At 51.1% G+C, this 57,671-nt stretch carries 48 protein-coding genes and 1 pseudogene (2 of these 49 cut by a window edge); 6 read left to right on the forward strand and 43 right to left on the reverse strand.

Features of this window, described 5'->3' with window-relative positions; translation table 11 throughout:
• Positions 1-189 (forward strand): annotated as a pseudogene (locus tag NST26_RS32955) (sialate O-acetylesterase) (its annotated part extends 80 nt beyond the left edge of the window); the annotation flags it as partial.
• Positions 190-306: 117 nt separating this feature from the next.
• On the opposite strand, the gene NST26_RS32960 reads toward NST26_RS32955, so the two are convergent.
• Positions 307-642 (reverse strand): helix-turn-helix domain-containing protein, encoded by a 336-nt coding sequence (locus tag NST26_RS32960; protein WP_339312160.1) that lies wholly within the window; start codon positions 640-642, stop codon positions 307-309.
• Positions 643-785: 143 nt separating this feature from the next.
• Between NST26_RS32960 and NST26_RS32965 the strand changes: the two genes are divergently transcribed.
• Complete coding sequence (locus NST26_RS32965; RefSeq protein WP_339312161.1) at positions 786-1,187, forward strand: HEPN domain-containing protein; 402 nt, start codon at positions 786-788, stop codon at positions 1,185-1,187.
• 477 nt (positions 1,188-1,664) lie between these two features.
• Here NST26_RS32965 and NST26_RS32970 read toward each other — a convergent pair whose 3' ends face one another.
• The 13 genes from NST26_RS32970 to NST26_RS33030 form a co-directional block, all read right to left on the reverse strand.
• Complete coding sequence (locus NST26_RS32970) at positions 1,665-2,039, reverse strand: HNH endonuclease (protein WP_339252581.1); 375 nt, start codon at positions 2,037-2,039, stop codon at positions 1,665-1,667.
• Between the two features lie 180 nt (positions 2,040-2,219).
• The gene (locus tag NST26_RS32975) at positions 2,220-2,951 is read right to left on the reverse strand and encodes an HNH endonuclease (RefSeq protein ID WP_339252583.1); all 732 of its coding nucleotides are present in this window, start codon (positions 2,949-2,951) and stop codon (positions 2,220-2,222) included.
• Between the two features lie 191 nt (positions 2,952-3,142).
• Positions 3,143-4,420, reverse strand: coding sequence for a DUF262 domain-containing protein (locus NST26_RS32980; RefSeq protein WP_339252585.1), 1,278 nt, complete (start codon positions 4,418-4,420; stop codon positions 3,143-3,145).
• The gene (locus tag NST26_RS32985) at positions 4,417-5,625 is read right to left on the reverse strand and encodes an FRG domain-containing protein (RefSeq protein WP_339252587.1); all 1,209 of its coding nucleotides are present in this window, start codon (positions 5,623-5,625) and stop codon (positions 4,417-4,419) included. The genes NST26_RS32980 and NST26_RS32985 overlap by 4 nt, the downstream gene beginning before the upstream one ends.
• A gap of 211 nt (positions 5,626-5,836) precedes the next feature.
• On the reverse strand, positions 5,837-7,750 hold the full coding sequence (locus tag NST26_RS32990; protein WP_339252589.1) for a hypothetical protein: 1,914 nt from the start codon (positions 7,748-7,750) through the stop codon (positions 5,837-5,839).
• Positions 7,751-7,778: 28 nt separating this feature from the next.
• Positions 7,779-8,723: a DUF3883 domain-containing protein gene (locus NST26_RS32995; RefSeq protein ID WP_339252591.1), complete on the reverse strand. Its 945-nt coding sequence runs from the start codon at positions 8,721-8,723 to the stop codon at positions 7,779-7,781.
• A complete protein-coding gene (locus NST26_RS33000) occupies positions 8,720-10,603 on the reverse strand; it encodes a DEAD/DEAH box helicase (protein ID WP_339252593.1) in 1,884 nt (627 codons plus the stop codon). Before NST26_RS33000 ends, NST26_RS32995 begins: the two co-directional genes overlap by 4 nt.
• A gap of 5 nt (positions 10,604-10,608) precedes the next feature.
• Complete coding sequence (locus tag NST26_RS33005) at positions 10,609-11,772, reverse strand: hypothetical protein (protein WP_339252595.1); 1,164 nt, start codon at positions 11,770-11,772, stop codon at positions 10,609-10,611.
• Between the two features lie 155 nt (positions 11,773-11,927).
• Positions 11,928-12,407 (reverse strand): 23S rRNA (pseudouridine(1915)-N(3))-methyltransferase RlmH, encoded by a 480-nt coding sequence (rlmH, locus tag NST26_RS33010; protein WP_339252597.1) that lies wholly within the window; start codon positions 12,405-12,407, stop codon positions 11,928-11,930.
• Between the two features lie 159 nt (positions 12,408-12,566).
• Entirely contained in the window at positions 12,567-13,772 is a 1,206-nt protein-coding gene (locus tag NST26_RS33015) for a DUF4179 domain-containing protein (RefSeq protein ID WP_339252599.1), read from the reverse strand.
• Between the two features lie 42 nt (positions 13,773-13,814).
• Entirely contained in the window at positions 13,815-15,902 is a 2,088-nt protein-coding gene (locus NST26_RS33020) for a M56 family metallopeptidase (protein WP_339252601.1), read from the reverse strand.
• Positions 15,903-15,904: 2 nt separating this feature from the next.
• Positions 15,905-16,312 carry a BlaI/MecI/CopY family transcriptional regulator gene (locus tag NST26_RS33025; RefSeq protein ID WP_339257674.1) on the reverse strand — a complete coding sequence of 136 codons (408 nt, stop codon included), beginning with the start codon at positions 16,310-16,312 and terminating at the stop codon, positions 15,905-15,907.
• A 262-nt stretch (positions 16,313-16,574) separates the two neighbouring features.
• The gene (locus NST26_RS33030) at positions 16,575-19,157 is read right to left on the reverse strand and encodes an S-layer homology domain-containing protein (RefSeq protein ID WP_445323355.1); all 2,583 of its coding nucleotides are present in this window, start codon (positions 19,155-19,157) and stop codon (positions 16,575-16,577) included.
• A 208-nt stretch (positions 19,158-19,365) separates the two neighbouring features.
• On the opposite strand from NST26_RS33030, the gene NST26_RS33035 reads away from it, so the two are divergent.
• Positions 19,366-21,726, forward strand: coding sequence for an AraC family transcriptional regulator (locus tag NST26_RS33035; RefSeq protein WP_339312166.1), 2,361 nt, complete (start codon positions 19,366-19,368; stop codon positions 21,724-21,726).
• 12 nt (positions 21,727-21,738) lie between these two features.
• Positions 21,739-23,391: an ABC transporter substrate-binding protein gene (locus NST26_RS33040; RefSeq protein WP_340980742.1), complete on the forward strand. Its 1,653-nt coding sequence runs from the start codon at positions 21,739-21,741 to the stop codon at positions 23,389-23,391.
• 164 nt (positions 23,392-23,555) lie between these two features.
• On the opposite strand, the gene nikE is transcribed toward NST26_RS33040, so the two are convergent.
• The 6 genes from nikE to NST26_RS33070 all read right to left on the reverse strand — a co-directional run bounded on the left by nikE (position 23,556) and on the right by NST26_RS33070 (position 29,277).
• Positions 23,556-24,374 (reverse strand): nickel import ATP-binding protein NikE, encoded by an 819-nt coding sequence (gene nikE, locus NST26_RS33045; protein WP_339257678.1) that lies wholly within the window; start codon positions 24,372-24,374, stop codon positions 23,556-23,558.
• Positions 24,375-24,394: 20 nt separating this feature from the next.
• Complete coding sequence (locus tag NST26_RS33050; RefSeq protein ID WP_339252604.1) at positions 24,395-25,219, reverse strand: ABC transporter ATP-binding protein; 825 nt, start codon at positions 25,217-25,219, stop codon at positions 24,395-24,397.
• A 19-nt stretch (positions 25,220-25,238) separates the two neighbouring features.
• A complete protein-coding gene (gene nikC / locus NST26_RS33055; RefSeq protein WP_339252605.1) occupies positions 25,239-26,069 on the reverse strand; it encodes a nickel ABC transporter permease subunit NikC in 831 nt (276 codons plus the stop codon).
• On the reverse strand, positions 26,066-27,013 hold the full coding sequence (nikB, locus tag NST26_RS33060; protein WP_036728006.1) for a nickel ABC transporter permease: 948 nt from the start codon (positions 27,011-27,013) through the stop codon (positions 26,066-26,068). Before nikB ends, nikC begins: the two co-directional genes overlap by 4 nt.
• Before the next feature lie 22 nt (positions 27,014-27,035).
• Positions 27,036-28,655, reverse strand: coding sequence for a nickel ABC transporter substrate-binding protein (gene nikA / locus NST26_RS33065; protein ID WP_339252606.1), 1,620 nt, complete (start codon positions 28,653-28,655; stop codon positions 27,036-27,038).
• A gap of 262 nt (positions 28,656-28,917) precedes the next feature.
• A complete protein-coding gene (locus NST26_RS33070; RefSeq protein ID WP_036728009.1) occupies positions 28,918-29,277 on the reverse strand; it encodes an ArsR/SmtB family transcription factor in 360 nt (119 codons plus the stop codon).
• Positions 29,278-29,418: 141 nt separating this feature from the next.
• On the opposite strand from NST26_RS33070, the gene NST26_RS33075 reads away from it, so the two are divergent.
• Positions 29,419-30,831 (forward strand): MFS transporter, encoded by a 1,413-nt coding sequence (locus tag NST26_RS33075; RefSeq protein ID WP_245367922.1) that lies wholly within the window; start codon positions 29,419-29,421, stop codon positions 30,829-30,831.
• Between the two features lie 89 nt (positions 30,832-30,920).
• Here NST26_RS33075 and NST26_RS33080 read toward each other — a convergent pair whose 3' ends face one another.
• The 9 genes from NST26_RS33080 to NST26_RS33120 form a co-directional block, all read right to left on the reverse strand.
• Positions 30,921-31,088, reverse strand: a complete 168-nt coding sequence (locus tag NST26_RS33080; RefSeq protein WP_063829067.1) for a CxxH/CxxC protein — start codon at positions 31,086-31,088, stop codon at positions 30,921-30,923.
• A gap of 102 nt (positions 31,089-31,190) precedes the next feature.
• Entirely contained in the window at positions 31,191-32,987 is a 1,797-nt protein-coding gene (locus tag NST26_RS33085; protein WP_339252611.1) for a M3 family oligoendopeptidase, read from the reverse strand.
• Positions 32,988-33,442: 455 nt separating this feature from the next.
• Positions 33,443-35,245 (reverse strand): thiol reductant ABC exporter subunit CydC, encoded by a 1,803-nt coding sequence (gene cydC, locus NST26_RS33090; protein ID WP_339252613.1) that lies wholly within the window; start codon positions 35,243-35,245, stop codon positions 33,443-33,445.
• The gene (cydD, locus tag NST26_RS33095; protein WP_340956948.1) at positions 35,242-37,011 is read right to left on the reverse strand and encodes a thiol reductant ABC exporter subunit CydD; all 1,770 of its coding nucleotides are present in this window, start codon (positions 37,009-37,011) and stop codon (positions 35,242-35,244) included. The genes cydC and cydD overlap by 4 nt, the downstream gene beginning before the upstream one ends.
• Complete coding sequence (cydB, locus tag NST26_RS33100) at positions 37,011-38,027, reverse strand: cytochrome d ubiquinol oxidase subunit II (RefSeq protein ID WP_339252617.1); 1,017 nt, start codon at positions 38,025-38,027, stop codon at positions 37,011-37,013. The genes cydD and cydB overlap by 1 nt, the downstream gene beginning before the upstream one ends.
• On the reverse strand, positions 38,014-39,420 hold the full coding sequence (locus tag NST26_RS33105; RefSeq protein WP_339252619.1) for a cytochrome ubiquinol oxidase subunit I: 1,407 nt from the start codon (positions 39,418-39,420) through the stop codon (positions 38,014-38,016). Before NST26_RS33105 ends, cydB begins: the two co-directional genes overlap by 14 nt.
• A gap of 223 nt (positions 39,421-39,643) precedes the next feature.
• Positions 39,644-39,874, reverse strand: a complete 231-nt coding sequence (locus NST26_RS33110; protein WP_036699797.1) for a cold-shock protein — start codon at positions 39,872-39,874, stop codon at positions 39,644-39,646.
• Between the two features lie 91 nt (positions 39,875-39,965).
• On the reverse strand, positions 39,966-40,166 hold the full coding sequence (locus NST26_RS33115) for a cold-shock protein (protein ID WP_019914582.1): 201 nt from the start codon (positions 40,164-40,166) through the stop codon (positions 39,966-39,968).
• Positions 40,167-40,560: 394 nt separating this feature from the next.
• Positions 40,561-41,808, reverse strand: coding sequence for a S1C family serine protease (locus tag NST26_RS33120; RefSeq protein ID WP_036728019.1), 1,248 nt, complete (start codon positions 41,806-41,808; stop codon positions 40,561-40,563).
• A gap of 356 nt (positions 41,809-42,164) precedes the next feature.
• Here NST26_RS33120 and NST26_RS33125 point away from each other — a divergent pair, with 356 nt between their 5' ends.
• On the forward strand, positions 42,165-42,371 hold the full coding sequence (locus tag NST26_RS33125) for a hypothetical protein (RefSeq protein WP_209879260.1): 207 nt from the start codon (positions 42,165-42,167) through the stop codon (positions 42,369-42,371).
• Here NST26_RS33125 and NST26_RS33130 read toward each other — a convergent pair.
• The 14 genes from NST26_RS33130 to NST26_RS33195 all read right to left on the reverse strand — a co-directional run.
• Positions 42,340-43,146, reverse strand: coding sequence for an MBL fold metallo-hydrolase (locus NST26_RS33130; protein ID WP_036699804.1), 807 nt, complete (start codon positions 43,144-43,146; stop codon positions 42,340-42,342). The two genes, NST26_RS33125 and NST26_RS33130, sit on opposite strands and share 32 nt — an antisense overlap.
• 16 nt (positions 43,147-43,162) lie before the next feature.
• On the reverse strand, positions 43,163-43,903 hold the full coding sequence (gene yycI, locus NST26_RS33135; protein ID WP_076081897.1) for a two-component system regulatory protein YycI: 741 nt from the start codon (positions 43,901-43,903) through the stop codon (positions 43,163-43,165).
• 48 nt (positions 43,904-43,951) lie between these two features.
• Positions 43,952-45,244, reverse strand: a complete 1,293-nt coding sequence (locus tag NST26_RS33140; RefSeq protein ID WP_339252624.1) for a YycH family regulatory protein — start codon at positions 45,242-45,244, stop codon at positions 43,952-43,954.
• Positions 45,241-47,073, reverse strand: a complete 1,833-nt coding sequence (gene walK, locus NST26_RS33145) for a cell wall metabolism sensor histidine kinase WalK (RefSeq protein ID WP_036728025.1) — start codon at positions 47,071-47,073, stop codon at positions 45,241-45,243. Before walK ends, NST26_RS33140 begins: the two co-directional genes overlap by 4 nt.
• Complete coding sequence (gene yycF / locus NST26_RS33150) at positions 47,073-47,804, reverse strand: response regulator YycF (protein WP_036728027.1); 732 nt, start codon at positions 47,802-47,804, stop codon at positions 47,073-47,075. The genes walK and yycF overlap by 1 nt, the downstream gene beginning before the upstream one ends.
• Positions 47,805-47,975: 171 nt before the next feature.
• Positions 47,976-49,526, reverse strand: a complete 1,551-nt coding sequence (locus tag NST26_RS33155; protein WP_339252627.1) for a M23 family metallopeptidase — start codon at positions 49,524-49,526, stop codon at positions 47,976-47,978.
• 254 nt (positions 49,527-49,780) lie between these two features.
• Positions 49,781-50,458: a hypothetical protein gene (locus NST26_RS33160; RefSeq protein WP_036728087.1), complete on the reverse strand. Its 678-nt coding sequence runs from the start codon at positions 50,456-50,458 to the stop codon at positions 49,781-49,783.
• Between the two features lie 214 nt (positions 50,459-50,672).
• On the reverse strand, positions 50,673-51,959 hold the full coding sequence (locus NST26_RS33165) for an adenylosuccinate synthase (protein ID WP_076081902.1): 1,287 nt from the start codon (positions 51,957-51,959) through the stop codon (positions 50,673-50,675).
• Positions 51,960-52,175: 216 nt separating this feature from the next.
• Positions 52,176-53,537, reverse strand: a complete 1,362-nt coding sequence (dnaB, locus tag NST26_RS33170; RefSeq protein WP_036699821.1) for a replicative DNA helicase — start codon at positions 53,535-53,537, stop codon at positions 52,176-52,178.
• Position 53,538: 1 nt separating this feature from the next.
• On the reverse strand, positions 53,539-53,985 hold the full coding sequence (gene rplI / locus NST26_RS33175; RefSeq protein ID WP_036728030.1) for a 50S ribosomal protein L9: 447 nt from the start codon (positions 53,983-53,985) through the stop codon (positions 53,539-53,541).
• Positions 53,982-55,985, reverse strand: coding sequence for a DHH family phosphoesterase (locus NST26_RS33180; RefSeq protein WP_339252631.1), 2,004 nt, complete (start codon positions 55,983-55,985; stop codon positions 53,982-53,984). The genes rplI and NST26_RS33180 overlap by 4 nt, the downstream gene beginning before the upstream one ends.
• A gap of 11 nt (positions 55,986-55,996) precedes the next feature.
• Positions 55,997-56,914, reverse strand: a complete 918-nt coding sequence (locus tag NST26_RS33185; protein ID WP_036728034.1) for a DUF2232 domain-containing protein — start codon at positions 56,912-56,914, stop codon at positions 55,997-55,999.
• 6 nt (positions 56,915-56,920) lie between these two features.
• The gene (locus tag NST26_RS33190) at positions 56,921-57,223 is read right to left on the reverse strand and encodes a MazG-like family protein (RefSeq protein WP_179090524.1); all 303 of its coding nucleotides are present in this window, start codon (positions 57,221-57,223) and stop codon (positions 56,921-56,923) included.
• Positions 57,224-57,381: 158 nt separating this feature from the next.
• Positions 57,382-57,671: the 3' portion of a CBS domain-containing protein gene (locus NST26_RS33195; RefSeq protein WP_036728036.1), read on the reverse strand. 136 nt of this gene lie beyond the right edge of the window; 290 of the gene's 426 nt are visible here — the last part of the coding sequence; the start codon falls outside the window, past its right edge; its stop codon occupies positions 57,382-57,384.

Consider the following 57,671-nt stretch of genomic DNA (forward strand, 5'->3'; position numbering starts at 1 on the left):
TGAAAAAATAAAAATGCTGCGTAATGGACAGTGGCAGAAGGTGGCAGTTCTTTGAATGATTGGCATCCGGAGGGCATCCTTTTTCAGCATGCTTTGTCCGAAGCCCGCTTCGCCTTGCGGTCCAGTCAAATCTGCGGAATTCTTTGGCACCAGGGTGAGAGCGACAGTTATCATTCGCTGCATGAAACTTAATGCAGCCTTGATCCTTTTAGCTTAACGGGTCTATCGGCGGAAACAAAGGGCGGCCTGGAAGGCCGCCACTGTTGTTTATACTATGAATAAATTGGTTTGCTTCATAATGATTCTTTATAATAATTCCTTCAGTACATTTTTAGCCACACGTACCTTCTCCTCATTGGCCTCACGGAGCATGCCTACCATATCCTGAATATCACGCTCTGCTGCGGTAACCATGAACTCTTCACCCTGGTATGCAAACAACTGAATGACATTCACCTCGAGCGATTCTGCAATCTTATGTAAATTCAATAAAGAAACGTTCTTTTCCCCACGTTCAATCTGCCCTATGTATGAAAAATGAAACCCGCCTATCTCCCCAAGCGCCTCCTGCGACAGGCCCCGCTCTTTCCGCAGAGCACGAATCCGCGCTCCCACCTGCTTCAATATTTCCTTATCCATCACAGTATTCACCTCTCCATGTCCAAAGTGTAGACAAGTTTCCTAAAGGTAAACACCAATTAATAGATATTATTATTTATTATAATATTTATAGGTATTATAATAGGTGTAATACTTTTCCAAATATGCTATGGGAGGCTTTCACTATGGGAAAAAGCTTGCAAGAGAAAATCACTGACTATATAAGTCTAGCCCGTTATCACATGAAATTAGCTCAGATTATGAGAAATCACAAGCAATACAAGACTGCATTCTTTCTTTGTCATTCAGCCCTCATCTCCATGATTCGTGCGTTATACATCTATGAGAATAAGACAGAGTTCGGCTCGGAGATATCATTAAATGATCTGTTACTCCTGATACATACCGACTATCATCCTGGGCTAGAGATTGTGGCGTTTGTGGGTGAATTGAATTATCTCGTTAATGGGGAGGGGAAGGAGTTAGAGATGATAACGGACGAGGATATGAAGAGAGTGATGAGACGGGCGGGTGAGGTTTTAGATGAGTTGTGTTGGAGGATGGGGGGGGGGGAAATGGGAATGTAGATGGAAGGCATCATGGCGATAAATTTACCTTTTGGCGCTAATGTGCCCGTCTCTGTTACACAACCCCTTTAAAGGGTTACTCTCTATCCTACAGAATGTTGTCCAATACCTAAAATAGTGTGACCTACCTCGTCTTGGGTCTTCAACGTAAGATTAAATTAAGACTATATGTCTGCTCAAAAAAGCACAAGTCAGTAGCTTGTGCTTTTTGCATTATATGACGTGAATATCACTCAGTAAGAAATTGCCTTCTTTGATTTTTTTATACTCATCGGCCATAACAATGATGTGCCTAATAGCAGGATTCAATTATTATTGCCTCTTTAGTTCATGAGCAATTTGAGAAAATATACTTGAAAGGGTAATCTCCAACCCGCCTTTAGCCTGATTCATATGAAAACCAGAATTACTAAAAAAACGTTTTATTAGCTCCTTATCTGCCAGCATTTCATTTACATCATCTACGCGATCTACAAGTTAAAAAGTTCTTAATTCTCTCATGATATCTTCTTGAACCAAGGATGTGTAATCTTGCTTTTCTACCCAATCCAAAAACGCCTCGCGAGACTTCGTGTTCGGAGCGCGGTCATGACAGCTCTTACACATCAGAAATAGATTCTCTGGGATATCCTCTCCATCGAACTGACGGGCAATTATGTGGCAACGTTGAAGAGGTACCCTATCCCAGTTATTTATTATATCTTCACGTGTAGCACTGGGCTTGTTCAAATCATATTTAGCATCAAAATGTCGTTTACATGCCCAACAACAAGGCTCCCCCCAGTCAAATCCCCTCTTGTCCAACCATTCCATCCAATGTTTAAAAATCTGGGCTTTTGTTGGCATAGCCATTTTAAACCCCCTGTGTCGTTTTATTTTTCATTTTCAATTTACTTTTTTGGAGAAAAGGTGATAAATAACAACTTCTTAAATCAATTGGTTAGAAGGTATATCAGCTAGGGAGAACATCAAGCCCAGTGAATAGCTCAAGTGATTTCGGAAATATAGTTTCACTAAAATGGGTTATGCTTTTTAATTCATCATCAGTAGATTATCTTTGTGTCTCAAATAAACAATCGCTATAGGAAAGCTTGATGGAGCACCCTTTCCCCCCTCTAACACCCTGACTTCACGTGCACCGAAAACGTAGTATTCATGATCTAATAATTCCTTTATCATTTTAGTTATTTCAAAACCGTATCTAACTCTTTCACCCGATTCAAAATCGCTTAGTAAATCTCCAAAATCATGTAGGTATTGTAGAAACCCTGAAATCAATTCAACTTCATTTTCATTTTTTGGTTCATCATGATCAAATTCATACCCCATTGCTCTATCCAAAATATTAATGATTTCTTTTCCGCCTGTAATCCTAGGTAATTTTTCAGGAATATTTTCCTTTATCCTTTTAATTCTCGGAGGTTTATCTTCTTGCTGGTCAAGGCTTTTAGATACCCAAAGCTCATGGTTGACTTTAATTTGTTTAATAATGTCTTCGGTAAATGTCTCAGGTTGGTCATCAATCATCTTGTGATGAATGCGACATAACAGAATTAAGTTATCATAAGTATCTATTACATCTTTAGGACGGTTTTGATCGTGTCTAGGCCCATTCTTTTGACCAGAAATAATATGGCATTCCTCGCCGACAATTGACGAATTATCTTTTTCAGTCTCATCAATAATTAGTTTTAGCTTGCATATGGAACATCTATTTCCTGATCTACCCCATAGTATCTTTCTAGTCTTATCTGAGATCGACATGGGATCCCCCTTATAAGTACTCTCTCATCGTCTCTATTATTCCTTTATATCACTCTGTCCAACATCTTTCTTAGCACTATTCCACAAAAGTTTTCGCCGTCATTTATGATAAGGTACACCGTACCACTCTAACTGCGAAAAAAGGATGCTTTTTCAAAAGCATCCTTAACAACAATGCAGGCTTCAAATTGCTAAAACAGCGGAACTGTGTAGCGGTTATTTTCTTCAAAAACTTCGACTTCGCTTATCTTAGACTCTAAAAAATTCAATGAAGTAAATTGCATCTTATGAATTTGATGTCGTAAGAATAAATAATTTATTACATTTTTCATATTAGTAGAGGATGCCTTATATGATATATCAGCAATTGGGGATAAAGATAAGATTAATTTAATATCTGAGATGAGTCCTTCATTTTCAATGACATAATCAAAATAATAGCTTATGGTAGCTAATACAATTGATACACCCATAAGAAATTTACTTTGCCTATCCTTTTCCTCATTTATCATACTCGTAGAGAAAGGATACTCTATAGCTTCAGATATTTTTAAGGCCAAATTATTAAATTTATTGAACTTAATTTTAAGTTCGTCTAGTTCTTCGTTACCAACACTTTTGTATAGCTTTGATTTTCTTTCAAGAAACCTCTTTGAGGCGGTCACACCATCTCTAACATTTTCCTGTAATCCTGATTCTAAGATACTAAGGATTACACAGATCTCCTGGTGATTTTTTTGTTTATCATTGCGGGATTTTGTTATGTTATATATCTTAAATAATTTGTCCTCTACTGTATCCTCACCTTCATTATCCTGCTCCATCTTTTCTTCATTTCTTTGTATAAGAGTGTTGATAAAGTGACTTATATATTTACTTGTCTCGGAAAAATATGTAGCCATCTCTATTTCCTGAATTTCTAGCGGCTTCGTGTTTCTATTATATCTTTTAAATAACTCAATTTCAGTATCTGAATCCTCAAAGCTTTCGAACTCTAGGATAGACAAATGACTTCCCAATATTTTAATTTTATCCTTCTTGTCTAGCTCTGAAAACTTCTTTCCTTCATAGTTAGCGTCTCCACCTAAGATATCAAGACTTTTAAGGGGAAACTTATTGTTAATGTATCTATAGATTGCGTTAAGTCTGTGCTGCCCGTCCATTACATGTCGTATTTGCATCTCGTTTTTACCCGATATCACCAGGAAAATCTCTGGTATTGGTATTCCAACTAATAATGATTCAATTATTGAACTTTCCTCTTTTACAGATGATCTATAAATTCTTTGGTAATCTGGGCTCAAAACAATTCCTTGTAGAACTTCCATCTCTGTTTCATCATTGATATCCTCAATATTTAATTTTAAATATTTCTCTCCTTTGTCTATAAACTTAACTATATCTTGAACTGAAATGAGTGGCCGATTCGATTTAATTCTCATTATTGATTCTTTTATTTTCTCTCTCATCTTCCCCGGTAACCCCCCATCACTTCTTCATAATTAAATTTTATCGATTTCACGACATTATCTTTATCCGGGTATATGTTTTCAAATGTAATACCCAAATTAAACAATTCCTTCAGTATTTCTTTTTTACAATCTTTATTTATAATTACAATCCTACAAAAATTTGATAGTCTTCTTTTGAAGTCTTCTCGATCTTGAGGAGATACCTTTAAAAAACAACCTTTTTGGAAATGAATCCGTTCGTTTGAGTTACCCAATTTAATAAAATAAGATCTTGCTGAGTATCTTCTCACAGAGTCCACGACAGTTGGTACAGAATAATCTAATAATTTTTCCTCTAAGCTTACAGCGTCCTTATTGTATGCTAAAGAATCAATAAAAAAAACAATAGAATGCTGCTGACTATAGTTATAATCTTCAATCGCGAAAAGTAATGAGATCAAATGAGCCTCTGTAAAATCTAAATAATCAGTAGGCAAACCAAAATGTTGCCCTTCGGCTCGTAACTCCTCCCCCGATTTGTTTTTAATTTCCTTATCGTAATATATGATCTTTTGTTTAAAAGCACCCTCATAAATATCTGAATGTATCTCGTAATCCCTCTCGAATCTTCTGTGCAATGAAGGCAATAAATCAAAACTACAATCCTTTTGTCCTCTAGACACATAATTGACCGCATTATCTAGCTCAGAAACAAATGAAATAAATTCGCTCAGTCTTGAAATAAACTTAACATTAGTTTCAGGCATTTCAAATTTACTAGCAATTGTATTAACAACATTGTAGTCTTTGTACTTTTCCTCTTCCTCAAATTTAAGGCTTACAATCCTCTCCAATTTTTCGAAATCTACTGATGAATCTGTTTTACGACTTAATTTCTCCAAGCTTTCTGCATCGAATATTTCACCTATTTTTAGCTCTTTAAGAATACTTATATCAATTTCATCTATCTGCTGCTCTTTCTGGAGAATAAAATATGATTGCTTTAAATAAAGCAAATTAGACTCTACAAATTTATAACACGGGTCATCTTTACTAAGAGTCTTGGAAATTTGCTCACTAATCTGACCATCATCTAAGTTTGTTAGTTTTTCGACTTCTGGTTCATATGCCTTAAATATAGCTTTAACTCTCTCTTCATTTTCGCTCAAATCAATTTCTCTCAACTCGGTCAACTCAAATAAATCTACCTTAGTAGCTTCCAAATTATTCGCCCCCCCGTTTACGACAGTATCTATCTTAGATTCTACTTTTATAAAATCCAAAAGTCACCAGTAGTTTCAATTTCATTACTTTTCGCCCTACTTATGATACGGCTCACCGTATCATTCTAACGGCGAAATGACAAAGGAGATGTCGCCACGACATCTCCTTGAAGACTACTAGTTCTCTCACTTTCTTCAAAGCTAGATAAACTCATGCCTTATGTCCCGATTCACTACTCTCATACATCCAAACATCCGCCTGATCTGCAGTTAATAGTGAGAATGTATATTCCCCTTTACTTGGTATGTACAAATATATATTCTCTCCATATTTTGGCTTATGTGACTTATACCATCGCTGCAAGCCTAGAATCTGATATCGACCTTCATCCAAGCGGTCGACCCAGCCCTCATATCTGGCACCTGCGATGTCCATCACGGTATACTTGGTATACTGCTGTAAGGCGGGGAAATGTTCAATGATATACCGTTTAATTAGTATGCGGCCCAACTCAAGGCAGTGTTTTGATATAAAGTACTCGACCATAACACCGTTTTCAAGTTCGTATATCGTAGGGTTGCCATCTGGAAGAGATAAACGAAAAGGGAATTTGAATCGGAATAGATCACGGAAAGACAACTTCCATTCGGTCAGTGCATAAACACCACGCGCCACTTGATGGATGCGCTCATTATCCGTGAGATCAAGATGCAGCGTCCCCTCATTCATATTCATCCCTCGACGCCGCAATTGTCGACGCATTTCAGACTTATGAACTGGCCTGCCCGCCGTTTCGATAATTGAAATTAGTATATCTCCTATCCGGTTATGAATCTGTGGATCATATTCGATCAGGCCCCATTCGCGTAATGCCCAATAACCCCGGCTTGGGCGTGAAAGCTTCGGCTCTGTCAGAAAAACGGAGGAGATTGAGTTATTGTAATTCCTTCGTCGCCGAATCTGGGCCTCCAATTCGGTGTATGGCATGGGAGAACCATTCTCCTTAAGCACTAAATATGCTACGTCACCAAGACGCATTCGGTGAAATGGAGCATGCTGCATCGCGTACACATACCCACCTACAATTGCAACTTCACCCCAACTTTTCAGGAACGGTTTGAAATCCCTTGTGTGCATATTTAAGCCGTGAGAGTTAGCAATCATCTCAGCATGCTTAAATAACTGAGTAATAGGTATTCCCTCCCTCGCTTCCGCTAAATACTTTAATAATGATGGTACGATGATCCCCAACAGTTCATCGTCCAACGGGCTAATGTTCATCCCAAATGTATCATTTGAATGCCCCTTAAATTCAGGCCAAAATTCTAATATTTTGATTATTTCGGCTACTTCGTAACCCTTGAGTTCCTTTACAATTTCATTTACAGGTAAAGTTCCGCTCTCATTTAGTAGGTTTGTGATCCTGTCGACCAGCTTCAAATCCACTTGATGTTCCCACTTTTTTAAGATCCAAAACTCTGTATCATCAATCTTGATAACTGGTAGTAGATTTAACATAAATGTGAACATACGCTTTAATCCAACTGTTGCCGGGACGATTGCCATACTTTGATAGATTAATTCCTCTATCTTTAGGGGTCTTCCAGACTTTACAAATGTCGAGATAATTGACTCATCCCATGGCCTCTGCAGAGAATGAGCATACCGTGATATCACCTTGACTTGATCAGGCAAAGCGGATTTCGGCATCCAGTTATTACAATTTAAAGGAATGAGTTCATCCTGCAATTCAAGCAAGATATATACGACTTTATAGGACAAGGGTATCTCTTTCAGTGCTTTGGGAAGATACCATTTGCACATATTTACAACTTCAATAACTGCACTAATTATATCCTTCTTCTGTAAGCCATAAACGCTACAAAGCTCTTCCAATTCCACAATAGTTTCGATGGTTCCGTACACATAGATTTCCCTACTTAATAGCTTCCATCCATGTGCTTGCAAAGTACTCCAAGCGCTTTTTTCATTAATACCAGTCACTTCACACCAAAACATCAAGTCGTCGATGCGAAAAGATAGCTCGAATAGCCTTGTGAACGAACAATAAAATTTTTCTGCATCCAATTGTTTAAAAGTTGATATTACTGTTGATAGCTCCATAATTCTCACCTGATTCATAACTGATTTCTCAAAAAGACACTTTATATTGAGTCGGCTCCATAAGTGCATATAAGGAAAGGTACGAAAAGGGGTCCTGAATTATATCGATAATTGGATCTACTATCGGATCGGTCTGATTGACTAAATACAAAAAATATTGGCTCCCTAGCACTTTGGCTACTTCCAATTCATGACGAGACCAATAAAAAGAGCGATCTGGTCCGACACTTTTCACTTCAATATATCGGTTCGGATCAGGCGATGAAGATGAAAATGATAATATGTCATACCCCGCGTTCACTAACCGGTCCGATACACGTTCTGCGCGGTTTGACTCTTCAACAAGTCCCAATTGTAGTAACCGTCTCTTTTCAATGCGTAGCGCATTCTCTTCTGCTTCCAAGCCTGCTTGCAATTGTAACTCCAATTTAACCTGCAGTTCTTCTAGCGTTAATGGCGGTTGCTCTATTGAATAGGCACGTATCCAAGCGTGTTCACCACTCAGCTCTAAATAATCACCAGACTGTATTACGACACCAAGATAGAGCATTTCTTCCGTCCACTGTTGCAGTGGTTTAATGATTAGCGAACGGATGATCTGTTGTTTGCCTGAATCTACTGTGGAAAAATATCCTATCCACTTTCGGCTTTTCTCGCCCGCCGCAGGGAAATACCATGATGCCAGGAGCTTTTTTTGTCCGTCGTTCAGATCATAACCACCACCACCAACTTCGCCGGTTGCCAACAAACGATTGCCACGTGGTAGCACGTAAACTTGATGTTGATCATCAATCCCGAGTAGGTTCAAACAAAATAAAAGCTCCAATGTAGGCTGGGCTTTAGTTTTTCTACCACCAAGGAAAGCCCCCTCCAATATCCGAAGAAGATGGCTTCGGGTGATATGGCACTGGTATTTACTCTCATACTCCTCCACGGTGCGAATTGTCCACAGCAGGTCGCAGAACTTCTTCATGGACGCTTACTCCTGATGTGTTGAATCACAGTGTCAAAATCTTTTTGAAGCTCTGTTTCCTGATTCCACTCATTCTGTTCCAGATCTAGAGAACCAATCGGCATGTCCATATCGATGACACTACGCATTAACCATGCCTTTTCCTGTAGCCGCTGATGGATGACTTCATCGACTGTCCCTTCACTCTCGATAAAATAATACGTCGTTAATTGGTCATCAGGTAAGCCGATCCTGTGAATGCGGTCGAGTGACTGGAGATAATGCCCACAGTTGAAGCTCCGGTCTAGGTATATCGCATGGTGGCAATCCTTGTGCAGGGAAATCGACTCCGCACATGCTGATGGATTCGCAATAAGAATACATGGTTTATCGGATTGTTTGAACAACCGAATCTGCTGCTCGCGGTTGAACTCCTCATCGTCTTCATCGCTCTTTGGCACGCCACCGAAAATGAGGTAAGTCGGGATCCCAAGGCGAAAGAAATCCTGTCGTAGCTGAAAAATGTTGTTGACAAACGTGCTCCACAATAGTACTTTGTGTCCCTGCTCAATTAAAGCTTGTGCCAGTTCAATCGCTTTTTGTAGCTTGCTTGGCTTCTCGTAAGTCGGATAATGCTCAATCAATTTGACAATATCGCCTCCATCGTATGTCAGAGGCGGAATCTGGAACTCGTGTGAAAAGTCCGCCAACAGTGCGGGGTTTGACGCAGTCTGCATGAGACGGATAATTTTTGCCCGCCGAAACCGGGCTATCTCAGCAATTTCCCTTGAGGAAAATCGCTCCAATTCCTCAAGGGTGCGTGCGGCTAAAACGTCGTAGATCTGTTGTTGTAATTCAGACATTGGCACTTTTACCCTTTGAATCTCGAAAGGAGGCAACAACAAGTCTTTCTTATTGACGCGGTAGAAGTAAGGACGGATCTTGTTCTGAATCCACTCGACATCACCTTCGTAACGTTTTACTTCGGCTTTATATTGAATCTGCTCACCAAGCAGAAATTTCCCTGGCCAAAGAAAGGTCATTTGCGAATATAGATCAAACAGTCCGTTTGGCATCGGTGTGCCCGTGCTAATCGCACGGCGTTTTGCGTAAGGCGCCAGTTTCAATAGTGCATTTGCCCACATTCCATTTTCAAATCGCTTAATGTAATGGGACTCATCGACTACCAACATGACGCGGTATCGTAGCATTAGTTCAATCAGTCGGTCAACATCGATTGCTGCCGTTTGAAAGCTAGTCAGAAAAATGTCAGCACGATCGGACATTTTGTATCTACGTTCCCGGTCCGGTCCGATAAGTCGGTAGCTTATCGCTGGTTGACCAAAACAGCCAGCATACTCTTCTTCCCAAGCCATAAAGGAACTTGGAGGACCTATTATGAGGATTTTATCGACTTCCCCCATTTCACGCCAAACCGAAAAACCTGCGTACAGCATCGTTGTTTTACCACTACCAGGAACCGAGAAATTGGCTGTATGCCACACAGCTAGCATGTGTCGAACCGCTTTCTCCTGATAAGGCTTCAACATTCTCTTAAATCCGGGTAGGTCTAGAGCATTTGCTTCGCTAGCCTCCTCTTTCACGACAAGACCCAGTTCCGACGCCGCTTCGAATACCTTTCTCTCTTCTCCGATCTGTTCGTTAAGCCGATCAAAATTGTCACTCATATGCACTGGAATTCGTTTCCGCCTGAAAAACGCAATGAGATCATCAACTGTACTCCGAATTTTAATCGGATCATCCATTATGTATTTCTGGGAGAACTCACTTTTCACAAAACCCTGCTCCCGGAACATAAGCGAAAATTGACCGACAAATAACTCGGGACGGTCGGTTACGTCGATAATAAGTACATTTTGGTCGAACTCAATATGTACCATCGGTTTTAGGCCCCCATTTGCTGCCGAATCACTTCCATCAGCTCGTCTAATTCCTCAAAGGCAGTTTTAAAATCCTGCTTGGTAAATGTATCACTGTCATCGTCCTGGATCTGAGTTAGCAGTGAAATGGCCTTCTTTAGTTGTTCAACTGGACGTACATTGTTTCGCTGCATTCGCGACAGTTCTGCTGCTGCAGTTACGTCGTTGAAAATATCCTGTGAGGTGGCACTTTCGTTGTTGAACATGTTCTGTGTTAGTACCTTATGAATCTTTTCGTTGACAAAAGCTTCGCGGATATAACGGATATGATCACGTTGTGTGATCGATTTATCGAATTCTTTGTCCAGGTTTACTTCTAGCATACGGTACATCACGTCAACCGCTTCCTGAATTTTAAAGGCGTTGAGCCCAAGCGTCTTCATCGCTGCAATTTCCTTCTGAATTTCTACAAAATGCTCGTTTAGATTCAGCAATAATGTATAGTTCTCCTGTTGGCCGATATACTCTAAAAAACCGTCAACTAGGTCGAGGCGATTTTGATAATCCTTTATTTTCTTTGCTGTCCAGTCGAGCGTTTCACAGAGCTCCTGTTCGCTCATATACTCCAATCCTTCTCTAATCTTTAGCAGATCGTTGATCGGATTGTATTCTTCCTTCAAATCGGCTTTAATCTGAAATTGTACTTCTAGCTTGTAGATCTCTTTAGCAGGCACATTCGCAGGTAATCTATGAACCAGCAAATATTGATAGCGGGAATTAGGATGTCTGGAGTTGAGACGCTTCATACAGGCCAATCGACGATTTGCATCCACCAGGAAGCCATCATGTGTGATAACGCCTGGTCGTAATTGGCTGTGACGCTCCAGGTCATCCAACAAACGTTGGGACTTTGGATTATCCGGAATCAGTAAATCGATAAAATAATTTTCATGTGCAGGGTTACGGTTGTCTAATTCAAAGCCCAGCTCCTGCTCCTTCAAGCGTTTCTCAGCGGCAAAACGGCCATTATCGATATTGAAGCTAAGGAAATTGATTGGCAACTTGTATACCGGCAATACCTGTGGCTGCCCCATAAATAGGAGCATTTCACGTGAGTTGATTACACCTTCACCGCCATTATCGATGTATTGATCGATTTCATATGCGCGTTCCGTCCACATTGTAACCATATCAACCTCTCCTTATTACTATATTTTTTGATGCCATACACTAATTTCAATATCGTTGGATTCTTCTCCTACCAGCCTCACGAAATTCTGAAAAAAAAGAACTAAGGCTTATGATCTATTATTGCAAATTCGAGGTTATTATTAGAAAATTCGCCCTACTTATGATACGGTTCCCCCCGATTAATCTTCACCGCCCGGTACACCTGCTCCACCAGAACCAGCCGCATGAGCTGGTGGGGCAGCGTCATGCGGCCGAAGCTCATGCGCTGCTGGGCGCGGCGCATGACGTCATCGGAGAGGCCGTGGCTGCCTCCGATGACGAAGACGACATGGCTCGTCCCGTAGGTGCCGAGCCGGTCGATCTCGGCGGCAAGCTCCTCGGAGCTCCAGAGCTTGCCGTCAATCGCGAGCGCAATGACATGCGCCTCGCTCTTAATCTGCGCGAGGATACGCTCGCCCTCACGCACCTTCACCTGAATAATCTCTGCGTCGCTGAGGTTATCAGGGGCTTTCTCATCCGCCACCTCAATCATCTGGAACTTGAGGTAGGGCGTGAGCCGTTTGGCATATTCCGCGATGCCGAGCGTCAGATACTTTTCCTTCAATTTGCCTACGCTTATCAGTTGAATTAACATAATTCCTCCATCGGTCTGATCTTGTCATGTCCCTGTATTTTATCACATCCCTGCCCATAACATGCCCTGCTTAGAAGACATTCCCCGCACACCCTGTACCCAACAAAAGAAGAGCCACCCTTCACGGATGGCCCTAAGATACTTCAGATAGCCTGTAATTTACTGCTTAGACATATCAACAATCAGCTGCTGTGTAATCTTACGGTCTTTCATATTGGTGAAATCCAGGCGAAGCGACTGCGGTTTATTCAAGAAGAAGTGGCTCTCTGACACGATTTTCATCTCATGGTCTGCATAGGTATAGACAGAAGCTCCCTCTTGCGATTTATAATCACCGGTTCCGTTCTTGACCAATAGCGATGGATTATATTCCATATAGAAGGTCTCCATAAACTCTCTGTTTTTAAACAATGCTTCGTCTGAGGATAGTGTGGTTATCGTCGTGAACGGTGTCAATTCCAGCTTTACTTTAATCTTGTGCCCTGCCACATCAATCGTTTCCTCCGGCGTCAGTGTACGGGTCTCCTGCTTCCAGACCTTGGGATTGATATCAAAAGCCACCTTCAGCACAGGGCTATACTTCACGTTGGACTTGATTGCATCATACTTCTTCAGCAGTTCAGGACTGTAGCTGAACGATGAGGTCTGGTCCGGGTTGTCCGCATGGGCCTTTTCGGTGGCAGCGAGCATTTCAGCATCCAGTGCCTTTAGCTGGTTCAGCTCAATGGCGGTTAATGTGCCTAGCTGAAACTCAGCAGCTACTTTTTTGGGAGGCGTGGTCAATGGACTGCTTAACCGGATTTTAGCAATTCCATATAGAATATGATCTTTCTTTGCCGGACTTGCGCCGATGACTAGAGCATCATTGAATTTCTTGCCACTGATGACCTTGCCCGTAACCGCATCAGACAATTGGAGACTATGACCCTTGGGCGGCATGAACACGAATGCTCTCTTGCTGTCAGCCTGGGCTGTAAAAAGGATGATCAGCTCATATTTGTCTGCGATGAAGCCGTTCACCGTCAACTGGTAACCGTCTTTTTTGACGACTGTGTTCAGCGGCTGCACCAGATTGTGTTTGATGGCATACTCAACCTGTCGATAACCCTGAATCTCGGGATTTACAAAGGGGGCAAGCGCTGCCGACGGTTTCGCGGCGGTTGCCGAGGCGGCCAAAGCTTGACCTGTCACGGCAAAAGGGCTAAGCACCAGCGCTGCGGTTGTCATGACTGCGACGATGGCGGTAGATAGCCGGTTCCTGGAGGACCGCCGTTTATTTGGCGCTGACCCTTGCTTTTGTTCCTGTATAGGCTGCATCTGCGCCGTATGTGAGATCCCCAGTTCATTCCACTTCATTCTAAACATTGTTGCACTCTCCTTCAATACAAGTTGGTTGTTTCATCCGGATCAGCTCTGATCCTGTCCGGGGACATCAAAGGTCATCTGGTATGTATGCTCAAGATCCTTCATTCCAGTAAGTTTCGCCGGACTCTTCATGAATTCCAGCCGCAGAGATTGCAGCTTATCCAACAAATAATAGCTTTCTGTAACCATCTTCATTTCATAGTCTGTGAACGTAATTGATGAAGTGCCTGGCTTCTGCCTATAGTCTCCCGTTCCAGTCTTGCTCCACCACAGGAATGGAGAACCGTACTTCTCATGGAATGATTTAATAAATTCCTTATTCTTAAACAAAGGTTCATCTGAATAAAAAGTGGCGATGGTTGTTAACGGTGTCAATTGTAATTTCACTCTGATCTTGTGTCCCGCTACATTAAGCGTTTCTGGCGATGTGATGGTATGCGTCTCTTGCTTCCAGTAATTTGCCCTCACATCAAAGGTTGTCTGGAGTGCCGGAGACTCCTGCATGTTGGACTCGTTGGCTGCCAGTGTGCGCAAATGGAACTCCACCTTAATCTTTGAGGGCAGGTCCGTCAAAGGAGTCGCGAACTTAAGTCTGGCAACCGCATATGCAATATGCGGCTCCGGGCTGCTGCTGCTGACCAGCGCATGGGTCCGGCCGTTGATCACCTTGCCGGTAATACCATCCGTAATGATGCATTCTACAAAACGAGGATCACCGGAGAATAGTGACCTACCGCCGTCCACTTTCGCAGTATAGAAGATAAGGAATTGGTTCTTGTCTGCCATGAAGCCTGTCACTGTGACCTGATAACCGTCTTGCTCAATCTCCGCATTCATCGGCACCAGAAGATTATGCCTGATGGCATACTCCGTCTGTTGTTCATCTATGCTCGTTAACGGCACCAGTGTCTGCCCTTGCTCCGTTGCCGTTTCTACGCGTTCCCTAGCAGCAACGACTTCTGCATGCGTGCCAGCGGAATTGGCCTCAGGTTCCGTGACAGCAGAGTCACCGGGCTCCCCAGAGACACCTGTTAGCGTCACGACGCTGAGCAGAGCGACCAGAATTACAGCTGCTGCGGAGATGCGGTAGGAGCCTTTTTTGAAGGATTGAATCATACTGATTCTTCTCCTGATCTGTTGCCGCTGGTGCGGGTTAGAGAAATAAAGATGCCCCCTCCGCTCCCGGACTCGTGAGAAGCGCTTCAGGAACTCTACCAGAGTAAGCCCGTAATCAATTGCCTCCTCTTCTCCCAATACCTCCAGCACATAGGCGTCGCACGCAACCTCCCGATCGATCTTCATCCGCCGGATCGCCAGCCACATCAGGGGATTGAACCAATGTATCGTTGCGGCTAGGCTCCCTAGCAGGTTCCACAGCATATCCCTCCGCTTGTAGTGGGCAAGCTCATGCGCGAGGATGTGCCGCAGCCGGGAAGCATCCAGTTCCCGCAGAGCTTGCTCAGGGACAAAAATCCATGGACGCATTAATCCTGACAGATAGGGGTTGTTAGCCGAACCTCCGGTATAAACAGGTATCGCTCTCCTTATTCCAAACTGGCGTCTGGTGGTAAGAACCACCTTAAGAATCTCTGGGGCACTCACCCGTCTAAGCCGTCTGCGTTCGCGGTGCATCCGCCGGATGTACAGGAGTCCATTCAGCAACATAAGCATGACGCCCAGCAGCCAGATCACAGTGCCTATCTTCATCCAGAGCGGGTAGCCTGCGGCCCCCGCAGAGCTGCGGTTAACCGTTGCCGCTCCATCCTCCTGCCGGGCTGTGTCTGTCTGCCCCTGTACATTCAGAGCGGTGTTATTAGCCGGATATGTAACCTGATCTCCCCCTCCCGGCGGAAGCTCCTGATACTCACCCTTAGAAGCTCCGGTGTCCGGCCCCTTGTCCAGGATAGTTGTTAACAAATGTTTACTATTGCCCAGAATATGCAGCATGCTGACAGGGCTGTCCGGTACAGCAGGCAATAACAGCCGGGCGATAACAAGCAGCCACAGGAGGTAACGCACCCGGGCGTTGATGAATCTTCGCAGAACATATTGAATGAACAACACAGCCAGAATCACCATGCTTGCCGCCAGTGTCTGTTCTGCGATACCGGCAAACCATCCGTAGACCATATTCATTCCTGCTTACCTGAGTTGCCGCTGGTACCCTGCGACTTCTTCTCCTTGAGCAGCTGTTCGAGTTGTTCAATCTCCTGCTTGGACAGCTCGACATCCTCCAGGAAGCTGGTCACCATTAACTGCGTAGCCCCGCCAAATACGCGCTTCAGGAAGGAGCGGCTCTCGGCCCGGACACACTCATTCTCTGACACCAGCGGATAATAGAGATAGCTCCGGCCGGATTTCTCATACGCTATCGCGTTCTTCTTAAGCAGCCGGGTGACGAAGGTGCGCACCGTCTGCTCGCTCCATTCCACAGATGCAGGCAGGAGCCGGGTGATTTGTTCCGAGGTGAGCGGATGATGCTCCCAGATAATCTTCATAATTTCCCATTCAGCTTCCGAAATCTTCGGCGTTGTACTCATCATAACAGCTCCATTCCATCGCGGCGTCTTACAATCTACAAGTGTAAATACAAGCTCTGTTCTATACATTACACTTGTAGATTGAATTTGTCAAATATGCCCACATTGTAACGATTGAACGCGAAACGGCACCCAAAGTGGCTAAGTGGCCGTAACCATAGCAAGAAGCACAAGCCAGCGGCTTGTACTTCCTGCTTTCTGTCCATAAGAATTCTTACTTACAGCCTACCTCTCACTCACTTGCAGTTAACAACCCCGCTGCCTACAAGCCCGTAATCAAAGCCTTAACCGAGCTGTCGCTCTCCAGCGCGCGGATGATCACGGCCACCGCTTCGGCGCGGGTAGCCTGACTCTTTGGCGCGAATGCTGAAGCAGAGATGCCCTTCACCAGATTAGCCGAAGCGGCCTGGCGGATGGCGTCAGCTGCCCAGTAGCTGCTGCTGACATCGGTGAAGCTCGCCGGGGTGCCAGTCTGAAGCACACCGAGATTCAGCACACGGCCGATAATCGTGACCATCTCAGCTCGGGTAATGGTCGCCCCTGGCTTGAAGCTGCCGTCTGCGTAGCCGGTTAAGATGCCTTTGTCCGCCAAGGCACCGATATAGCCAGCCGCCCAATTGGAGGCTGTATCCCCAAATTTAGAGGCCGCCGATGTAGTGCCTATCCCGAAGGAGCGGGCGATCATCGCTGCGAATTCGGCTCTGGTCACCGGTGCATCCGGACGGAAGGAGCCGTCCGCATAGCCGCTGATGATCTGCAGCTTCACGGCTGTAGCGATGGTGCTGCTGCCCCAGTGGCCTGCGGTATCCTTGAAGCTGATGCTCTCATTCTTCGAAGCCGCAATAGCTTCAGTCACGGTCTTGTATACTGTCTCGCGGCTCACCACTCCGGATTGGAACGGATTAACTCCACCCTGTGGCTGTTTCTCTGGCTCAGTAGGAGTGCTGCCGTTCCCTGGTGTTGTGCCGGTGGTGGTCCCTGGTACCGTTCCGGTATTTCCAGCCGGAGTACCTGGCGTTCCGCCCGGATTGCCGCCGCCAGTTCCGCCGCTTGTCGTATCTGTAATACTAAGCGCAATCTGATCGCTCAGGTAGACGACCTGGGCGTTATATTTGCTTGGCAATCCTTCAACCTGCACGGAAGCAAACTGCCCGCTGCGCTGGCTGACGCCATGCGTAATGAGCGGAATCAGGCCGCTGCCTGGAACGTAGCTGTTCGCGAAGTTCACCTTCAGCTTCCCGTCAGCCTTCACCGCGCCCTCAACCTCAAGGATATCGTTTGCTCCAGTAAGGCCCAGTACAAGCGTACCTTCGGAGGCCTGGGTGAAGCTGCCGCCGATCACCATTTTACCGTAGACGTTCTCAACTACAGAACCGCCGGTATTCGTCACATTCCCTTTGCCGAAGGCTGTTGCCGAGTCTCCTTCCAGAACACCCGCGTTCACTTCAGTACCACCGGAATACGTGTTGCTGCCCGCCAGCTTAAGCGTGCCTGTACCCTCCTTGGTCAGTCCGCCCGTCCCGGAGATATCATTGCGCCAGCGGTCTGCGGCGTGGAAGCCGCCTTTCGCAGCGTCCATAGCTACCGTTACATGCTCAGCAAATGCACCGTACCCGTCGGCAGCGGCGAACAGGTTCAATCGTCCCCAGCCTTCGGGATCATCCAACAGTGGATAACCGGATGGGAGTGCCGTTGTTACGAGAACTGCTCTACGCTGATCCGCAGTCAAGTAAGGCAGGCGGGTCTCCAGCAAGACCTCTGCTCCCTTAGGAGCAACAGCAGGCTCAGTCGTGGAGTGAATCTGCGGGAAGCCGTAGGTCAGCCGCTGGGTATACTGGGCCTTATTCTTCGCATAATCCGTGAACCGGTCTTCTGCGGTACCCGTCTGTGTGAGCAGCACTTCATGAGCCTGAGTATAGGCCGCCTGCTTCAATGCCATATTGTCCGGGTCTGTCAGCGCACCTGCTGCGAAGGCCATGGCTGTCACTCGTCCGCCCATAACATCCAGCGGTGAGTGCATCCCGGCGACGACACGGTTGTTGCCCATCTCCGAGGCCCGGGTCATCAGCTCCTGGAAGCGCTCAGGTACAGAATATGCCAGAGCCAGGGCTGCCAGATAGGAAGCGTTGGTATGTCCGCTCGGGAAGCCGCCGTCTGTGGCAGGCGTCTTGCTCATCGCCGGCACCAGTGTCGGTACGATGACAGAGGTATCCTTCCAGCGGAACGGACGCTTGTAGCTGTAGAAGTTCTTGGCCTGGCTGGTTGAAGCATAATTGCCGCGGATGATTCCGATCAGGTCTACCATTTTGCCAAGCTGGGAATTGGAATCACCCGCCTTGTTACTGTCATTGCCATCATTGTATTTCACGGAAGTCGCATCATCTGGGATGCTGTTAATGGTCGTGTAAGTTCCTGACATCGAACGGTACAACTCAGACAAAGGTCCAAGGCCGTCAGCCGCTCCATAAGTCTGGTTCCGCCGGTCATCGTAATACGCTGCCTCCTCCTCTGCCGGAGTACGGGTCTTAGACAGATCCGCCACATATTGAATGTTGTAATCCAACACTCTGCTATTCAGCTTCGTCCCGGTATCCCAAGTGACACCCGGTGTCCAGAGATCCAGGAAGCCGGAGAGAACACCGATCGAGGGGTTGGAATACACCGCCATATTCACAGGTGTGTTATTCTTATAAGTATCTACGAAATGTCCCCAAGCCGGAGCAGCTGGCAGCTCAGTTAATGAATTACCCGTGGCCGCCTCTGCAGGATGTACCGCGATAGAATTCGTGAGGAGTACCAGACCTGCCGTAACAGACAACAGCTTTCTTTTCGACTTCAAGTTCAATGTGTCAGCCCCTATCTTGTTATTTTGATTGCCTGAATCGGACTCAATATAGCACCTGCCTCCACCGCCGCTCAATAACACAATTTCGCAATTCTATGATTTTGGGAACAATTCAGCTTTTTTCCGGCCATTTAACATGGATTTAACATGAATCCCGAACAGATTGGTGAGGGGCTAGTGTATAATCCGCCTGGGAGGAGAATACATCTTGCGAAAATGGAACTCTGCCTTTGCCGCCCTAGCCGCTTCATACATCTCTGTTGTGTTAGTCATTGTCCTCTTACTCTGCTCTGCCTTCTATCTGTATTTCTCGAACCATTATAAGGAAGAGCTTCAGGGCCGCAACCGGCTCATCCTTGACAATACCGCCCGTACCCTTGAAGCCTCCGTGCTTCAGCGGGTGCAGCAGATCTATCTGGAAGTCTCACTGAACCAGCGGGCTGCGCTCCGTATGCTGCCAGATGCTTCACTTCCAGCGAATCTCAGCAAGGTGAGCAGTCTCCAGGAGTCGCTGAACATGCAGGTATCCAATCATTCGGACCTGATACAAGCCGTACATCTATATGCTCCCAGGCAGCATCTCCTGCTGTCCTCGCTGTATGGGCTGAAATTCCGTGCGGATCAGCAGGCGGGTGCCGCCTACTGGATGGATTGGGTGAACGGCATGAACCTTAATTCCCGTAACAGCCTCTGGACAGAGGCCCGGTTCGTGCCGGACGATATCGTCTCCAGCATCCCCGGCGGCAGCGGCAGCCAGCTGATCACCTATGTGCACAGCTATCCGTTCCAGTCCCCCGGGGCAGCCAGTGAGCTGCTGATTGCCATTGATCTGAAGGAGAGTGCGCTGCGCGCCATTCTGCAGAATATGATGCCTGCCCGCTATCAGAGCAGCTTCATTGCTACACCCACTGGCGGGATTGTAGCCGGATCGAATCCGGATGCTGCAGCTCAGGCTGACACCTATGCTGCCAGTATCTCGAATGCACTAGCCTCTCCTGAGACATCCGGGAACATGAGCCAGGAGATCGGGGGCAGCACCTACGTCATCTCCTATCAGGACCTGCCGACCACCGGGTGGAAGCTCTTCAGTGCGGCTCCGGCGAACCTGTTCTATGAGAAATGGCTCGTTGTCCAGAGGGTCATCCTCTCCCTGTGTCTGCTTGCTCTATTGGTAGGAATCTGTCTGTCCGGCATTCTGGCCAAATTGAATTACAGTCCGCTTAAGCGGCTGCTTCGCACTATTAAGGACCTCTACGGCCCGGGGCCTGAGGTGCCAGGAGTGCGGGGACCAGCCCTTAACGAATTCGGAATTATCGATTCCGCCTTCAACCGTCTGAACGACAAAGTGACCACACTGGAGGGGACGCTTGAGGCCAGCAGTCCGCATATCCGGCAGAACATGATCCTGAATCTCCTTCAGGACAGCCCTGCCCAAGGCAGCGTAACCATAGATCCGCAATTTCTGGGACTCTCTCTGGAGCACCGTCATTACTGCTGCCTGCTCCTCAACACCCGTGGAGCTTACGCCCGCATGAGTCTAAGTGGCTTGCAGGCAGCCATGAGCGGGATGACCGGGACGCTTGAGGCGATCCGGCTTCACGGAATCCGCATTCTGGCCGAGGAGCTGCCGGACAAGCAGACGGTTGTCATTATCAGCGCGCACGAAGCCTCCGGGACGCTGCTCGAACAGCTCTCGGACCGGATTACAGCAGCGGCGGAGCAGCAGTTCCAGCTGAATATTCAGCTCTCGCAGGGCTGCTGGGTGGATGCCATCAGCCTTCTTCACACCAGCTACGCTGAAGCGCAGACCTTAATGAAATATGCTTATTTTCTGCCAGAGAGCAGGGTCTTGAAGGACCGGGAGCTGCTGAAGAGGGAACAGAGTCTTGACGAGATTCCGCAGCCTGTGCTGATGAGATTCAAGGACAAGCTGCAGAACCGGCAGCTGGATGAGACTCTGGCCGCGCTGGAGCAGCTGATAGCCGTCATGCGGGAAGGCAGCTACCCGGCGGATTATTGCCACTTCGTGCTGGCGAACACCGTATTTATGTACTCGGATTATCTGAAAAGCATCCGCTACACCCCTTCCGCCCACGGGCCTCTGGATCTGTATAACGAATATATTGCCCTGCCGGATATCCGGCATTTGCAGGAGTGGTTCGCCGCTTCCATCGGCATCTTCATTATGGAGACGCAGAAGCGGAACAGTGACCGCGCACTCTCGACCATTGAAGCGGCCAAAGCCTATATCGGGGCGCATCTGTCCGGGGATCTATCGCTGGATGCCGTATCCGCCAAGGTCTTCATCAGTCCCAAGTATCTAAGCAAGCTGTTCAAGGAAGAGCTGGGGATCACCTACACCGACTATATTACCGGCATACGGATGGAAGAGGCCCGGCGGCTGATTGAGAACAACAACATGTCGATCGAACAGATTGCCGGTACGGTCGGTTATGGAACGACTCCCTACTTCATCAAGCGCTTCAAGGAGATCTATGGCTGTACGCCGGGGAATTATTTGCGAACCGTGAATACACTGCCGCCGCAGGCGGAGATTAGCTTGGGATAAGGAGGGTGCCTTATGTATATGTATAAAAGAATAATGCTCTTGCCCCTCCTGGGGCTGATCTGCGGCTGCAGCGGGCAGCCAGCTTCCCTCTCGTCTGCGCCTGGACAAGAGCTGCTGGATCCATCCGCTTCCGCTTCTGATTCTGCTGATTCTGTTGTTCCCGCTTCCTCTGCCCCGAAGCTCAAAATCTCCTGGACCATGCATCAGAATCTGCCGGTTGCGGAGGATGCCGTAATGGTGCGGGAGCTGGAGCAGAAGTTCAAGGTAGATCTGGACTTCTGGAATCTGCCGAATAACAAATATGAATCCCTGCTCGACCAGAGGCTGGTGCAAGGCAGCATTCCCGACCTGTTCCGGGTCCGGCAGACCCAGGATCTGCTGAAGTACCAGCAGCAGGGCGTGCTCGCCCCTATTCCTGAGGAACTGCTGAACACCTACGCTCCCAATATTCTTAAGGCCATCCGCGAGAATGCACCCGCCTATCAGCAATATGGCCGCATTAACGGGGCCTATTACGGCATTCCGGTCATTAATCCTACCAATATCTATCGGGTCCCCGTGGTCTACCGGCAGGATTGGCTGGACAAGCTCGGCCTTAAGGTGCCGGATACCTTGGCCGATTTCGAGAAATTCATCTATGCGGCTGCGAACGAAGACCCCGACGGCAACGGTATCCGGGACACCTACGGCTTGTCGCAGGAGGGCATGAATGTTGTCTTCGGCGCCTTCGGGCAGATGGTCTTCACGGATCAGCTCTACTTCAGCCGGAAGGATCAGGGACTGGTTATTGGCGCTCTTGAGCCGGATATGCAGGAAGCGCTGCGTTATCTCCGCAAATGGTACCGGGACGGGGTCATTGATCCCGAGTTCATCACCGGGGAGAATAGCGGAGGCTACAAGCATCTGTCGCACGCCTTCATTAACGGACGGATCGGCATGACCTCCATGGGCAATTATTATCACTGGACACAGGCAGGGGATTATACAGACTGGAGACTGGATGACCAGAAGGCAGCCAGACTGGTTCCGGTAGAAGCAATGTTTAACGTCAAGGAGTTAACCGCGAAGCATCCGCAGGCCAAGATCGCTTTCGGGCGGCCGGTTAGCGGTCCGGACGGCAGACGCGGCTCCAAAGCCTACGATATGCTGATGAGCTTCACCGCCATTGGCGCGGATGCTACCCAGGAGCCGGGCAAGCTGGAGAAGATCCTCCAGCTGCTGGACTACGTCAGCGCAAATCCTGACCCCGATGAGGCGGCATCTCTGCAGTATGGTATTCAGGGGACACACTGGGACTGGGCCGGAACGGACAAGAAGGATATCATCCTGCTGCCGCCGTATAACCATAAGTTCAGCTACCAGAATACGATCGGCGCGGGGATCGGCATGACCCTGCCCATCCTTCCTGCCGGACGGAGCGAGCAATGGGCGGCAACCCTGGGGCTGGATCACGACGGCATCTATAATGCCTTGGAGGTGGCTACGCCCTCTCTGATCAGGAACAGCGCTGGGCTAATTAACCTAAGAGACCAGGCGTATATTGCCTTCATCACCGGGGAGCGTCCGCTTGAGGAATTCGGGGAGTTCGTCGAGGAGTTCCTGGCGGCGGGCGGAGCGGAGGTACTAGCGGAAGCAAATGAGTCCTATAAGAAGCTTGATCCATAAAATAACCCCACAAAGTGAGGCTTTAGCTTCGATGATGACTCAGGTACTTTGCGGGGGCCCCAAAACATATAAAGCGAAAACGGTACCGTCCTATAAAAGGGCAGTACCGTTTCGGCGAGAGTGTAGTCTCCTCTATTGCTCCATTGCTCACGGGATGTTTACCGTTATTGTACAGCGTTCCTGGGCAGCTCCCTGTGCCGGTTCCGCGGATGCTCCGCAAGCATGGAATCGAGTAAGCCCCGAACCGCAGGATGAGAGGACTGCAGGAACTGCTCCTTGCTGTCGTTATATTCCACTATCTTGCCCTGATCCATGACAGCCAGTGCGTCTGAGATCATACAGGCGGCCTTAATATCATGGGTGATGAACAGATATGACAGACCGAACGCAACCCGCAGCTCCCCAAGCAGCCGCAAAATATTCGCCTGGTTAATCATATCTAAACTACTAACCGCCTCATCCAATACAATGAGCTTAGGCTTCAGCGCAATCGCTCTGGCGATATTGATCCGCTGCAGCTGTCCTCCGCTGAACTGGTAGGGCTGCTTCTGCATGTCCGCCGCACTTAGTCCAACACACTCCAGCAGCTCACCTACCGCCCGCTTCTGCTCCTGAACGCTCAAGGATTCGTAATTGGACAGCGGCTCACCAATAATCTGCTCTGCTGTCATCCGGGGGTTCACGGCAGAATAACAATCCTGGAAGACCACCTGCAGATCGCGGCGGATGGTCCTGCGCGCCTGCGGGCTCAGCTTATACAGATCCTGGCCCTGAATCAGCACCTGGCCCGCGCGGGGCGGCTCCAGCCCGAGAATAACCCGGCCCAGTGTGCTTTTACCGGCTCCGCTTGATCCCAGCAGCCCCAGGCAGGTTCCCTCCTCTATATGAAGAGACACGCCGGACAACACATTATCCTGCTTCGCAGGACGCCTCCACCGGCGGGATGCAGCATAGGTATGGGTAACTTCCCTGACCTCAAGCATGTATTCTGCCGCTATTCCAGTCATAGCTGGCCCCCTAACTGCGGACTAAGCTGAAGCAGCGGCCTTGCTGCCAGCAGCTCCCGGGTGTATTCATGCCGGGGATGATCGAATAATTCGAATACATCGGCGGTCTCAACAATCCGCCCGTGCTGCATAACCGCAACTTCATCAGCCAGCTCCGCAATGACGCCGAGATCATGGGAGATCAGCAGAATAGCGGTTCCATGCTCCTGCCGCATCCGGTCCAGCTGCCGCAGCACCTGGAGCTGATTGGTCACATCCAGAGCCGTAGTAGGCTCATCGGCAATGATCACGGAGGGCTTCAGACACAGGGTGAGCGCCAGCATCACCCGCTGGAGCATCCCGCCGCTCAGCTCATACGGATACTTTCCCAGCAGCGCTGCGGGATCGGGCAGATTCACATCAGCCAGGGAGCGGATCGCGCAGGCTCTGGCTTCTTTTTTTCCCAGCTTCACATGTGTACGGATCGATTCCACAAATTGCACGCCGATGGTGTACACCGGAGAGAAGGCTGTCATCGGATTCTGCATAATCAGGGCAAGACTACTGCCGCGAAGCCTGCGCATGTCCTTCTCCGGAAGTCCGTTCAGCTCACGGGTATGCAGCCGGATACTGCCTTCGATCACACTCGTCTGCCGGTCCAGCATCTGGAGGAGCGCCAGCGATGTTACGGTTTTTCCGCTGCCGCTGCCTCCCACAAGACCCAGCACACGCCCCGGCTTCAGCTCCAGGCTAACATCCTCTATGAGGGGCAAATATCCTGCCGCTGTCTCCACAGATACCTTCAGATCCTTCACCTGCAGCACATATTCCGCTTGTTCCATGATTCGCTCATTCCTTCTTTCAGGAGCCTCGTTTGATCCCGTACCGTTCAGACAGCGCCTCGCCCAGCAGATTAAACGAAGCTACAACCATAATAATCATCAGGCCCGGATAGAGCATCAGCTCGGGATGATTGCGGATGAAGGATTTCCCTTCGTTCAGCATCGCCCCCCATTCCGGTGTAGGCGCCTGGACGCCCAGGCCCAGGAAGGACATCGCCGAGATATCCATAATCGCCCAGCCCATCTCAAGCGTCCCAATCACCACAATCGACGGCAGAATATTGGGAATAAGGTGCCTGCTCATGATCTGCCAGGGGGAAGAGCCGCTGATCCGCGCTGCCGTGATGAAATTCCGCTCCTTCAAGCTGACAATCATATTCCGGAACATCCGGGCGAAGTACACCCACTGCACCAGCATCAGAGCAATAACCAATTGAGACAGGCCCGGCCCCAGGATCCCGATCAGACCGAAGACCAGAATCATACTGGGAAAAGACATAATGCCATCGCACAACCGCATCAGCGCAGCATCCAGCCACCCGCCGCTGTACCCCGAAACCACTCCTGCGAGCAATCCCACCCCTAAGGAAGCGGCAAAAATAAGCGAGGCAAAGCCCAGCGAGATCCGTGTTCCATACAGCAGCCTGGATAGATTGTCCCGGCCCAGCTGATCTGTCCCCAGGAGATATTCCCACGAGGGCGGACTGAGCTTCGCTGCCAGGTTCACCCGTATCGGGTCATGCGGTGAGATCCACGGGGCCAACAGGCCAGCAAGACCAAACAGGATCAGCAGGCTGCCGCAGATCATGATCACTCTCTTGCCTTTTAAACGGCTGCTTAAGTTATTCATCCTTGGCTGGCCCTCCCTTTACGCGCAATTCGCGGGTCCAGGAACAGCTGCAGCAGATCGGCTATCAGATTGCTCCCGGCAATCACACAGACCGAGAGCATGACATAGCATTGAATCACCGGAATGTCACGGTTAATGATCGCTTCAATGAAGTACCGGCCGAAGCCCGGCCAGGAGAATACCTGCTCTACGATAATCGCCCCTGTCAGCAGCTTCCCCAGATTGATGCCCAGTCCTGTAATAAGCGGTGCTATGGCAATTCTCAGCACGTATTTATACAGAATCACACGTTCCTTAATCCCTCTTGCCCGGGCATACCGGACATAAGCCTCCTTCAGCTCCTCCAGGACGGTCGTCCGCAGCAGGCGCGCGTAGATGGCAATCAGCCAGAGTGCCAGGGTAATAGACGGAAGAATCAGGTGCTGCACAGACCCTCTGCCCTCCACAGGCAGCCATTCCAGCTTAACCGAGATGAAGAACATCAGCAGATAGCCGATCCAGAAGACCGGAACACAGGCGCCGATATAGGCGAATACCCGGATCACATGATCTAACAGCCGGTTTTTGTAAATCGCCGCTAGCACCCCAAGCGGGATGCTAACCACCAGCGCCAGCACGATACTGGCGGACGCAAGCTGAAGCGTTGCGGGCAGCTTCTGGGCAACCTCTCCCCATACGGGCATATTGGACAGGTAGGAATGGCCGAAATCCAGCCGGAGCAGCCGGCCCACCGATTGAACATATTGCGTCAGCAGCGGCTGGTCCAGCCCGAATTCATGCCGCTTGGCGGCCAGCACTTCATCATCCGGCTGGATATGCGCCGCAGCCAGATAGGCTTCAGCCGGGTCCACCGGCCCTACCCGGATCATCACGAACATCAGCAATGAGGAGAACAGAATGATGGGGATGATCGCCAGCACTCTTTTTCCGATATATACGCCCACTTAGAACCCTCCTGCGTGACTACTACTTCTTCTCAATACCATGAAGCGGGTATTCATCCCGGTTGGACGGGAACTTGAATTCAGCCACATTGTCCCGGTACACTGCCATCTGCTTGATGTAGGAGATCGGAAGGATCGAAGACTGCTCCTGCAGCGTAGTGAGCACAGAGCCGAACAGCCCGGTACGGGCTTTGTCATCTGTGATAGCCATACCTTCCTTAATCTTCTTGTCGATCTCAGCCTTCATCGGCAAGGCCGCCAGAGTATCCGAGACCCCGTAGCCCGGCTGTACAACGGCAGTCATGAAGGAATGCGGGTCATACGGCGCACCAAACGTCGAGTAGAAATTCATGTCGAACTCATTGGCCTTTCTGCGCTGGATGTAGACGGTCAGCTCGACGCCGGTGATTTTCAGATTCACACCGATCCCCGCCCATTCAGCTTGCAGAGTCTCCGCCATGGACTTCATCGTCAGATCCGCCTTATCATACATCAGCTCCAGCTCAAGCTTCTGTCCATCCTTCTCCCGCACGCCCCCACCTGAAGGCAGCTTCCAGCCCGCTTCATTCAGCAGCGCATTCGCCTGCTCCACATCATATTTTACCGGGCTCACCTTGATATTGGCATAAGGCAGATTCGGAGGCAGGATATTGTCCGCCTTCTCCTCCAGCCCCAGCGTCACCCCTTCGACCATCGCTTCCTTATTGAAGCCCATGCTAAGTGCCTGACGGACCTTAAGATCAGCGAGCTTCGCGTTCATGGTATTCAGCACCAGATTGCGGGTTGCGATCGGCTCAGACAGCTTAGTGACGTACTTCCCGGTGCTCTCAAGCTCCTTGTAAGCGTCATAGCTGATGAGACCTTCGCCGTAGATCAGGTCCAGATCCCCTTTTTCAAAAGACAGCACACGGGTCTCCGCATCCGGGATCACCTTCACCACCACCTTGTCCACCTTCGGCTTCTCGCCCCAATAGTAAGGATTCGGTGTAAAGGTTGCCGATTCATCCTTCTTATACTCGCTTAGCACCCAAGGTCCGGTTCCAATCGGGCTACGAATGCCCTTGGACGTATCGCCATCCTCGGGGAAGCCCGCCTCGCCAAGGAAGCGTACCGGCCGCACCACCGCAAGATCGTACAGTGCCGGATAATACGACTCTGTCAGCGTGAGCCGGAACGTAGTGTCATCAACCGCTTCTGTCTTCTCAATCAGCGGGATCATGCCCAGCCATGTGTGCAGCTTCTTATTATGTAAGACCGCATCCATATTCTTCTTCACCAGCTGTGCGGTAAAAGCCGTTCCGTCCGAGAACTTGACGTTGCTGCGGATCTTGAACGTGTATACCTTGCCATCCTGCGACAGTGTCCAGGATTCAGCCAGAGCCGGAACAAGCTTCCCGTCCTGATAACTGACCAGCGGCTCATAGATCATAGACTGGGCTAACAGCTGGGACGGATTATATAAATGCGGATTCATCGGTCCGATATCCCGGGGCCACGCCATTGTAAGGGTCTTCGCAGCTTGTGCGTCTCCGGCAGCCGATGATTTCTCCGTAGTATTCGATGAACAGCCTGCAGCGACCATGGATATAACCAATAATACGAGCAGGCCTTGCAGCAGCCTCTTACCTTTAGATGCGAACATAGCGTTGACTTCCTCTTTTCTAATCGAGAATGATTATCATTACAATTTAAAATGTTACTTCACCTGACACAATTCTGTCAATGGTAACGGTTGTATGCTCTGTACATACAAGTGGAAACGGCTTTGCCGTCCTTTTAAAGGACGGTACCGTTTCGGCGAGAAATAGAAGGATAATGTATAGCGTGAAACATATACATTCTTATATTTTCAAAAAACCACCCCAGAATCTGGAGTGGCGATGATGTCATACGGTATATGATTGTTATCCCTGCTCTTGCCCTTCCTCTTCCGGCTCCCCGAATCCCTCATCCGGCCCGGGTCTGACGTAAGCCTGCAATACGGAATCCAGCAGTCCGGGGAACCGCTCGTCCAGATCTTCCGTCCGCAGGGACAGAATGCGCTGGGTACCCTGCACCCGGGTATGAATGACACCCGCTTCGCGCAGCGTCCGGGCATGGTGGGTCAGCGTGGACTTGGCAATCGGCACCTTGAAGCTGTTGCAGGACTGCGGGCCGTGGTTACAGATCTCCGACACTACATATAGACGGATCGGGTCGCTAAGCGCATAGAGCACCGAGGCGAGCTGAATGTCCTTGCGGTCCGGATGATGGAGCTGCTTCATGAATAAGACTCCTTCAGAGTATATAATAGTACTTCTTTTCACGATGATTTCCTAATTGCATTTTACATTAGCGCATGCTATATTTCAATAGTTCGTAAGTAATCGAACAATACAATAAAAGAATGAAGGAGTGGCTTTCTCATGACCTCATCACCTGCTTCTGAGGGCGATCAAGAGCATTCAATGGCTGCTCCGCAAGCGGCTCTTCCACGGGAAGGACTGTTAACTCTGCTATTCAGCGTTGCTGTCGTCCTCGTTATTATGAACACAGCGATGTTCAATCTGGCCCTGCCTGATGTAACCGAGACCTTCGGCATCACCGCAGCGTCCGCCTCCTGGATTGTAACCGGGTATTCCATCATGTTCTCTATTGCCTCAATCACATACAGCCGGCTCTCGGACTTCCTGCCGATCCGCCGGCTGCTGGTTATCGGGCTGCTCACCTTAGGGCTTGCTGCTGTGGCCGGATTCTTCAGCACCAGCTTCATTTTCCTGCTGATTGTGCGTATTCTGCAAGCCTCGGGGGCAGGCGCCGTGATGTCGCTGTCCCTTGTCCTGTTCACCCGCTACATTCCGCAGGCCCGGCGCGGCAAAGCCATGGCGACGATTATGTCGGCCGTCTCCCTGGGACTGGGTCTGGGTCCGGTAGCCGGCGGCTCCATTGTGGAATACCTCGGCTGGACCTGGCTGTTCGCAGTCACTGCAGCTATTCTGCTGCTGGTGCCGCTGTTCCTGATCCTGCTGCCCAAGGAAGTTCCGGCTCGCGGCTCATTCGACGTTCTGGGCGGGATCTTCCTCGGCGTGGGTACCACCGGTCTGCTCCTGTTCCTGACCAGCGGACTGTGGATCGCGCTGATCGCCGGCATCGCCGCGATTGCCTTATTTGTAGGGCGTATCCGCACGACCCCTGATCCATTCGTGCTGCCAGCGCTGTTCAGCAACCGGCCATATCTGGTACTGGCGCTGATCGGGGTTGCCTCCTACCTGTGCAGCTTCGCTACCCTGTTCCTGCTGCCGCAGATTCTGACTCACCGCTTCGGCTTCAGCGCCAGCCATGCCGGGCTTGTCATCTTCCCGGGCTCACTGCTGGCCATTTTCGTCTCCCGCCTGGTCGGACGGATGATCGACCGCTACGGCAACACCGGAATTCTGCGCTTCGCACCGCTGCTCGTTCTGGCCGCCACCGTATTGTTCGCCCTATTCGCCGGACAATCCTGGATCGCCGTCATGCTCGTCTACATGATTATGAGCCTGTCATTCACTGTACTGTCGAGCAGTGTATCGAATGAAATCTCGCGTATCCTGCCTGCTTCGCAGATCGGCTCCGGGATGGGGCTCTTCCAGCTGCTGCAGTTCTTCAGCGGTGCCTTCAGCGTCGCGATGGCCGCCAGCGCCCTGGAATGGCAGCGCAGCCTGCCGCTTCAGGCCGCTTACTCCAACATCTACTGGGGATTGTCAGTTGCAGCAATCGTGGCGATCGGCTCCGCCTTCATCTACCTGCGGAGCAGTCAGCGCAGCCCGCTGGCCGAGATGGCGAAAGCCGCAGACTGCTAAATCCGCAACTGCACCATTCACGCATACACCGCACGCCAAAACACCCTGCAGCCTTCACGGCCACAGGGTGTTTCTTATTCCGGCCGTCCTCAGACGACCAGATATTCCGCATTTCGTTCACATTCCGCACATTTCGCCGGCGGGTCCCAGTCCGAGAACTCCGTCTCCTTCAGATCGACTACATCTGGTGCATCCTCGTACTCGTCCACAAATTTGTCGATGGCCAGCTCTACGTGTTCCTTACAGACTACATACATTCAATCAAGCATCCCTTTCTGTGCCGCTGCGGCGTAGACTTATACTACTGTTCTACCACACTTCCCTGCAAAAAGGAACCTCACGCAGCGCAAAATACACTCTTATTCCCGCCCCGCAAACTTCCGGACATCCCCGGCAATGAATCCGAGCGCCTCCTGCCAGAAATCCAGGGAATGCACATCAATATCCATCAGCTTCGCAGCGTCTGCGATACTCCGGGTACTGGTCGCTGAGAGGAACTGTTCATAGCGGCTCACGAACGCCTGCCCCTGCTTTTGGTACTGGGCATACAGCCCCTTGGAGAACAGCAGCCCGAAGGAATACGGGAAGTTCAGGAACTCATTGCCTGCCATATAATACCCGGCCTTGCTAATCCACTGGTAAGGATGAATGGACCCGGGCAGCACACTATCCCCGTAAGCGGCAGCCATCGACTCCAGCATCAGTGCGTTTAGTTCCTCTAATGGGAGGGGACCGGATAACCGGCGGGCATAGAGCGCGCTCTCGAAGCAGTACCTGGCATAGAAATCGACAATATAATACCCCGCATCCGAGAGACTACGTTCCAGGATCGCATCCGCTTCCTCCGCAGGCAGCGAGTTCAAGAGTTCAACATGAATCAGACTCTCGCAAAAAATCGACGCCGTCTCCGCAATCGGCACCGGATAATCCATGTTGACCATCGTATGTCCTGCGAGGCGGCTGGTATGGTATGCATGCCCAATCTCGTGAGCCAGCACACTCACATCTATATATTGGCCGTGGAAGCTTGTTATGATCCGGCTCTCTCCAATCGGGACGATATCGACACACATCCCGAAATTGCCTTTCCCGCTGCGCGGCTCGGCATCAATCCAGCGCTCCCCGAACATCTTGCGGGCAAACCCGCCCAGCTCGGGGCTGAATCTGCTGAACCCCGCGATAATCATCGCCTGGGCCTCAGCATAGGTGACGCGGATTGAAGACTCCGTGCCAATGGGCGCAAAAACATCCCAGAACGGCAGCTGTCCCCCCGAATGCCCCAGCCGCCCAGCCTTCTCGGCATAATACTCCCGGAAGACCGGCAGGCTCTCCCGGATGGCCTGAAGCATCACCTCCAGCGTCTCCTCATCCATCCGCGCTGCTTCCAGCACCTTATGCAGCGGGGAAGCATAGCCCCTCAGCTCATAGATGGCTGCCGCCTCACCGGAGACAGCATTGATACAGGCGGCACTCTGCTCCGCTACGCTGCGGCAAGCCTCATGCTCTGCTTCAGCCGCCGCCCGCCGTACCGCAGAATCGGGGTCGTAGACCAGATTCCGCAGCTCCGCCAGTGTCACACTGCGGGTCACTCCGGCCAGCTCCAGATCGGTCCGCAGTGTAGACAGCGTCTGCATGTACAGCCGTTCCCACGCCTTCGAGCCGGTGTTCTGCATCCGGGCAATCACCGCTTCGCCTTCTGCGCTGAGCATATGCTGCGATTTCCCCTGTAATCCGCGCAGATAGAAGCTATGCTGCTCCAGATAAGCGCTGAAACGGAGACTCCGCTCCAGTTCATCCGCGCTTACCCCTGCCAGCCATTTGCTGAAGCGGACCAGAGCTTCCCCCGCCCCGCTGGTCACTTCTTCCAGCTCGTCCATCAGATTGACGGCTTCCTCACACTGGCTGTCCGCACTGAATCGCAGCTCCGCGTAGCTGAACAGACGCAAATATAGCTGTTGATACGCATTATATTGTTTAAGGAACTCTTCCATCAGTTCTGCAGGAGCCTGCCCGCTAACGGGCTGCGAGGCCGACCATGTATTCAGCTCCCCGGCAAGGCTCTCCACCTGCCGGCGGTCCTGCTGAAATCCCTCCGACTCGAACGAGGGATAGATCCGGTCCAGATTCCATGTTAATTCGCACGTTGTTGATACCATTGATTAATCTCTCCTTATTTATAATCACAGGAGCCCTCCGTTATCATATGCTTCCACCCCGTTCTAATTGATCCTGACAGGATCATCCAGTTAAGTGTACCTTAATTTCCCGGGTTTGTCCTATTCACCGGACATGGACACGATTACATCCGGCCCGAACACCCAGCACTTTCGCCCAATGTGATCGGTTTTCCGATTACATCCGACCCGCACACCCCAGCACTCGCCCAATGTGATCGGTTTTCCGATTACATCCGACCCGCACACCCCAGCACTCGCCCAATGTGATCGGTTTTCCGATTACATCCCGCCCGAACACCCAGCACTCGCCCAATGTGATCGGTTTTCCGATTACATTGGGCGCACGTGCAAAAAAAGCTCTTCCTGCCCCCAGCGGGACAGGAAGAGCTTTTACCTTTGTACTCACACACTTACCTCGGCTCTAATCCTAGCCTCTACACACCATCTGCCCCATTCAGATATTGACCCGGGCGGTCCAGCTCATAGAGCTTGCGGTAACGCGGCTGCCGCTCCATCAGCTCGGCATGGGTGCCGCGCATCTCCACTTGGCCGTTCTCCATGAAAATGACCTCGTCCATCTGCTCGGCGCCCACCAGATGATGCGTGACCCAGATCAGCGTCTTGCCGGCCATTGCCTCGAACATCGTGGCCAGCAGCTCGCGCTCCGTGCGCGGGTCGAGGCCAACGGTTGGCTCATCCAGCACAACCACCGGCGTATTCTGCAGCAGAATACGGGCCAAGGCCATCCGCTGGCGCTCTCCGCCGGAGAAGCGCTGCCCCGCCTCGCGTACCGGAGTATCATAGCCCTCCGGCAGCGAAGAGATCAGCGTATCCAGCTTCGCCAGGGCTGCCGCCTGCTGGACCTCTGCCTCCGAAGCCCCCGGGTCCCCGAGCCGGATATTGTTCGCCACCGTGGTGTCGAACAGATGCGGGCTCTGGTTCAGCACCGCGATGAGCTGCGGAATCCGCTCACCGTAAGCCGCAGCATCGATACCGTTAATCGTCACGGAGCCGATGGTGGGCGCAATCACGCCCTGCACCAGCTTGAGCAGTGTCGATTTACCGGCTCCGCTGCGGCCGATCACTGCAACCTTCCGCCCCTGCGGCAGCGCAAGGTCCAATTGCTGAACAGAGAAGTCGTCACCTGCCGCATAGCGGTAGCCCGCCGACTTCAGTTCAATCTGAACCTGTCCGCTGGCCTTAGCCGCCTGCAGCGCAGCGGCAGCCTGAGCTTCCGCTCCGGCACTCCCAGCAGCAGTTCCCGCGCTAAGCGGGGTATCTCCCGCTGCGGCTTCCACGCCCTCCAGCCGCTCCAGTGAATTCCGGTATTGCGGAATTTTCTCCACAGCCTCGGATACGGGCAGGAAGGCATCTGCCACCGGGAAGACCACCAGCACGAACGCCGCAATCAGCGTTCCGGCAATCGCCCCTTCAGCATACTGTCCAGCCGCCCAGTATAACAAAGACAACACAGCCAGGCCGACAACGGCCTGCCCGATGAACATACGCAGCCGTGCCCAGCGCCGCAGCGAACCGTCTATGCGGGCAACCGCCTGCTCGTCCGCTTCGTACGTATCGACGAACTGGCTCTGCCGCCCGCTGATGACCCAGTCACTTAAGCCCAGCACAGCATCGGTCAGCTTTTGATACAGCCGGTTCCGCTCCTGCTTCACCTGACGCTGACGCTTCTGGGTCAACAAGAGGGAGATCAGCGGTAATACGACTACCAGCACCAGCATGTAGAGTCCCATAAGCAGAGCAAAGGCCACATCGAACGTCCCGAGCGCAATCATCGCCGCTGCATAGATTAATAGCGCGATAATACTCGGAAAGACCGTCCGAAGATACACATTCTGCAAATATTCAATATCATCGGCAAGCATACCGAGAATATCCCCGGTACGGAAGCGTGAGGACAAGAACAGCGCCTGTGGCTCCAGCATATGGTACAGCCGGACCCGCATCTTCGACAGAATGCGCAGAATCGTGTCATGTCCCACCAGCCGTTCCACATAGTGGATGACAGCCCGGCTGGTCCCGAAGGTACGCACACCAACAATGGGGACATAGATCATCAGTATATTTTCCGGCGGAATCGAGGCCTTCGAGATCAGGAAGCCGGAGGTATACATCAGCGAAGACGCTGAGAAGATCGTCAGCGCGCCCAGCAAGATAATTAACACGAACCGCCAGAAGTAGGCAGAGTAATAGGGAGCAAACCATCCTTCACGTTTCAATGGATTCCCTCCAATTGACTTTGAATAAGCTCATAATAAGCACCCCTCCGCGCAGTCAGCTCGTCGTGTGTGCCTATTTCAGCCACCCGTCCCTGCTGCATAACGACAATCAGATCCATGTCGATCATCCAATGCAGGCGGTGTGTAGCCAGGAATACCAGCTTACCCTCGAACAGCGGCAGCATCGTCTCCTTCAGCTCATATTCCGTCTCAATGTCCAGATGGGCCGTCGGCTCATCCAGCAGCATGATGGGGCGGCTGCTCAGCAGAGCGCGGGCCAGAGCCACACGCTGCTCCTGTCCGCCGCTGAGCGAACGGCCGCCGCCGCCGATCATTTCGTTCAATCCCTCCGGCAGCGAGGACACCAGCTTCGATAAACCTGCCGACTCCAGCGCGGCAGCTACCGCTTCCTGCGAAGCCTCAGGATAATAGAACCGGACATTATCAGCCAGAGTGCCGCTGAAGATATACGGGCGCTGCGGAATATAAGCCGTCTGCTTCCGCCACCCCTCATCGGTCAGCGCACTGACCAAGCTTCCATTGATCGTAAGGCTTCCGGAGGTTGGATGAAGGAAGCCGCCCAGAATATCTACAAGCGTAGACTTGCCTGCCCCGCTCTCCCCGATAATACCGATTCTGGCATATCCCCTGAAGTCGAGATTCACCCCTTCGAGCGAGGATACACCGTCAGCTTCATATTGTACGCCCACCGCATGAAGCCGAAGTTCACTATCATTGTTCCACGTGAAAACGCCTCCCGGCAGCTCTCCTCCATCGCCCTTCACCGCTCCCTGCCCACCCGGCTCCAGCAGCTTCGCCTGGACCGTCTCACGGTCAATGATGCTCTTCATCGCTTCTCCGGCCTCCTTGCCGTCCAGTGTGGCATGGAAATCTGCACCCACCAGCCGCACCGGCAGGAAATATTCCGGCGCGAGAATCAGGATCGTCAGTCCGGTAACCAGCGTCATCTGCTCATTGACCAGACGCAGACCGAGACTTACCGCTACCGAAGCGACAGACAGCATGGTGAAGAAGTCCAGTGCGAACGATGACAGGAAGGCGACTCGCAGCGTACGCATGGTTGCTGAACGGTAGCGGTCACTGACCTTAGCAATACTCTCACTGTGGCTGCGGCTGCGTCCAAGATATTTCAGCGTCTCCAGACCGCGCAGTGAATCCACGAAGTGATTCGATAAGGTACGGTAGGACTTCAGCTGACGGTCCATCTGCTTGCGGGCCGTCATCCCGATCAGGATCATGAATACAATAATGATCGGCATCGTTAAGGTAAGAATGACACCGCTGGACGTATCCAGGGTGAATACATAGATAAGCAGCAGAGCGGGTGTTACCGCCATACCGACCATCCGCGGAATAATCAGCTCCAGGTATGTGCGGAACTTCGTTACTCCTTCAAGCACTAATGTGACCATATTTCCGGTTCCCCGGTCGCCAGCCAGCCGTGGTCCCAGCTGGAACAGCTTGTCCATCATCTGTCTCCGCATGCTGCTGCCGGTCGCTTCCGCGAAGCGGTACGCCGCCCGGCTCATCAGCATAGCGCAGGCATGACGCACAAGAAACGCAAGAAGGAACAAGAGCGCTCTAGCCCCTTGTTCCTTCAGCGGTTCTCCCGCAAACAGCGCAGAGACAGCTTCTGCCAGCGACTTCGCCAGCAGAAGAATGGAGAAGCTTTGCACCAGGGTCAGGAAGCCAACCAGCAGAAATACAGGCTTAACTCCTTTGTACCCAAGCAAATTTTTATCCATTAGTATTCAAGATGCTCCTTCTCATGAACCCGTTTGTGGAAGATGAAATAACTCCAGATTTGATAGCCCAGCACGAACGGCAGCAGGGTCAGCGCTACAATCGTCATCACCTTCAGCGAATATTGGCCGGAGGCCGAATTCGTAATCGTCAGGTTGAATGCCTGATCCAGCGAGCTGATCATCACCCGCGGGAACAGTCCGATGAAGATCGATGCAACAGACAGCGCCATCACAGCACCAGTCATCCCGAAGGCATAGCCGTCCTTCTTCTTAGTCATGAAATATCCGGCCAGCAGATAAGCGGCTACAGCGAGAACGACTACAATCCATAGCAACGTTCCGCGTTTATCGAAGATATCCGTCATAGTATATGTCATCACAACGAAGGCTACCAAGAGCGCCGCCAGTGGAATCAGCAGCTTCTGGGCCAGCTTACGCGCCCGTTCCTGCAGATCTCCAAGCGTGCGGAGCGTAGTGAACATCAGCCCGTGCACCAGACACAGCAGGACAACCGTAATCCCTGCAACCACTGTATAAGCATTGACGATATCGAAGAATCCGGCATACATCTGCATATCCTTGTCGATCGGCAAGCCCTTGATGAAGCTGGCGAATACCACGGCGAGCAGGAACGGCGGTAGGAAGCTGCCGAAGAAGATGCAGACATCCCATGTTTTCTGCCAAGCCTTGGAATCGCGCTTGCCTCTGAATTCGAAGGCGACACCACGGGCGATTAGCGCCAGCAGAGCAAATACAAACGGAATATAGAAACCGCTGAACAGCGTAGCATACCAATGCGGGAAGGCCGCGAACATGGCACCGGCACCCGTAATCAGCCATACCTCATTTGCATCCCAGAACGGACCGATCGAATTGATCAGTATCCGTCGCTCCGTATCATTCTTGGCCAGAATCTGCGTCTCCATCCCTACACCGAAGTCGAAGCCTTCCAGGAAGAAGAACCCGACGAACAGCACCGCAATCAGCAGAAACCATAATTCATTAAGAGAAAGCATGAGTTGATCCCTCCTTGTTATACGGATCGTGGGATTCACCGTGTTCGTTATCCATAGCATAAGGACCTTTTTTGATCACTTTGACGAACAGGCCGACTAGCACTGCACCCAATATGGCATAGATCGCGGTAAAAGAAATCACCGAGAACAGTACCTGTCCGCTGGTAATATTAGGTGATACACTGTCTTCTGTAGTCATAAGTCCGAATACAGTCCATGGCTGACGCCCGATCTCTGTCATAATCCAGCCGGCCGTGTTGGCAATCGGCGGAAGCAGCAGTCCCCAGAACATGAAGCGCATGAACCAGGTATTGGGTCTGTCCATCTTTTTACGCCACATGAGGTAGATCGCGTATACCCCAAACAGTATCATCAGCGAGCCTGCAGCCACCATGATCCGGAAGCTCCAGAAGGTTGTTTTGACCGGCGGAATATAATCTCCTGGCCCATAGGCCACTTCATACTCCTGCTGCAGCTCCAGCATCCCCTTCACTTCACCGGAGAATTTACTGTAGGACAGGAAGCTCAGCAGATACGGAACCTGAACTTCATTGCTGTTGGTCTGGTTCTTCACATCGATATTGGCAAACACCGTCCAAGGTGCCGGGTCGCCGCTCTCACCCCACAGCGCTTCGGATGCGGCCATCTTCATTGGCTGTGTCTCTACCAGATATTGAGCCTGTGCATGTCCTGCAACCGCAACGCCGAAGGATGAGATAACCCCTACAATTGCTGCAATCTCGAATGATTTTCGGAAAAAGGCAACGTCCTGCTTCTTAAGCAATTTGTATGCACTGATCCCTGTTACCAGGAAGGCGCCCGTAGCGTAAGCGGCAAGCACTGTATGCGGAAATTCCACCAGCAGCTGGCCGTTTGTAATCAGTGCGAAGATGTCATTCATCTCCGCGCGGCCATTGTTAATCTGGAAGCCGACCGGATGCTGCATGAACGAGTTAGCCAGCAGAATCCAGAATGCCGACAGCATCGTTCCGAAGGCGACCAGCCAGATGGATAACAGATGAATCCGCTTGGATACCTTATCCCAGCCGAAGATCCAGATTCCGATGAACGTGGACTCCAGGAAGAAGGCCAACAAGGCTTCAATCGCAAGCGGAGCCCCGAACACATCACCGACGAAGCGCGAATAATCCGACCAGTTCATCCCGAACTGGAACTCCTGCAAGATCCCTGTTACTACACCTACTGCGAAGTTAATCAGGAATAGCTTCCCCCAGAATTGCGCCATTCTTTTGTACTCTTCATTGCCCTTTCTTACGTACATGGTCTCCATAATGGCAATTATGAGCGCAAGTCCGATCGATACTGGCACAAAGAAATAATGAAAAATTGTCGTCGACGCAAATTGTATACGCGACAGCAGTACTGTATCCATATTTCTCCCCTTCCTTCTCCCCATTTCGTTATGTCTATTTTGTCAAATTCCCATCACTCAAAGTGTGATAATTATCACATTATACGCCCCGTTTAGGCATAAAAAACAATAAATTTGTGACAAATATCACAATTTTGCATTTAAAAGCAAAAAAAATAAGACGGTTTCACCGTCTTGAAGGTGTCCTGCATATATAGTTGTCTTGACTCATAAAGGTATTGGTCTAGGTAATGGAAATACCTTTCTTAAGCGATTTGAGATCGCCATTTGAATTAAGCAATTGCGGCAGCATCTTCATGCTACGAACCATTGGGGAATGACAGAGACGGCAGGAAGGCGCATGTTCAAATGCGAAATTATCCCTCATCCATCCATTGCAATCCTCGTTGGTACAGGCCCAAATTGCGGTATTTTCTTCCGGTACTTCCTCCAAAGGCTTTTTCCGGTAGTTCATTGCCGTTCCTCCCTTCCTTTATGTTGCAAGCAAGTGATGATAAAAAAAGACCGTCCCAACTTTCACAAGCGGGGACGGTACCTTCTATTAATTACAGTTTTACAACGTTTTCGGCTTGTGGTCCGCGGTTGCCTTGAACAACGTTGAATTCAACGCGTTGGCCTTCGTCCAAAGTTTTGAAGCCGTCGCCAGTGATTGCGCTGAAGTGAACGAATACGTCGCTTCCGCCTTCAACTTCGATGAAACCGAATCCTTTTTCTGCGTTGAACCATTTAACTGTACCTGTTTGCATGTGTGTTACCTCCACAAATTTAAATTAATATGTTCTTTTTATCTTCAGACAAAGAAAAAATTCACACATTGAGAAAGGTTGTAGCTTTGGTTGACAGCCCTTTTCAATGCGAGAATAAGGTATCAATGTAAGAACAATTTCATGTTACCACACCTTAATAACAAAGGCAAGCTGTTCTATCCTAATTCCTCCGTTTTTTCCCTTATAAGGACTACTTCCCAATGTAAGGGCTACCAGTCATAATAAATTGTAATATTTATACCCATTGCTACCAATTACCCCATTTATTTATTCTTGAAACAGCCCCGCCCTCTTCTTTTTTTCCTGAAAAGGACGGCTTGAACTGTTTCCGTAATCGTGACTGCCTCATTATTATATACGGCCATTTCCAATTTTATTCCTCTGGCTTCTCAAGAAGCTGGACTGTGGTCTGCTTCACTTCACCATTGCGGTAGAAGGTAATCTTCAGCTTATCGCCGATCTTGGTATGATCGTACAGATATTTGCGCAGCGACAGCGTGGAGGTAATCGGCTTATCGTTGAACTTGGTAATCACATCGTTAAGCTGCAGACCCGCTTCCTTCGCCGGTCCCACAGCATCCAGAACCACAACCCCATCGGTCACTAGAGACGGAAGATTGAGCTCCTTACGCTGGTCATCGGCCAGCGGTACATAAGGATTATTCAGATCCACTGAATAGACGCCCAGGTATGACCGGGCTATCCGGCCTTTGGAGGTAAGCTCATTGGCTGTATCCACCACGTGATTGGAGGGAATCGCAAAGCCCAGTCCCTCTACCCCCGTATCGGAGATCTTCATCGTATTGATACCAATCACCTTGCCGTCCAGATCCACTAGTGCGCCCCCGCTGTTGCCCTCGTTAATGGCCGCATCCGTCTGGATCACTTCCTGCTCCCAATCGTACACGCCATCCTGGTTCAGTGACACTGGAATCGTCCGCTCTGTGTAGCTGACAATGCCGGAAGTCAGTGTATCTCCAAGCCCCAGCGGGTTGCCGATGGCAATGACAGTCTCACCCAGACGCAGCTTGGAGGAATCCCCGATCTCAGCAATCCGGTCGATTCCCTTGCCGTCAATGGAGAGCACAGCAATATCGCTCACCTTGTCGGCACCTACCAGCTCCGCCTTGTGTGTCACGCCGTCTACTGTAACCACTTCCAGCTTGCCGGCACCCTCAATGACATGATTATTCGTGATGATAAATGCCTTATTGTCATCCTTCTTATAGATAACTCCCGAGCCTAGCGCGGATTCATCGAGAATATTAAGTTCCTTATTATCTTGTTTATGATTAATGATGCTCACTACCGCAGGGCGGATATGTGCAGCAGCCTGAATAATCCGGTCATACGGATCTGCGCTGCTCGCAGCCACCTTATCAATAACCACCGGAGCCTGAGCTCTCTCAGCGGCGAATTGTCCCGTTACCAGACTGAACAGCAGCACAGCCGCTACAGCACTGCAGACAGAGCTGATCAGCGAGATCTGCCAAGTTGCCAGCGACCGCTTCGATTTGCGGACAGCCCACTTGCCGTCAGCATATCCGCCGGTTGATTTAGATTTGCCGCTTTTGCGCCGTGACACCTTGGTTGAATAGAAATCATCATCAAATAATCCCATGTTACACTCTCTCCCCTCTATTGCCACCGCATTCACGACCTGAACGCCAAGCAACCACGCCCGAGCTTAACCGCTATATCTCTTAGACTTCATGAAGTACTAAAAGGTTTCACTTGATTTATTCACCACATTCCAGTGGGTTCTAAGCGCAAGGGATGTCTATTATTCTAATAAGCTACTAAAAAGTTTAACAGCTTGTATCCGGAATATTTTGCAACTTAAAAGACTACAATAGGATTAGAACGCTCTATATGATTGTATCACAGGCAGCCGCGCTGCCCACATGTTTTCTATGTTAAATAAATGTAAATTATTCACAGCTTCATTACTATCCATTTCACAAGGAGGGCCGGACTATGGAGTCTTTTTCAACAAGTAAAGATCTGGTGCAATTCATTGGCAAGCTGGGGGACCTTAAGGATGAACATTATCAGCTGATTCTTGTACAGCATGCAATGATTGAGCTGTTAATTGATAAAGGGCTATTCTCCCGCCAGGAGCTGGAGCACAAGATTACCGAGGTTGACCGTCTTATGACTGGCTCACCTTATCCCATGGCGTAGGCCGGTCATAGTAGGTGTCGCAGAGCCTGAACTCACTGTCTTTGTAAAAGCAGCCCCTGTCCTCCATCGCCCCGCGCACGGACATCTTCGCCAGATCCATCATATTATGGTCTCTGCTCAGATGTGCCAGATAGGCGCGCTTGGTCCGCCCGCTCAGAATCTCGCTGAGCGCTGCACCTGCCGCCTCATTGGACAGATGCCCCAGATCGCCGAGAATCCGCCGCTTCGTATTCCAGGGATAACGCCCCATCCGCAGCATTTCGATATCATGATTCGACTCCAGCACCAGCACATCGGCATCCGATATGGCCGTTCTCACCTTGTCGCTGACATACCCGAGGTCTGTCGCAACACACAGCTTCTCCTTGCCGTCATAGAAATTGTAAGCTACCGGCTCTGCGGCATCGTGGGAGATGGCGAAGGATTCCACCCGCATACTGCCGAAATCCCGGTGCTGCCCGGTCTCCATAATGACCCGGTTATGCTCCTCAATCTTGCCAATCCCCTTCTCAATCGCTCCCCAGGTGTTCGAATTCGCATAGATCGGAAGATTATACTTGCGGGCCATCGCGCCCAGCCCTTTAATATGATCCGAATGCTCGTGGGTCACAAGAATTCCGTCCAGCTCCGCTCCCGTCAGTTCGCGCATGGCCAGCAGTTCGTCAATGCGCTTCGCGCTCAGACCCGCGTCGATCATAAGTGTGGTCTCGCCGTTACGCACCACTGTCACATTCCCGGTAGAACCGCTGGACAGTACTGTAAATGAAATCCCCATATCTCTCCTGCTCCTTCTACTCTGTTGTCTTCGGACTGATAATGTCCGCACTGATCGCATCCATATAATAAGCACTGCCGTCCTCCAGCATGAACCGCCACATCGGCGAAGCCACCTGGCTCTCGGAGTTGAACAGCTCGCCGTAATAGCCCAACTCAATCTCCTTCACTGCAGAACCCGCAGGAAAATACTTCTCGATCAGACTGCTAAGCGCCTGCGAAGCCGGGAGCACCTTCTGCAGATCCTCGCTCCGGCTTGCTGCGATCTCAATCTTCGGCCAGCGGTAAGCCACAATCTTCTGGTCACTGTTAATCAGCTCCAGCCGCACTCTGAAGAGAGACCACTTGTTATCCACCAGCGGATGCAGGACGAACTTGCCGACCTCACTCTCCTGTGAATCGAACCGGTAATTGGCAATGTCGGGAATCTGGCTCTTCAGCAGATTGCTCAGCTCCGAGAACGAGGAGTACATCAGCTTGCTGTCGATCGGCTCCTTAAGCTTCACAGGCAGTTCATTCTGCTCTTCGGCCGAATAACGGTACGTGATATCAGGCAGCTGCGGAGTAGCAGCCGGAATCGGGCATAGCAGCCGGATGTTCTTCTCCTCCATCACCGCCTGAGTCTCTGCGGACAGGGAAGTGAAGTCAAGTCCCGCACTGACCTGATCGCGCACATCGATCCATAGCTGATAGCACAGCAGCAGATTCAGCACCAGAAAGGCATATATCAATACACTCTTGGCCCTTCCCCAGTCCATAACGTCCCTCCTCGAATCGGTATTCTGTCCGCTTGGCTTAACTCCGCCCTAATTCAATGTAAGCTCACTGCCATCGCTAAGCGTAACCCGCCAGACGGGATGAAGCTGCAGCTTCTCCCCGGCCAGCGCAGGCATATAAGCAGGCGTAAGCTCAATAATCCGCAAGGAGCTGCCGATCTGCGCCAGCCGCTGCTTCAGCAGTTCGCCGCCGGGCAGCTCGACAATGGTCTTCTCAGACTTCTCCTCATTCGTATACATCAGGGAGCGCTCATAGGAAGAGACCGTTCCCTGCTGGAGCTCCAGATGAATTACGCCATACTGAAGCTGCGGATTGCTCATGATCGGATAGGAGCCGGACGGATAAGCGCCATAATATTGTTGAAAAGAAACCTTGCGGTCCTGCCGGCCCTCCTCCGTAGCAGCCAGCCTGTAGGTTCCGTTCCAGCCGCCATGGTTATTGACGAATTCCACCGCCTCCAGCGCATCCTTTGCCGGTGTGCTGTCGCCATCCGGCAGTGCAGCCGGGTCGCTATAACTCATCCAGTTCTGCTCCTGGTCCACCTGCAGACTGCGTTTGCTGTCCGTGTAAATTTTGGAACCGTCCTTCTCAGGAATGTATCTTGTATTGCCTGCATCGAAAAACAGATTGCTCTGCATTTGCTCAATGGTATACATACCCGCAGGCATCACGACTTTAACCAGCGGAACATCCGCCTCAGGGACATAATACTCACCGTTCACGGCTGTATACAGAGTCAGATTCTTGCCGAAGTCCACATGCTGCTGCACATCCTGAACCGTAAGATCGGCCTTGGCCGCCTCGTACACAATATCCCCGCGTGTGCTGAAGAAGATGACATGGGCTTTGGAGTCATTTTTGATATTGTAGATCCAGATCCGGTCAATGCTCTCCCCCTCGAACAGCGAATCCGGCGAGATCTGCATGACCCGCTGCAGCAGCGTTACCGGAATGCCTGCCCCGAACGACAGCTCAATGCCCGGATTCTCGCTGCGGATCTTGTCCCAGTCGAAATCCTGTACGGACCGCCGCTGGAAGCTCTCGAAGCTGCGTCCCTTCAGGCGGTTCATAATCAGATTATAGAAGGTGGAGCTGGGGTAGAACAGTGTATGCTTGTCCCCGCCCATATGAATAATCATTTTATCGGGGTAGAGCAGGTTCTCCACCTTTTCCTTCAGTCCCATATTATCCGTCTTCACATATAAGGTCTTCGACAACACTGCCGAATCACTGCCGGGCAGCCTGTAGATCAGGTAATAGCTCTCCACGAGACTTCCGAGTATAAGCAGAACCAGCATCCAAGACTTGATTCTCTCCTTCACGCCTCACTCCCCCTTTGCTTCATCAAAGGCAGTGTGAATGTGACCAGCGAGCCCTCATTCAGCTCCGATTGCAGGGAGATGGAGCCGCCGTGGGCTTTGACAATTTCCCGGGCAATGGACAGCCCCAGACCTGTTCCGCCCATGTTCCGCGAGCGTGCCTTATCCACCCGGTAGAAGCGTTCAAAGATGCGCTCAATATCCTTCTTCGGAATCCCTATACCGGAGTCGCGGACAGACACGGCCAGCATGCCGTCCTCGCTCTTATGCGCCTCCAGCTGGATTGTCCCGCCCTCTGGCGTATACTTGAGGGCATTGGAGACCAGATTGCCCAGCACCTGATCAATCTGGTCGCGGTCCAGCCAGGCTGTAGCGACATCCTTACGCACCCTGGTGCTGATGTGAATCCGCTTCTGGCGGATCTGGAAGGAGAAGCGGTCCGCCACATCCTCCAGCATCTCGGTGATATCCGTCTGCTGAATGCGCAGGCTGGATTCCTTAGAATCCAGCCGCGACAGATGCAGCAGATCCGTAACCAGCCGGATCATGCGCTCCGTCTCATTGCGGATAACGCCGACGAACCGCACGGCGAGCTGCGGATCTTCAAGTGCTCCGTCATCCAGCGCCTCCGCATAGCTCTTGATCGTCGTAAGCGGCGTCCGCAGCTCATGCGACACATTCGCCACGAACTCCCGGCGGGACTCCTCCAGATTCTCCTGCTCCGTAACATCCTGCAGCACTGCAATCGTCCCGGCGATCCGTCCGCCTTCGCGGCGGTGAATCGGGGTGAAGGTCACCCGCACAATATTGGGATCCTCGCCGACCATAGGAGACAGATGGAGCATAGCCGACTGGGGAACGCCCTGGGTCACCGAGACAGACTGCTCAGGCTCCAGACCCAACAGCCCGCCAAGCGAGGCTCCTGCCGGAAGCGGTCCTTCCGCACCTAGCATCAGGGCAGCGCGCGTATTCATCAGAATCACCGCGCCGCTCTCGTCTGTGGCTACGACACCGTCACTCATATTGGCGAGAATGGACGACAGCTTCTCCTTCTCCTCTTCGTTCTGCAGCAGCGCCTCGCGCAGCCGGTCCGTCATATAGTTGAAGGCCTGGCTCAGCTGGCCAATCTCATCATTGCCGAACACAGGTACCTTCCGGTTGAAGCGCCCTTCAGCCACAGCCGTGGCATGCTTGGTCATCTCCTTAATCGGATGTGTGATCGTATGGGCCAGAATGACACCCAGTACGGCCGTCAACGCCAGCGCCAGCAGCAGCCCTGAGAGGAACACACTGTTAATCCGGCTCATGGTGGCATATAAGTCTTTCATATCGGCAGCTATATAGATGGCGCCTACCACCTTATCACCGGAAATTACCGGCTTCGCCACTACCTTCTTGCGCACATTATCATCAGCGATGATATATTCCTCATTATCGCTGATCCCCTGCAAGGCGCGGCTGACCACGGTCTGCGTGTTCCGCTGGCCGACATAGTCATTCTGTGAAGGGATCGAGGTGGTAATAATCTTGCCGCTCGCATCCAGCACCTGAATTTCCGCACCGTTGATATACAGATTGTTCACCATGCCGCGCAGGCTCTCTACCGCCGATTCCTCATCGGCTGTTCCTGTCTCACTGCCGAATTTGTCAGCGGTGAGGATCGAGAGCATCTCGGCGCGGGCCTTCAGATCCTTGGTGAAGTTATCCGTCAGCGAGTTCTTCATCGAGCTGACAAAGTATACGCCGATCAGCTGCATCGCAATCAGAATCAGCAGCACGTAGATTACGATAAGCCTGGCCTGAATCGTCCGGAAAAAGGACAGTGCCTTCATTACAACCCTCCGTTTTTGGGGCTATGCATCAAATAACCGAGTCCGCGCCGGGTATGAATATACTCCGGCTTGCTGGGATTCTCCTCAATTTTTTCTCTGAGCCGGCGGATGGTCACATCCACCGTCCGCACATCGCCGAAATATTCGAACCCCCACACAGCCTGCAGCAGATGCTCCCGGGTCATTACCTTGCCCGCATGGCGGATCATATAATAGAGCAGCTCATATTCACGATGTGTCAGATCCAGCGGCTCACTATCCTTGTAGACCATGTACATATCCGTATCAATGAATAATCCGAAATGATAGACCCCCTGCTTGCTCTCCACTGTCTCACTCGGCGCTTCCGACGGGGACGGCTTATGCTGGCGCCGCATTTGGGCCTTAACCCTGGCCAGCAGCTCACGGGTACTGAACGGCTTGGTCACATAATCATCCGCACCAAGCTCCAGACCCAGCACTTTATCAATCTCCCCATCCTTGGCGGTAAGCATAATGATAGGAATATCCAGATGGGCAGAGCGCACCTCACGGCAGACATCCATTCCGTCCTTGCCGGGCAGCATGAGATCCAGCAGCATCAGATCGGGGCGTTTGGACAGAGCCAGCTCCACCGCACTGTTGCCGTCGAAGGCGCAGATGACCTCGTAGCCCTCTTTTTCCAGATTGAATTTCAATATATCAGCAATAGGTTGTTCATCATCCACTACAAGAATCGTTCCCATTTGCATATGCTCAGCTTCACCTTTCTAACGATACTCGAAACCCTGATTCCTTTATTTTAACATACCTGCCTTAGCGTCACATCTATATAAGATGCCAGTTCAAAGAGAAATAAAAACCGCCCGAAATGATCCGGACGGCAGAGAAGAATTATAGAATGGTGGTCTAGCTCTTATCCATTACTTCAGGTATTTCATTGGATTGATGGCCGTCCCGTTCTTGCGGATCTCGAAATGCAGATGCGTCCCCGTCGAGCGCCCGGTGCTGCCCATAATTCCGATGGGGCTGCCCTGTCCCAGCTTCTGTCCGGTAGAGACCGAAATACTGCTTAAATGCCCATAGTACGTAACGTATCCGTTGTTATGGTTAACGATCACCACATTGCCGTACCCGTTCTGCACACCAGCGAAGCTGACCGTCCCAGCATCCGCAGCCTTGATCGTGCGGTTGCCCGATACCAGATCGACTCCCTTGTGTGTGCGTCCCCAACGCTCGCCGTAGCTGCTGGAGATCATCGCTCCGCTAACCGGCCAGGCGAACATTCCTGTTCCTTCACCTACAACCTTGGTGCCGGAATAGACTACTTCAGGCAGAGAAGCCTTCACTACGCTCTGGCCCAGCCATTCCTCCTGAACCACCTGTCCGTTCTCTTTGGTCAGCCTGTACTTCATCGTTTTGAGCCCGGTTTGTCCGGGGCGGACTACCTTCCGCTTGCCTGCCGGCAGCTGGTCACTCTTGCGGATAATAACCTCAGGCTCCGTGACCACCTCTTCGGTTACCTGTTCTACGGTCACGACCGTTAGGTCAGGCTGTGGCACCGTTAGCTGCAATTCATCCCCAATCTGCAGACTAAGCTCCTTCACCTCGGGATTATTGCGGAAAATCTCCGCCTGAGTGATATTGAACCGGGAAGCAATAGCGGAGACTGTGTCGCCTTCTTGAACCGCATAGCGCAGCGGCGCCTCCCTGCCTTCGGTCAGCACCTTCACTGCCTCTTCTACACTAAGCACCTTATTGGGATCTGCCTTCACCGGAACAATATTAACTTTCTCCCGGATCTTGACTGACTCCACCTGATCATTGGCGGCTGAACCAGCAGCTCCCGCCTTGGCCGCTGTCTTCTTCAGCTTCGCACCCGGAGCTGCCGCCTTCTGCGGAGCGTAATGCGACTTAACGGCCTGAAGCACCGCCGCCGCCGTCTCCTGATCCTTCACAATCCCGAGTGGTTCCCCGTCCACAGCCAGTTGTACGCCTACGGCATAAGCCTTGAGCATACCATCCAGCTTGTCCAGTGTAGCCTCGCTGTTAATCTCCGGCTTGTAAGCCCGCTGGGCCTCGGTCGTAATACCGCCGGTCTGTAGCACCATCACAGAGTCAGGATACTTGAGCTGATATTCCCGTCTCTTCTCCTCGAACAGCTTGTTCAAATCCGCCTGCTGGTTCAGCGCTCCAATCTCCTCACCGTTCACCAGCACTTTGTAATAGGTTACTGTATTCGCTGCTACCTGCTTCTTCTGTGCCCCCACCAGGAAGGTGGTCAGCAGAACCAGACCGGCAGAAGCCAGTATCCATGAACGCCGGCGGCGGGATTTCATCTCCGGCTGAAAGACACGGGGTTCACCCGAAGTTATTGCATCCTTACCTTGTTCACCTGCAGCACCAGATCCTGCGGATGCTTCTGCACGGTTCCGCAGGTTCCCCATCTGGCGTATAAACTTAAATCCTTTCATGAAACTCTCCCTTTCGGCTGTAAAAACAAGAATGTATATGCTTCGTGCATCCGATTTGCATGAGTACGAATATGACTGTATGACGCATACGATAAAGGTTACAAAATATTAACCCTTATTAGTCCTTTTTTACTGTACCATAGCCTGAAGAAAAATTTCAACTTTGCTCCCATAGCAAAACCCGCCAATTTCGCGGGTTTATTCCCAAAATATGCGTTTTAAACGGCGAATTCGTGTCCAAAAAATGACAATTTTTAATTCTGATTCGTCCCTCCGCTATCTGGTGTAAGCATTTTCATCAGCGCCTTATATTCATCCTCATCTACGTACTTCGCAATGATACCCTGCAGTTCCGTTACTTCGCTCTCTGTCAAGCCGCCTTCCAGGGCAGCGGAGATCTTGATCATCTCCTCCTGGGGAAGCTTATTCATCAGAATATTGAAGATATTGGATTTCGCATTAGCGGGCAGGTTCTCCTTTAGATCATTCATAGCCTCCGGCGTCATCACCAGATTCTGGTCCAGCCCCTGCTCACTCTGTTCTTCTCCCGAAGCGGCTTGTCCCATCACAGGCAGTGCATTATCCGGCACCGTCTCGTCTACCGATTTCTCTTGAAGATTCCCGGCTTTTCCGCCACTGTTGTCCTTCTTCTCTACCTCCGTCTTGCTTGAATCAGCCTCCTTGGTGGAGTTTTTAGTCTCGTTTGAGGCCGCTTTGGAATTCTCCTTGGGGGCAGCCCCGCTGCCTCCCATACCGGTCAGACTCTTCACGAAGCCGCCGATTCCCGGCCCCGGCCCGTCCAGCTTGATATCGAAGCTGGCCAGCACCGACTGGATATACGTATTCACCACATAGGCCGTTGTCAGCATGGACAGGCCGCTCGCCAGCACCACAATCAGGCAGATGCTCAGCGCACGCTTCACTATTTTCACCAACATCACTCCCTTACACCCTGCTCTATTCAACCTCAGAAGAATCGGTTCGCTATGATCCCATTCTCACAGTATTGACTAGAACAACGTCCGGGAAACGTCCCCGAAGCACATTAAAGCTGATTACCTGCTGAACAATAATCCTGACAAAACAAAAACAGGAGCCTCACCGAGGCCCCTGCTCCTATACGTATCTATTTAGTTCTGCTTCAGCCTAGATATAGATTGGCAGTACTTGATTAGTCTGTTCACGGTTGCGGCCCACAGAGAAGATCGAGATTGGAATCCCCGTCAGCTCCGATACACGTTCCACGTATTTGCGTGTGTTGGCCGGCAGATCCTCCAGCGTCTTCGCCCCAGTGATGTCTTCGCTCCAGCCTGGAAGCTCCTCGTAGACCGCTTCACACTCTGCCAGCATTTTCAGGCTTGCCGGGTAATGTGTGATAATATCTCCACGGTACTTGTAGCCGGTGCAGATCTTCACAGTCTCAAGACCGCTCAGGACATCCAGCGAGTTCAGCGATAGGCCGGTGATTCCGCTGACGCGGCGGGCGTGACGCACAACCACACTGTCGAACCAGCCTACGCGGCGGGCGCGTCCGGTTACGGTTCCGTACTCATGCCCGGTCTCGCGGATATAATCACCGGTCGCATCGTTCAGCTCTGTAGGGAACGGGCCGTCTCCTACGCGGGTAGTATAAGACTTCGCCACACCGATAACCTGCTTGATCTTGGACGGGCCCACGCCCGAACCGATGCAGACGCCGCCAGCCGAAGGATTCGATGAAGTAACGAACGGATAAGTTCCTTGGTCGATATCGAGCATCACGCCCTGCGCGCCTTCGAACAGCACCCGGGAATCCGCATCAATCGCATCATTCAGTACCACCGAAGTATCGGTTACATAGCCGCGCAGCACTTCTGCATACTCCAGATATTTGGTCAGAATCTCTTCCACATTCAGCGGCTCAGCGCCGTATACCTGAGTGATCACCTGATTCTTCTCTTCCATCAATGGACGAAGTCTCAGCTCGAATTCCTCAGCGTCCATCAGATCAGCAATCCGGATGCCGTTACGGGCAGCCTTATCCATGTAGCACGGGCCGATCCCCTTGCGTGTTGTGCCGATTTTGTTCGGGCCTTTGCGGTCTTCCTCAAGCGCATCCAGCACCATATGATAAGGCATAATGACATGCGCTCGATCGCTGATTACCAAGTTCTTCGTATCGAAGCCATTGTCATGAATATAATTAATTTCTTGGATCAGCGCTTCCGGGTTAATGACCATTCCGTTGCCGATAACACAAGTCTTCTCTTTATAAAATACACCAGATGGAATCAAGCTCAGCTTGAACTTCTTTCCGTCAATCAGAATCGTGTGACCGGCATTGTTACCCCCTTGATACCGGGCGACCACATCTGCACTTTCCGCCAGAAAATCCGTGATCTTGCCTTTGCCTTCGTCTCCCCATTGTGTTCCCACGACGACTACCGTTGACATGTACATTCCTCCGTAGGTGCTAGCAAGCACCATTATTTTTCCGCTTATCATAGGGGCTCTGTACGCGCTTCATCTTGTACGCAGCCCTCCGGACACCAGGCGGGCAGGCCGCCAAAGCACAATAATCAGTGTAACAGCGGCACTTTTTAAAGTCAAATAAAAACGAACGATCACAGACTGAAATGTGCGATCGTTCGTGTATTGTGCGAAGTTTGCCTAACCTGCAAACGGTTCTGCATGGGCCCGCTCGTAGTTGACGAACTTGTTGAAGTTCTTGAGGAACACAAGCTCCACCGTCCCTACCGGACCGTTACGCTGCTTGGCAATAATAATTTCGATAATGTTCTTCTTCTCGGTATCCTGATTGTAATAATCATCACGGTACAGGAACGCTACGATATCGGCATCCTGCTCGATAGAGCCTGATTCACGAAGGTCACTCATCATCGGCCGTTTGTCCTGGCGCTGCTCCACACCGCGGCTGAGCTGGGACAAGGCAATAACCGGAACGTCAAGCTCACGGGCGATCTGCTTCAGGGTACGGGAGATTTCCGATACCTCCTGCTGGCGGTTCTCGCCGGCCTTGCCCCGGCCCTGGATCAGCTGCAGGTAGTCGATGACAATCATTCCGAGTCCCTTTTCCTTCTTGAGCCGGCGGCATTTCGCCCGGATATCGGTAACTGTGATGCCCGGAGTGTCGTCGATGTAGATTTCGGACTCGGACAGCGACTGGATGCCCATCGTGAGCTTGGACCAGTCATCATCGCTCTTGAAATCACCGGTACGCATAATATTGGCGTCCAGATTGGCCTCTGCGCAGATCATACGCTGAACCAGCTGGGGCGCCGACATTTCCAGACTGAAGATGGCTACCGTCTCCTTCGCCCGCACCGCCACATTCTGCGCGATATTCAGAGCGAAGGCCGTCTTCCCGACGGAAGGACGGGCCGCCACAATAATCAAGTCATTGCGCTGAAAGCCGTTCGTCATATGGTCCAGGTCAACGAACCCGGTTGGAATCCCCGAGGTTCCGCCTTTATTCTGATGGAGCAGCTCGACCCGGTCGAATACCTGCATGAGCACATCGCGGATGGCAATGAACCCGCTGCCGCTGCGGCGGTTCGAGATCTCCAGGATTCGCCGCTCGGCGTCACTCAGCATAATGCCTACGTCTTCGCCGCCGGTATAGCCTTCGCTGACAATCTGCGTGGCTGTGCGGATCAGCCGCCGCAGCATCGCCTTCTCCTCAATAATCTGGGCGTAATAATCGACGTTGGCCGCAGTCGGCACCGCATGCGCCAGCTTCGCCAGATAGCTGACACCGCCGATATCCTCAAGCTCCCCCTTATCCTGGAGCCGGGATGTCAATGTAATCAGGTCAATCGGCTGGCTCTCTTCTCCGAGCTGCACCATCGCCTCAAATATCATCTGATGCGGTTTGTCGTAGAAGTCTTCGGTATTCACCCGCTCCATCGCGGTAATTAGCGCCTCATCCGACAGTAGAACTGCACCCAGTACGGCCTGTTCTGCCTCCAGATTCTGCGGGGGAACCCGATCGAAAAAGAGATCTCCACCCATCCTACTCCTCCGTTACCTGAACCGTGAGGTTAGCCTTTACTTCAGTATGCAGCTTAACTGTTGCCTGGAATGTGCCTACATGGCGGATCGAATCGCTCAGCTCAATTTTGCGCTTGTCGATGACGATGCCCTGAGTAGCTGCCAGTGTCTCGCCGATCTGCTTGCTGGTAATAGCGCCGAAGAGACGGCCGCCTTCGCCTGCTTTGGCCTTTAGAGTCAGGGTCAGCTCATCCAGCTTCTTGCCCAGCTGTACCGCTTCCTCCTTCTCCTGGTCCTTGCGGCGCTGTTCGGCTGCCGCCTGGTTCTCCAGTGTCTTCACATTACCGTCTGTAGCCGGACGAACCAGCCCGCGCGGCAGCAGGAAATTGGCTGCATAGCCCTCCGACACCTCTTTAACCTGCCCCTTCTTGCCTTGACCCTTAACATCCTTCAAGAATATGACCTTCATTCAAATAACCCCTCTTTCGCTTCAATTTCGGCCAGCACTGCGAGCAGTCTGGCTTCCGCTTCTTTGGTTGTTCCTTCAAGCTGTACAGCCGCGTTGGACAGATGTCCGCCGCCGCCCAGCTTCTCCATGACTACCTGCACATTCATCCGACCCAGAGAACGGGCGCTGATGCCGATCAGGCCGTCAGGACGTTCACTGATGACGAAGGACGCCACCACATTCGTCATCCCAAGCAGCGTATCCGCCGTCTGGGCGATCAGCAGCTGCGGGATCTTCATCCCGGGCTGTGTGACCACCAGTGCTATCTGGTCATACACCATGCGCGCATGCTTGATAATCTCCGCCTTCGAGATGTACTCCTGCAGATCCTCCTTCAGCATACGCTGAATGAGAATCGTATCCGCCCCGACCCGGCGCAGGAATCCGGCGGCCTCGAAGGTCCGCGAGCCTGTATGCAGCGCGAAATGCTTCGTATCGACCGTGATCCCGGCCAGCAGCATCGTGGCCTCCAGCGGGCTGAGCTTAATCTTGTCATGAATGTACTGCAGCAGCTCCGTCACCAGCTCACAGGTCGATGACGCATACGGCTCCAGATACACGAGCACAGCGTCATTGATGAACTCCTCACCCCGGCGGTGATGGTCAACCACCACAATCCGGCTGGCAACCTGCACCAGCCTCGGCTCCATAGTCATGGAAGCCTTGTGTGTATCCACAACAATGAGCAGCGTATGCTCCGTCATCATCTGGAGAGCCTGCTCTGGCGTGATGAAGGTCTTGTAGAGCGCCTCATCCTTGCGGATCTCCTCCAACATCCGGGTAATCGAAGGATTCGGCGTCTCCATCACAATGCTGGCTTCCACATTGTACATCTGTGCCGCCTTAAGCAGGCCAATCGCCGCTCCCACCGCGTCAATATCCGGTATCCGGTGCCCCATAATCAGCACCCGGTCGCTCTCCTGCATCAGATCCCGCAGGGCGTGGGCGATTACCCGCGCCCGGACGCGGGTGCGTTTCTCGGCGGCATTGGTCTTGCCGCCGTAGAAGGAGAGCCGCTGGCCCGCCTTCACAGCGGCCTGGTCCCCGCCTCTGCCGAGCGCCATGTCCAGACTCGACTGGGCAAGCGCTCCCAGCTCACTGGCCGATTCCGAGCCGTAGGCAAGGCCTATGCTCAGCGTCATCGGCACCTTGAGGTCTGCCGTCATCTCACGGACCTCATCCAGCACCACGAACCTGCTCTCCTCCAGGGCCTGAAGGCTGCGGTGGTTCAGCAGCATCAGGTACCGCTCGGAAGACAACCTGCGCAGATATACCTCGAATTGCTTGCTCCACTCGGTAATCTCACTGGCAACCTTGGCGATTAGCGAAGTACGCTGCTGATCATCCATCCCCTGGGCGGCCTCATCCAGATTATCCATCATGACAATTCCAATCGCCAGCTTCTCTTCCTCATACCGCTCACGCAGCACCACAAGCTCGGTAATATCGAATAAATACAGCAGCCGTTCGCTTGGAATCACTACAACCTCATAATAGCGGTCATCCACCGTAAGCTCATGGCGCTGCTCCTTCAATACCCCTTCCTTAACCGGTTCCCGCTTGGACGGCAGATTCTGCAGAGAAGCCATAACCTCCGGCATCAGCTCCTGCATATCTTCACCCACAAGCGACTTGCGGGAGAAGATCTGGCCGGCATTCCGGTTATGCCATTCCACCGCCCGGCTCTCACTGTACAGGATAATCCCGAGCGGAAGCATGCTTACAGCCTCCCCCTCCACCCGCTTGATGCGGAAGGACAGGCCGTTGATATAATCTACAAGGTTGCGGCGGAACGACAGCTCGGCCTGCAGCATGGTGAAACACAATGTGCCGGCCAGGAAGAGACTGGAAACTCCGAGGACCCAGTTATAGATACTGACTACTATAATCAGGACCAGCAGCAGTAAGAACGCCCACACGGTATGATAGCCGTGCCAGCGTCTTTGCAGAAATTTTGGCATGAGCCCTCACCCTATCGTTTCGATTTCTTCACAAGCTCCCGCAGCGGAAACGCCAGGTCCACCACACCAATAATCCAGAATCCCGGCAGAGCAATAACAGGGATTGCCAGCAGAAGAGCGATGATCTTGCTCCACTTCCGTTCATGCACCAGGAAGAAGAGGAAGCCGATGGTCTGGATCTTGAACGCAATCTGCAGCAGCGGCAGCAGATTGGCCGAGACCATTAGCATGAAGCCGCTGTCGGCACCGCCGAACAGCAGGCTGATTACGACGCCAAGCAGATAATACCAGATGAACGATCTGGCCAGTCTCCATTCCCGCGCCGGCTTCAGCTTAGGCACCGCATATTCCATACTGTTCAGAATAGGGCGGACAATGGAATGGGTAATGACCGCAATCACGAACGCACTGAGGATCAGCGTCATCGGTATCGCTTGGATCGTCAGCCAGCTCATCTGGCCAATCTGATCAGAGGAGAGGGCGATCTCGGACAGCAGCGGATTGCTTGCCCCCATACTTGCCAGCCAGTCTGCATAGGTCTTCAGAACATCATAGACGTAGTCGTACAAATTGAACTTAAGGAACGTCGTACTGATCAGCAGGATCAGCAGGAATTCAGCTAGTATAGCGACCATACCGGCAATTAGTGTAGAAATCGCTGAAGCACGCTTCTTGTACCATCGTCCCATCACAAGGGCCGGGATTAAGAAATAAGCCGCAATCAGGATATACATCGGGGTAATCAGGCCCACAATCAGCAGAACCGGTAACAGATGCAGAATGAACTGCTTGGTGTTAAGGGTCGTAAAGAGCACTATGGCCGGAATAATCATAAAGAATGTTGTAATAATTAGCAGCGGGGTTGACAGGGATAACAGCAGCAACAGATAAGCTACGCTCCAAGCCACAGATGTCCAGCGAAATTTCAACAGTATTCACCTCTTACGCATATGTTCTTCTAATGCAGATATATCCTGGTACCATTCTTCGAGCTGATGGCCCTCCTGCCTATGCTTTCGCAGCTTCTCCAGCAGTAAATCATCCAGCTCGCGATAAGGAATACCGAGTCTGCGCCCCAAGATGTACGAGCTCATAATCAGGCTGGCCAGACTGTCGCCGACACGCGTGGTACTGCCTTCCCACAGCGCTTTGAATAACCTTGAGACTTGATCAATAACTTCCGTCTTTAACCACTCAATTACCTTGGCGCGTTTGGCCACATCCAGATCCTTCGGCACATTGGGCACTGTCTCTCTACCTCCGGCAAAAAGCATTATTCTCCATTATAGCATAAAAATTTCCGAGCCACACGGACGCCTGCCGCCCCTGAATACCGCCTTCCATCTTTTAAAAAAGGCCCGCATTCCGCTTCGCCGGAAATACAGGCCTTGGTACCTTATAACGATTCGAGCGATTGCCGTGAGACAAATTTCTCGCAGTATTCAATAATCTGGCTCCGGCGTACAATGCCGATGAACCGCTTCATGTCGTCGACCACCGGTACAAAGTTCTGGACCTTGGCCAAATTAATCAGATCTTCCATATCCGCATCAATCGAGACCGCCAGATTGTTCATCCGCAGCGGGACATCCTTAAGCAGAAATTTGGAAGCATTCTCAAAGGTGACCGCGCCGCCCGACTCCTTCATATACCAGAGCAAATCACCTTCTGTAACCGTTCCCGCAT

This window comes from Paenibacillus sp. FSL R7-0128 (assembly GCF_038002245.1).
GTDB classification, from domain to species: Bacteria; Bacillota; Bacilli; order Paenibacillales; family Paenibacillaceae; genus Paenibacillus_AQ; species Paenibacillus_AQ silagei.

Excerpts from the sequence above, each read along its gene's own strand:
- NST26_RS33085 (WP_339252611.1), bottom strand. The coding sequence starts at position 32,987 with ATGGTATCAACAACGTGCGAATTAACATGGAATCTGGACCGGATCTAT.
- nikC (WP_339252605.1), bottom strand. The coding sequence starts at position 26,069 with ATGAATAACTTAAGCAGCCGTTTAAAAGGCAAGAGAGTGATCATGATC.
- yycI (WP_076081897.1), bottom strand. The coding sequence starts at position 43,903 with ATGGACTGGGGAAGGGCCAAGAGTGTATTGATATATGCCTTTCTGGTG.
- NST26_RS33005 (WP_339252595.1), bottom strand. The coding sequence starts at position 11,772 with ATGGTTACAATGTGGACGGAACGCGCATATGAAATCGATCAATACATC.
- NST26_RS33115 (WP_019914582.1), bottom strand. The coding sequence starts at position 40,166 with ATGCAAACAGGTACAGTTAAATGGTTCAACGCAGAAAAAGGATTCGGT.
- nikA (WP_339252606.1), bottom strand. The coding sequence starts at position 28,655 with ATGTTCGCATCTAAAGGTAAGAGGCTGCTGCAAGGCCTGCTCGTATTA.
- dnaB (WP_036699821.1), bottom strand. The coding sequence starts at position 53,537 with ATGGGTGGAGATCTCTTTTTCGATCGGGTTCCCCCGCAGAATCTGGAG.
- cydD (WP_340956948.1), bottom strand. The coding sequence starts at position 37,011 with ATGGATAAAAATTTGCTTGGGTACAAAGGAGTTAAGCCTGTATTTCTG.
- nikE (WP_339257678.1), bottom strand. The coding sequence starts at position 24,374 with ATGCTTGAGGTCAGGGAAGTTACCCATACCTATGCTGCATCCCGCCGG.
- NST26_RS32965 (WP_339312161.1), top strand. The coding sequence starts at position 786 with ATGGGAAAAAGCTTGCAAGAGAAAATCACTGACTATATAAGTCTAGCC.
- rlmH (WP_339252597.1), bottom strand. The coding sequence starts at position 12,407 with ATGTTAATTCAACTGATAAGCGTAGGCAAATTGAAGGAAAAGTATCTG.
- NST26_RS32975 (WP_339252583.1), bottom strand. The coding sequence starts at position 2,951 with ATGTCGATCTCAGATAAGACTAGAAAGATACTATGGGGTAGATCAGGA.
- walK (WP_036728025.1), bottom strand. The coding sequence starts at position 47,073 with ATGAAGGCACTGTCCTTTTTCCGGACGATTCAGGCCAGGCTTATCGTA.
- NST26_RS33000 (WP_339252593.1), bottom strand. The coding sequence starts at position 10,603 with ATGGTACATATTGAGTTCGACCAAAATGTACTTATTATCGACGTAACC.
- NST26_RS33080 (WP_063829067.1), bottom strand. The coding sequence starts at position 31,088 with ATGTATGTAGTCTGTAAGGAACACGTAGAGCTGGCCATCGACAAATTT.
- yycF (WP_036728027.1), bottom strand. The coding sequence starts at position 47,804 with ATGCAAATGGGAACGATTCTTGTAGTGGATGATGAACAACCTATTGCT.
- NST26_RS33070 (WP_036728009.1), bottom strand. The coding sequence starts at position 29,277 with ATGAAGCAGCTCCATCATCCGGACCGCAAGGACATTCAGCTCGCCTCG.
- cydB (WP_339252617.1), bottom strand. The coding sequence starts at position 38,027 with ATGCTTTCTCTTAATGAATTATGGTTTCTGCTGATTGCGGTGCTGTTC.
- NST26_RS32995 (WP_339252591.1), bottom strand. The coding sequence starts at position 8,723 with ATGAAGAAGTTCTGCGACCTGCTGTGGACAATTCGCACCGTGGAGGAG.
- NST26_RS32970 (WP_339252581.1), bottom strand. The coding sequence starts at position 2,039 with ATGGCTATGCCAACAAAAGCCCAGATTTTTAAACATTGGATGGAATGG.
- NST26_RS33165 (WP_076081902.1), bottom strand. The coding sequence starts at position 51,959 with ATGTCAACGGTAGTCGTCGTGGGAACACAATGGGGAGACGAAGGCAAA.
- NST26_RS33040 (WP_340980742.1), top strand. The coding sequence starts at position 21,739 with ATGTATATGTATAAAAGAATAATGCTCTTGCCCCTCCTGGGGCTGATC.
- NST26_RS33020 (WP_339252601.1), bottom strand. The coding sequence starts at position 15,902 with ATGGTCTACGGATGGTTTGCCGGTATCGCAGAACAGACACTGGCGGCA.
- NST26_RS33050 (WP_339252604.1), bottom strand. The coding sequence starts at position 25,219 with ATGGAACAAGCGGAATATGTGCTGCAGGTGAAGGATCTGAAGGTATCT.
- NST26_RS33015 (WP_339252599.1), bottom strand. The coding sequence starts at position 13,772 with ATGTTTAGAATGAAGTGGAATGAACTGGGGATCTCACATACGGCGCAG.
- NST26_RS33025 (WP_339257674.1), bottom strand. The coding sequence starts at position 16,312 with ATGAGTACAACGCCGAAGATTTCGGAAGCTGAATGGGAAATTATGAAG.
- NST26_RS33180 (WP_339252631.1), bottom strand. The coding sequence starts at position 55,985 with ATGCCAAAATTTCTGCAAAGACGCTGGCACGGCTATCATACCGTGTGG.
- NST26_RS33110 (WP_036699797.1), bottom strand. The coding sequence starts at position 39,874 with ATGAACTACCGGAAAAAGCCTTTGGAGGAAGTACCGGAAGAAAATACC.
- NST26_RS33075 (WP_245367922.1), top strand. The coding sequence starts at position 29,419 with ATGACCTCATCACCTGCTTCTGAGGGCGATCAAGAGCATTCAATGGCT.
- NST26_RS33155 (WP_339252627.1), bottom strand. The coding sequence starts at position 49,526 with ATGAAAGGATTTAAGTTTATACGCCAGATGGGGAACCTGCGGAACCGT.
- NST26_RS32990 (WP_339252589.1), bottom strand. The coding sequence starts at position 7,750 with ATGGAGCTATCAACAGTAATATCAACTTTTAAACAATTGGATGCAGAA.
- rplI (WP_036728030.1), bottom strand. The coding sequence starts at position 53,985 with ATGAAGGTCATATTCTTGAAGGATGTTAAGGGTCAAGGCAAGAAGGGG.
- NST26_RS33105 (WP_339252619.1), bottom strand. The coding sequence starts at position 39,420 with ATGGATACAGTACTGCTGTCGCGTATACAATTTGCGTCGACGACAATT.
- NST26_RS33120 (WP_036728019.1), bottom strand. The coding sequence starts at position 41,808 with ATGGGATTATTTGATGATGATTTCTATTCAACCAAGGTGTCACGGCGC.
- NST26_RS32980 (WP_339252585.1), bottom strand. The coding sequence starts at position 4,420 with ATGAGAGAGAAAATAAAAGAATCAATAATGAGAATTAAATCGAATCGG.
- NST26_RS33130 (WP_036699804.1), bottom strand. The coding sequence starts at position 43,146 with ATGGGGATTTCATTTACAGTACTGTCCAGCGGTTCTACCGGGAATGTG.
- NST26_RS33125 (WP_209879260.1), top strand. The coding sequence starts at position 42,165 with ATGGAGTCTTTTTCAACAAGTAAAGATCTGGTGCAATTCATTGGCAAG.